The organism is Tenuifilum sp. 4138str, from assembly GCF_041102575.1.
Lineage (GTDB): Bacteria > Bacteroidota > Bacteroidia > Bacteroidales > Tenuifilaceae > Tenuifilum > Tenuifilum osseticum.
Map to the genome: position 1 here is coordinate 1 of NZ_JBGCUE010000002.1, position 57,671 is coordinate 57,671.

Below are 57,671 nucleotides of genomic sequence, written 5' to 3' on the forward strand. Positions count from 1 at the left end.
CTCTCCGCTCCCCGCTCCTCCGAACAGGGCTGCAAAGGTAGTAACTTTTTCCGTCCCGCGCAAGGGGTTACCCCAAAATTTTTTTTCTCCCCGTTCAGCTCCGCTCCCCCGCGCGCGCTCCCCTCCGAAAGCGGGTGCAAAAGTAGAAAAGCGTTTTTAATTACGCAAGGGTCTATACAGAATATTTTTGTTAAAGAGTGTTTCATGAAAGCCTATCCCCTGATTATCAAACCAAAAATTTCGCTTTCATACTTGAGATAGTTAGTTTTTGGCTAAAAAACGCTATCTTCGCACAATAGTTTATAAATTATAGTATTACAAACTACAATCATATTCAGATGTCGTTTAAAGAGAAACTCGTAATTATCCCTACCTACAACGAAAGTGAGAACATTTCCCGAATGATTGGCAAGGTAATGTCGCTTGAAGGGAACTTCCATCTTCTTATTGTTGACGATGGCTCACCCGATGGCACGGCCAGTATAGTTAAAGAAAAACAAAAGGAATACCCCGATAGGCTTTTTATGATTGAACGCTCAGGGAAACTGGGATTGGGGACAGCATATATCACTGGATTTAAATGGGCTTTGGCCAATGGCTATAAGTATGTTTTTGAGATGGATGCGGATTTTTCCCACAATCCCGACGATTTAATTAACCTGTACAATGCCTGCGTTAACGGAGCCGATCTGGCTATTGGCTCGAGGTATGTTAACGGGGTAAATGTTGTGAACTGGCCCATTGGACGTGTGCTTATGTCGTACTTTGCCTCTAAGTATGTACGGATGGTAACAGGAATGAAAGTGATGGATACTACTGCAGGTTTTAAGTGTTACAAAGCCGAAGTGCTAAAGGCTATCAATTTTAACAAGATAAAGCATATAGGTTACGGTTTTCAGATTGAAATGAAATTCACCGTATGGAAACTTGGCTTCAACATAGTTGAAGTACCTATAATATTTACCGACAGAAAATTTGGCGCTTCAAAAATGAGTGGAGGTATTTTCAATGAGGCATTATGGGGCGTGGTTAACATGAAACTTAAAAGCCTTTTTGTTTCCTACAAAAAACTTCATGCTTCAAACTAAATAACCATAAATGGGCCGACTTGCCATTATAAATGCTACCATTATTAACGAGGGCAAAACCTTTAAGGGGAACCTTATAGTTAATGGTGAAACCATTGAGCATATTAGTACCGCCCCATCAAGTGTAGATAAGTTCTTGCCCGAGGAGATAATAAATGCTGAGGGTTTATGGCTTTTACCTGGCGTTATTGACGATCAGGTGCACTTCCGTGAGCCAGGCCTTACCCATAAGGGTGATATTTACACCGAATCGAAAGCGGCTGTTGCTGGTGGTGTTACATCATTTATGGAGATGCCTAATACAAAACCACAAACTACAACCATTGAACTACTCCACGATAAATTTAAGATTGCAAGCCAAAAATCGTTAGCCAATTACTCGTTCTATTTAGGAGCCACCAACGATAATATTGATGAGATTACTAAGGTTGACCCTAGAAATGTTTGCGGATTAAAGGTTTTTATGGGTTCATCAACCGGTAATATGCTGGTTGATAATGAGGATGCGCTTGAAAAAATCTTTAGGTTCTCACCTACTATAATTACCACACACTGCGAAGACGAGGATACTATCCGCAAAAATCTTGAAAAATACCAAGGGCTATACGGAAACAACATCGATATAAAATATCACGCAAGCATAAGGAGCACTGAGGCTTGCTTCCTTTCATCGGCAAAAGCAGTTAGACTGGCAAAAAGACATGGTGCTCGCCTACATATCCTTCATCTTTCAACAGCCAACGAGCTGGAACTTTTCAACAACAGCATACCCTTGGCCGAGAAAAAGATTACCGGAGAGGTTTGCGTTCACCATTTATGGTTTAACGATAATGACTACGACAGGTTGGGCTGGCGTATTAAGTGGAACCCAAGCGTAAAAACTGAAACCGACCGGTTAGCACTCATCCAGGGTTTAAAAAACAACCTGCTCGATGTAGTGGCCACCGATCATGCCCCACACCTGATTAGTGAAAAAGATAATGTGTACACTAGTTCAGCATCGGGAGGCCCTATGGTTCAGCACTCGCTGTTAACTATGCTTGAGCTAAGCAGGAAAGGGTATTTTACGCCTGAACTTGTAGTTGAAAAGATGTGTCACTCCCCAGCCACTCTTTTCAGGATTGAAAAACGAGGCTTTATACGCGAGGGATACTTTGCCGACCTTGTGCTTGTTAATCCAAATAAATCACAGGCTGTTGCCAAGGAGAACCTGTACTATAAGTGTGGCTGGTCGCCCCTGGAGGGAGAAACACTTTCACACACAGTTGAAATGACAATTGTAAACGGGAGAATTGTTTACAGTAAAGGAGTTTTCAATGAAACCATTAAGGGAAAAGCTCTAACCTTTAATCCCTAAACCAATGAACATTAAGTTTAAGTTGATTTTGCTTGCTATTGTGTTTGGGTCGTGCAGCAATCTGCAGCCTAAAAATGTAATTGTTGACATTACAGGAAAGGAACAGGACTTAACCTTAATTGCCGATAGCATTAAGTATGAAGTTGTAGTTCAAGCATCCGAAAACGATATTTGGGAAAGTGAAAGGCTTCAAGGCTACCGGAACCACAAAAGTTTTATTGATGGCACATTTAAAGGTATACTTAGCGGTAAATTAAAGGTTTTTGACTATACAACTAACGAACCATTGACCGTTGAAGAGGTTAGAAAGATAATTGAAGACAATAAAATAGATGCTTCACAAATTGGCAAGCTACTTTTTACGGAAAAGTGGTTTACTGATAAACAAGGGCACCTCCATAAAAAGATACTCTCCATAACCTTTGGTAAATCCGAGTATAGCAAACAAGGAACCTTTAAAGGATATAGCGCGCTATTCACGGTAAAATACTAGGCGCTAGCTGGCGTCCATAACAAAGCGTGCAGTACTTCTGGTTCTTTGTTGAAGATAAACAACCCGATTGCCAATAAAATCCCCAATTATTTCCGGCGTGTAATGCCGAATGGTTAACAGTTCAAGGTTACTGTTGTAACGAACGGCAAATTCGTGTTTCATTTCTTCCAGTGCATCACCAAGCCGGAGCTTATCGTTGTCAACGCAAACGGTAAAGTTTATGGCTGAATTATGCACCATATTAACCTTAATGCGATGTTTATATAGCAACGCAAAAATCTTACTGAGGCAATCCTCAATTACAAACGAAAAATCGCGGGGCGAAAGGGTTATTAGAACCTGGTTTCTTTTGAGTACCAACACAGGGGGTAGCTTAACGGGAGTGTCGGAATGGGCAATTATAGTTCCCTGAGCATCGGGCTCCATGAACGATTTTACATAAAGGGGTATCTTTTTATTCTGTATAGGTTTTATTGTTTTTGGGTGAATAATTTGTGCTCCGCAATAGGCAAGCTCAATAGCCTCCTGATACGACACAATGTTAAGCTTAACCGCATTGCTGAAAATCTTAGGATCGGCGCTTAACACACCTGCAACATCTTTCCAAATGGTTACGTCCTGTGCGTCGAGAAGATTGGCAAGAATGGCAGCCGTGTAATCGGAACCCTCACGCCCTAGCGTGGTTGTTGTTCCCACCTCAGTTCCTGCTATAAAGCCCTGGGTTAAAAAGATATTTGCCGATGAGAAATCGAACTCACGCTGGCACAATAGCCGCGATGTTGATTCATCAATTACTCCTTCACGGTAAGATGTATCGGACCTCAGGCATCGCCTTGCATCCACTAAAGTATTGGCAATGCCAATAAAATTAAGGTAGTGGCTGACAATCCGGGTAGAGAAGAGCTCGCCGAACGACACAACCTGATCGTAATGGAAATCGTATCCCTTTGTAGGAGCCTGGCCAAACTGGGTTTCTAACTGGTTGAACAGGGTTTGCAGCTCAGCAATAAGCAAGTGGTTGGAATCCCCCTCAACCAAATCCAGTGCCTCGTTTAGGTGGAATTGCTTAATCTCCTTGAGTTTGGTATTCATTGCCGTTAAATCGGCATTCATCCAGTGCATTAAAACCTCCTCGAGCGCATTGGTTGTTTTAGCCATAGCCGATACAACAATCACTAGATTTTCTGCAGAAAATCTTTTTACAATGTTGGCCAAATTTCTAATAGCACCAGCCGACTTAACCGAGGCTCCGCCAAACTTAAAGACACGAATGGGTTTCATTGCCAAAAAATTTCTCAAACTTACAAAAAAGCAAAGTATTTCCCCTTAACATGTATGTTACTTTTTTTAGAGATTGCTTGTTAAGGAATGGTATCGCAAACGTTTTAAATTTGATTTTTTTTGTATTGCAATGCCTTTGCAACGGAAAAAATGGCTAATTTTACTCACAAATTAGAATTAATAACTATCATGCACGGTTACAATGTAAAAACACTAACACAGTTTATAATTGAGAGGCAAGCCGATTTCCCCTATGCTACAGGGGAATTCACCCGGTTGCTTTACCACGTGGGAGTAGCAGCAAAACTTGTTAACAAGAAGGTTAACAAGGCCGGACTTGTTGACGTTTTGGGCGAGGCGGGAAATATAAACGTGCAGGGCGAGGAGCAGAAAAAGCTCGACCTGTTGGCCAACTGGCAATTTGTACAAGCGCTTAAAAACAGCAGAGAGTGCTGCGGTGTAGCATCGGAAGAGGACCAGGAAATAATTACTTGGGACGATGAGCTTAGCCAGGATGGCAACTACATCTTTTGCATGGATCCACTCGATGGCTCCTCCAATATTGATGTAAATGTATCAATCGGAACTATTTTTAGCATTTACCGACGGATAAGCCCCCGTGGAACAAAGCCTACCATGGAGGATTTCCTGCAGCCTGGCAATAAACAGGTAGCCGCAGGGTACGTAATATACGGATCGTCAACTATGCTTGTTTATACCACAGGCCGTGGAGTTTACGGTTTCACCCTTGATCCATCCATAGGTGAGTTTTGCCTATCGCACCTTAATATAGTTACGCCACCCGATGGGGCAATATACTCCATAAACGAAGGTAACTATAACCACTTCCCTGAGGGTGTTAAAAAATATATTGAGTATTGTAAGCAGGAAGATAAGCCCACAAAAAGACCTTACTCTGCAAGGTATATTGGTTCGTTGGTTTCCGACTTTCACAGGAATCTCCTTAAGGGAGGTATTTTCATGTATCCGCCAACCGCATCGGCACCAAAAGGCAAGTTGCGCTTAATTTACGAGTGCAACCCTATTGCTTTCCTGGCCGAACAAGCTGGAGGCATTGCCACCGATGGTAAAAATAGAATTCTCGACATTAAGCCAGAATCGCTTCACCAAAGAGTTCCTATTTATGTAGGTTCAAAAAATATGGTTCAAAAGCTTCATGAATTTTTATAGAAACCTCAATAAATAAATATGTTATTCGCGCTAAACTGTGGAGCGTAAACATGTTATTCTCCAAATTCCACCACGTTAACCATTAACTACTTAATGGATTATATTATCCGAGTTTTTTCAATAGAAGCACAATAAATCATTTAAACAGCTTGTTTCTATTGACTTATCGAAGTAATCCAGACTTATCAAAATTTTTAATTCCGAGATCTCGGAATGATTAAATTTTGTTAGTCGATTCGTCAATTTAAAAATTCATATAACCAACTTCCTCCAAAAATGTTTCTGTATCCACATTTTTATTAGCCCGTTTGAATTTGTTAATTCATGGTCATTTGGTTTAGCCGTTCACTTTTTACTATTCCTCTAACTTCCTCTAACTCCATCATATTCTTCTTATTCCGAATCATTCCGAATCATTCAGGTTTATTCCGACTCATTCTTCTAAAATTAGCCCGTTTGAATTTGTTAATTCTATGGTATTTGGGATTAATATTGGTCGTATATAACATTAGCAGTACCTTAATAAAGAAGGGAAAGTAGTTAAATCCAGCTAAAATTTATTTTCAAATAATAATTTGCTCATTTGAAAGTTGGCTTATTCTATATATTTCATTTTCTGGTTTTTAGGAAAAATTGAAAAAATAATTAAATAAAATTTTTTAATCAATTTATTGTAAATATTTGCATTTTAAAATAAAATGTTTTTAAATTGCAATTCAAAACAATTAGAAATCAGGAGTTAAAACACTAAACTAACCAACCATGAAAAAAATTACACTCTCAAAAGAGGAGATTGAAGATCTAAAAGATCTTTACCAATCAGAGATCGATAGGGCACAACGACGAATTGATAGTTTAAAATCAATTTTGCGAAAAATTGAAAAGGGCGATTTAGGCGACGAAAAGGAAGTTGCCGCTCCTAAAAAAAGAGGACGCAAACCAAAAGTAAAAGAATCAGCAGAACCCACTGCCCCCAAAAAAAGAGGACGTCCCAAGAAAATTACAGCCGAGGCCGATAAAAGCGCCCAAACAAAAGAGCCCAAGAAAAGAGGAAGGAAACCAAAAGTAGCCTCAGAAACAAAAACTGAAAAACCAAAAAAAGGGCGTAAAAAAATAGCTAAGAAAAAGGTTAAAACATCGCCTCCCAAGAAAAGGGGACGGAAACCAAAATCGTTACGAAAGGGTTTAAAACCAACCGTTGGGGGCGAAAAAATTAAATGGAACGATTTAATTATCGATATTTTTAAATCGAACGATAAGTTGCTCCAGGCAAAGGACCTTACAGTGGGAGCTCTTGAAAAACTTCAGCTGCCCGAGGTTGAAAAGGACAGAACCCGTATGGCCGTAGCAACCAATCTTACAAAACTAACAAAATACGAAAAAAAGATTTTGAAGTACACCCGTCCGGACGATAAAATAGCCTACTACGGTTTGGCAGAATGGTTCAATGAGGATGGAACCCTAAAGCCTGAGTACCAAAATAAATTCTAAATTTCATTCTTTATCGATAAAAAGGCCGTAAATTGCGGCCTTTAATTTTTATATTATGGGAAGTGTATTTGAAACGGCAGGTCGCGCCCTTGGTGAGGTTGTTTACCAGAATCGAAATTTAGACCAGGTAATATCGTACTGGATTGCTCAAAATAAATTATGGGAGCCCTTTGATAAGTACCAGTTTGCAGTTATTGTGGAGGAAACAACACGATGGTGGAGGTTGCTGAACGAGCTGCACGATAGCGAATTTCCAAAATTTGGCTCACACACCCATAACATTGTAGCCATTTATACAACCCTAACACCCTTTGGATTTCCAGAGGAGCGTAAGATTCCAAAACATTTTAAAAAGAAGCTTCAGAACAAACTTAATCAGCTTTCAAATAACAGGGCAATAAAGGAGTCTATTCCCGATTGGCTCGATGAACTAGGTTTTAAGGAACTGGGCGAAAAGTGGCCAAAGGAGATTCATAGCTTAAATCATAAAGCCCCAATAGTCCTAAGAACAAACCTTTTAAAAACGAACGTTCAAGAGCTTAATAATTTTTTAAAACGTGAGGGGTATAAAACAAAAATAATTCCCAACACCCACGCCATACTGCTAACCGAATCGGCCAACATTTTTAAATCCGAGGCATTTAAGCTTGGAATGTTTGAGCAGCAGGATTTTTCATCGCAGCAAGTAGTTCCATTTTTAAATGTGGAACCGGGAATGCGTGTTATTGATGCTTGTGCCGGGAATGGTGGAAAAACATTGCACCTGGCAAGCCTAATGAATAATCAGGGAAGAATTATTGCCCTTGATACTGCCCCATGGAAACTTGAAGAGCTTAAAAGAAGGTCAAGAAAGGCTGGGGTTACAAATGTTGAGACCAAAGCCATAGAATCAACAAAAACGATAAAACGTTTACAGGATAGTGCCGATAGGTTGCTGATTGACGCCCCATGCTCGGGTCTGGGAGTGCTTAAGCGTAACCCAGACTCCAAATGGCGGTTGACTCCTGAAAATATTGCTGAGTTACGAAAAACTCAAAGACAAATACTTGAAAAGTATTGGTCAATGATTAAGGTTGGGGGCTGCATGGTTTATGCTACCTGTAGTATTCTACCGTCTGAGAATGAAGAGCAGGTTAAATGGTTCCTGGATCAAATGAATGGCCGCTTTGTACTGGAAGAGGAAAAAAACCTATCCCCATCCCAAACAGGATTTGATGGGTTCTACATGGCTCGACTGAAACGCATTGATTAGGTTGCTACTCCTCTACAATATGCCCAATTAATGTGGCAGGGGTGCAATCTGTTACCTCTACAAAAACAAACTCTCCAATTTTGTGGTTCTCCTTAGGGAATACAACTACCTTATTCTGGCTGGTTCGGCCAAAAAATTCATCTTTTGACTTTTTGGACTCTCCTTCAATAAGCACCTCAAAACGTTTGCCCACATCGTTTTTCTTGCTTTGCTCGGAAAGTTTACCTTGTAGTTCAATGATTTCCATTAATCTGCGAGTTTTAACCTCCTCGGGAACATCGTCCTTTAACTGGCGAGCAGCCTTTGTGTTAGGTCTCTCGGAGTACTTGAACATGTATGCAAAGTCAAAACCCACTTCACGCATAATGCTGAGGGTCATATCGTGATCGACCTCGGTTTCCGTGCAGAAACCAGCTATAATATCGGTTGATATAGAGCAATCGGGGATAATGGAGCGTATAGCTTTTATTCTGTCGAGGTAATCCTCCCGGGTGTACTTGCGGTTCATTAGCTGAAGAATGCGGGTAGAGCCAGATTGAACGGGGAGATGAATATGGTTGCAAATGTTCTCGTACATGGCCATGGTGTAAAGCACCTCATTGGTTAAATCCTTGGGGTGTGAGGTGGAAAAGCGAACCCTTAACCGTGGGTCAACCAGGGCAACCATTTCGAGCAAATCGGAAAAGCTTATCTTTTGCTTAACCAAGCCTTTCTGCTCCTCCCAGTGGTAGGAGTTTACATTTTGGCCAAGGAGAGTAACCTCGCGGTAACCAGCATCAACTAGTTCCTGAACCTCCCTTACAATGGTATGGGGATCGCGGCTTCGCTCTGCTCCACGTGTGTAAGGTACAACACAGTAGGAACACATGTTGTTGCATCCGCGCATGATTGAAACAAAGGCTGAAACTCCATTTTTATCGAGCCGAACAGGGCTAATATCGGCATAGGTTTCCTCCCGGGAAAGTAAAACATTGATGCCCTTTTGACCATCCTCGGCAGCACGCAGCAGAACCGGTAGTTCACGGTAAGCATCGGGGCCAACCACCAAATCAACTACTTTCTTTTCTTCTAAAAGCTGATCCTTTAGCCGTTCGGCCATACAGCCCAATACCCCAACCAACACCGATGGCTTTGACTTCTTTACCTGCCCGAATAAATCAATTCGTCCAAACACACGTGTTTCAGCATTCTCACGAATGGAGCAGGTGTTTATCAGGATAACATCGGCTTCGTTAATGTTGCTAGTTATTGCGTATCCATTGGCTATTAGAATTGATGCCACAACCTCGCTATCGTTCACATTCATCTGGCAGCCATAGGTTTCAATATAAACCTTAGGACGGCTACTATCATCGCTCAGCGCACTCTCAAAAATGCTGGCATCTTCGGCATTAAAATCCATTGGAAATCTTATTTTTTTGCAAAGGTAAGAATTTATGAATATTTTGCTTTAGGTGTATAAAGTGATACAAATCAATAGAGGCTAAATATTTTTGTTAAGCGCAAGTTTGTAGCTAACTTTGCACTTTACCTGTGACAAAAATAAAAAACTATGAGTGGACATAATAAATGGTCAACCATTAAACGCAAGAAAGGGGCTCTTGATGCCAAGCGTTCAAAGGAATTCTCTAGGATAATCAAGGAAATATCCGTTGCTGTAAAGGAGGGAGGGGCTGACCCTGAGGGTAACCCACGATTAAGGCTTGCCATTAACAACGCCAAAGGGGTAAACATGCCCAAGGAGAATATCCTAAGGGCTATTACTAAGGCTGAGAAAGATCCTGAAAACCTTCAGGAACTTACCTTTGAGGGCTATGGTCCGGGAGGCATTGCCATCTTTATTGAGTGCCTTACCGATAATAACAACCGAACCATTAGCGCAGTCCGTTCAACCCTGACAAAAAAAGGTGGAAACCTTGGAACCAACGGTTCGCTGGCATTCCTTTTTAGCCGAAAAGGTATCTTTACCATTGCAAAGGATAAAATCAACCTTGATGAGGTGGAACTCGATCTTATTGATGCCGGGGCCCAAAACATCGATGACAATGGTGATTTCTATGTGGTTACTACCGAAATGGAAGATTTTGGCAGAATGAATAAAAAGCTTGAGGAACTGAAAATAGAGGTGGAAAATGCCAGCTTGCAACGTATTCCTAACGATTTCAAATCGGTTGATAAGGACACTGCCATAAAGTTCCTGAAGTTGGTTGAGGAACTAGAGGATAACGACGACGTTCAGCAGGTTTACCATAACCTGGAGCTTACCGATGAGGTGATGGCTGCCATGGATAACGAGTAAACACAATAAAACCTTTTACTCCCCAATGCTGGGGAGTTTTTTTATTTTAGTATACACTGTATCAACGTGGCCAATCAATCATATTACTTTTGTGGGTATGGTATAACATTTGCTCTTACTAATTAAAACATAAAACATGAAGAATTTTTCTTTTAATTTACTTCTTTCCATTTTACTATTTGCGTTAGCAGGCTGTGGTAAATACAACGATTTAAATATCCATGGTGTTAAGGAGTATAGATTTAGGGGGATGAAGGATGGTGTAATATTCCTAAACCTAACGCTCGAAGTTGAAAACCCTAACCGGAAATCAATTGTAATAAAAGATATTCACTTTAAAGCTTGGCTAAACAATAGGGAACTTGGAAAGTTAAGAAGTAGCCATAAATTGAAAATAGAGGGCAAAAGCCGAAAAGATTATGAAGTCCCATTAGAGATTGTGCTCCGTACCCCAGCCGATGCATTTAAACTTATAGGCGAAGGGAAAAACCTGATTAACGTAATAGAGGTTGAAGGCTACATTAAAGGGGGAAATTTCCCTGTTGTAAAAAAAATTAACATCCCCCGGCAGCCACTAAGCGAACTAGCCAACTCATTCCAAAAGAAATTTGTTATTACAGATACTCTTTCGGTTCAACCTGCTGTAATGCCATAGATAAATTTTTGCTATTTTTGCAAAGAAATTATACTCTTTATGAGGAAAATTTTCCTACTTCTAGTGTTTCTCGGTTTAAGTTTTGGCATTTTTGCCCAAAACACAAACGGTACCACGCCCATACCAATAGTTAATGAGCTTCAAGCACAAAAGGCTGGAGAAGGTACAGTAACTATCAGGCAGAGCGAATCAATTACTCAAATCCATAACATTCGCTACTTGCATAATGCCAAATCGCCGGGGATGGAAGGATACAGGATCCGAATATTCTTTGAACTGGGACAGTTTGCCCGGAAAAATTCCGAAGATATCATGCAGGCCTTCATGGAAAAATATCCCGGAGTGCCTGTGTACCAGAATTACCAAAACCCATACTGGAAGGTATCAGTGGGCGATTACCGCTCGCGCGAAGAGGCTATCAAGTTTTACAACCAGATTATAAAGGATTACCCCAAAGCTTTCATTATTCCTGAACATATAAATTTTCCACCTCTAAATTAGTATGGCAACACCAGCAATCCGGCAACTGCAAAAGACTTCGCTAAAGATCCGCCAGGATGTAATTCGAAGCCTGACGGCCGCCGGATCGGGACACCTGGGAGGCTCACTTGGTCTTGCCGATGTTTTCACCGTTCTATACTTTAACACCCTAAACCATTTCCCTAAAGAACCAAACCACCCTAACCGCGATAGGCTAATCCTTTCCATTGGTCATGTTGCGCCAGTTTTGTACGCAACGCTTGCTAATGCAGGATACTTCCCGCATGAGGAACTGCTTACCTTACGCAAGCTAGGTTCACGGCTGCAAGGCCATCCGGGACGCGATCACGGTTTACCCGGAATTGAACTCTCAGCCGGTTCGTTAGGTCAGGGGTTATCGGTTGCTGTTGGTATGGCGCTCAGCGCTAAAATTGATAATTCCCAATGGCAAGTGTACTCTGTGCATGGCGATGGCGAACTACAGGAAGGATCCATTTGGGAGGCTGCCATGAGCGCCGCTCACTACAAACTCGATAACCTGACTGCCATTGTTGATCGAAATTTCTGTCAGATTGATGGCTACACCCATAAAGTAATGGAACTTGAGCCCCTTAAACTTAAATGGGAGGCATTTGGGTGGCACGTATTTGAATGCAATGGCAATAGTATTGATGAGCTAATTGATGTTTTTGGTAAAACCCGCAACATCACTGGCAAACCTAAAGTGATTATTGCTAAAACCCAAATGGGCTTTGGTGTTAATTCCATTCAAGGCGATTACCGTTGGCACGGTAAAGCCCCAACCCCGCAGGATGCAGAGAAATTTTTGGAAGAATTAGAAAAATATTACCACGAGCTAATCCATGGGTGAGTATATAAATAAAGGTGATAAAGCTACCCGCCTGGGATTTGGTGAAGGAGTTGCCGAAGCCGGTGAGGAATACCCCAACCTGGTTGTGCTTGGGGCCGATATCACCTCCTCGGTTGGATTGAATCTTTTTGCCGAACGGTACCCGAAGAGGTTCTTCTCCTTTGGTATTGCTGAACAAAATATAGCCGCTGTTGCGGCTGGTTTAGCATTAACCAATAAGATTCCTGTCTTTTCTACATACGGTGTTTTTGCAGCATTCCGTGCTGCCGATCAAGTTAGAATTTCAATTTGCTACAATAACGTTAAAGTAATAATTGGTGGCGCCCATGCGGGTATCTCAGTTGGCCCCGATGGTGCAACACACCAAGCCCTTGAGGATATTGCAGTTATCCGTTCGCTCCCAAATATCACACTAATTTCACCAGCCGATGCCAACCAGGCAAAGGCTGCCACCCTCGCCGCCATCAGGCAGGTTGAAGGGCCGGTTTACATCCGTTTCGGACGCGAACCAGTGCCCAATTTTACCGAGCCCAATCAGGTGTTTGAAGTTGGTAAGGGACAAGTCCTAAAAGCAGGAACCGATGTTGCAATTGTAGCCACCGGTCACATGGTGTGGGAGGCGCTTGAGGCATCAAAGCATCTTGCCAAGCAGGGAGTTAATGCCATGGTGGTAAACATTCATACCATCAAACCTATTGATAAGCAGCTACTGGTTGATGTTGCTAAAGCAACAAAGCATGTTGTAACAGTTGAGGAGCATCAGGTTCATGGAGGACTTGGCAGCGCAGTGGCTGAAGTACTTTCGCAGGAATACCCTGTCCCCATGAAGATTATTGGCATGCCCGATTGTTTTGGCGAATCGGGAACACCAGCTGAGTTGTTGCAGAAGTACGGTCTAAATGCCAATTCAATTGCCCAGCATGTTTTTCAGTTTGTAAATCGATTTAAACAATAAAACTTCAGGTAGATTTTATCTACCTTTTTTAATTGAATAATTTAGGAAGATATGAGCGAGCAGATTAAACACGAATGCGGGATTGCACTGATTAGGTTGCTTAAACCATTGGAGTACTACCAGCTTAAGTATGGTACCTGGCGATACGGACTTCACAAGCTTTACCTGCTTATGGAAAAGCAACATAACCGTGGGCAGGACGGCGCAGGGTTAACCACCATCAAGTTTGACCTTGCCCCGGGCAAAAAGTATATCGATAGGGAACGCTCAAACTCTTCAACTCCCATCAAGGATATTTTTGATGCTGTTAACAAAGGGATCAATAAGTACTCATCCAAACCCGAATTACTAAACGATCCGGTTTTTGCCAAGGAAAATATTCCGTTTGCCGGGGAGCTATTCCTGGGACACCTGCGCTACGGAACCTTTGGCAATAATGCCATCGACTATGTTCATCCGGTAATGCGCGACAACAACTGGAAGTCGCGTACGCTTGTCCTAGCTGGTAACTTCAACATGACAAACGTGGATGAGCTTTTCAAAAAGCTCGTCGATTTAGGCCAGCATCCCCGCGACTACTCCGATACGGTTACCGTACTTGAAAAAATTGGACATTTCCTCGACGAGGAAAACCAGCAGCTTTTCCGGCAGTACAAAAACGATGGTCATCCCAACATTGAGATAAGCAAGCTAATTGCAGAAAACATAAATGTTGCAAAAATCCTTCAGGCATCCACTAAAGATTTTGACGGTGGTTATGCTATGGCTGGCCTTATAGGCCATGGCGATGCGTTTGTGGTTCGTGACCCATGGGGAATTCGTCCGGCTTTCTACTATGCCAACGATGAGATAGCTGTTGTTGCATCGGAACGCCCGGTTATTCAAACTGTGCTTAACATTTCAACCGACGATGTAAAAGAAATTAAGCCCGGTTACGCACTTATAATTAAGCGCAATGGTACAATACTACACGAGGAAATAAGAATACCCCAAACCCGAAAATCATGCTCGTTTGAACGGATCTACTTCTCACGGGGAACCGATAAGGACATTTACCAGGAACGCAAACGGTTAGGCGAATTTTTAACCCCTGCCATCCTTAAAGCCATTAACTACGACCATGAGAATACTGTTTTTTCCTATATCCCCAATACTGCCGAAACGGCTTTCCTTGGGATGGTAAAGGGCGTAGAAGACTATATAAAGAACGAAAAGAAACGCAGAATTCTGGAAAAAGGGGCTAACCTCTCTGAAAAAGATATCGATGAAATAATATCTACTCGCCTAAGGGTAGAAAAAATTGCTGTAAAAGACGTGAAGCTACGCACCTTTATTGCGCAGGATAAAGGGCGCGAAGATCTGGTTGGTCACGTTTACGATATTACCTATGGAACTCTTCGTCCCGGAGTTGATAACTTAGTGGTAATTGACGATTCAATTGTTCGAGGGACAACCCTTCGGGAAAGCATTCTCCGAATACTTGATAGGCTTAACCCTGCCCGCATAATTGTTGTATCATCGTCGCCACAAATCCGCTACCCCGATTGCTACGGAATTGACATGGCTAAGCTTAGCGATTTTGTGGCCTTCCGTGCAGCTATTGAACTGCTTAAGGAAACCGGTCAAGAGGGCGTTATTAATAGCGTTTACCGCAAGTGCAAGGAGCAACAGAATCTGCCCAAGGAGCAAATAATTAACTATGTAAAGGAGATCTACCGCCCGTTTACCGATGAGCAGATTTCGCAAAAAATTGCTCAGCTTCTTACCCCAAAGGATGTAAAGGCAGAAGTAAAGATAGTTTACCAATCCATTGAAAATCTTCACAAGGCTTGTCCTAACGACCAAGGCGACTGGTACTTTACCGGCGACTACCCCACCCCTGGTGGTAACCGAGTGGTAAACAATTCGTTTATCAACTTTATTGAGGGCCGAAATCAGAGGGCGTATTGACAAGGATAAAGGATAAAGAAAAAGGATAAATAGTAGAGGTTTAACTTTCAGGGTTATTTTGAATCCTTCCCCCACCTTAAACCCAAGTGGTACTTATCCTTTAACTTCTTTATAAAGGTTGATATATGCCGCTCAACCTTATGCTGGTAAATATCAGGAATGGTTATGAGAATGGCAGTTTCCTCAACATCGCCAAAGTAAGGATTAATAACCGTACCAAACACTTTCATGGATGGGCTTAGGTTCATGTAAGAGTTGATAAGGGGTGGAATGCGCTCACCAAACTCGCGTATTTTTTTGGACAGAATCTTGTAGTCTTCTTCATAATTCTTACCAGTAAATACCTGGGCCATAGCCTGCCTGTCGATGTTTACCTCAATTGGATGAATTGGAGTTACCAGGTTCTCGGTATCCTTGAAATATTTTTCAAAAAAGTAGAGCAACATATTACGGGCTTCAACTTTGTAAGTACGATACATGGTAACCTTGCCGAAGAAATACTTAATATGTGGGTTCAGCACAATGAGCGCTCCCAGGCCATCCCAGAGGTTATCGAGCGCATATAATCCCTTTCCGCTTCGGGAAAGTGATTGGTACTTTGGCTGAACAAATGAGCGTCCCAGCTCTATCATCTGGGGCATGTACTCATTAATAAACTTATCGGAAAAGTTAAACAAATGCTTAGTCGATAGGTTTATCTCCTCACCCTTGCTTGGGTCAACGCTGTGAAAACGATACCCACCAAGTATCTCCTTTTCGTGTGGATCCCACACTATAAGCTGTTTGTAGCAATTCACACAGGTATCGTACTCATCAATATCAACCTCCTCTCCAGTGCCTCCCCCAGCCGACCTGAAAGTAAGTTCCCTAAGCCGACCAACCTCACGCATCAGGTTGGGTGCGTTATGGGCTGTAAATATGTAAAGCTCGTTGTTTGCGTTATTGGTATGCCTAACAAGTTTATCGGGGGTAAGCTCATTAAGGAGTAGTTCCCTGTCAACCGGTTCAATTATTTGCTTCATGGCGGTTAGTGGTTATTAGAGTTTTGTTTTCCTAATTCATACACTATTGCTTTCACCCATTTTGCCCATTCTGCTGGTGATTTTGAACTATCGAAAGTAGTGTATGGAATTGGCTCCCCAATTATTACAGTAATGCTTTTGCCTTTTTGCTTAAACATCTCATTAACGAGGTAAAGCATCTCAATGTTTGCTTTTATTCCCAAAAAAGTTCTCAACTTTGCTAAATTGTAAAAGAAGTTGGAGTTCCTGCCGCTAAAGAATACTGGTACAATGTCGCGCTTATGCTGAATTGCTTTAACAATAAAGCTTTTTTTCCACTCCAAATCCTCAATTCGGCCATGCTGCTTGCGTGAGCAAAGGCCTGCCGGAAAGTACAGCACCTGTGCATCAGAAGCAAAAGTAGCATCCATTAGCTTTACATTTTGGGAACTTTGTGCACCATGCTTGTTAATGGGAATGAATATGTTATGTAATTGAGTGATATGCATTAGCAAATCGTTCACAGGAAATTTTACCTCAGGATATCGTTTACCTAACAGGTGAATCAGAATCATTCCGTCCAAACCGCCTAGCGGATGGTTCGAGGCAAACAGGTACCTACCATCGGGCTTAAGATTCTCTATTCCTTTTACCGAATAGGTAACCTGCATAACTTTAAGCGCTTCCTCAATAAAATCAACCCCTTGCTTATGCCCGTGCTTTTGAAGCACCTCATTAATCTCGTCCTGATGTATGATTCGCTTTAGGTATCGAACAATAAAACGAGGCAATGCCCTTTGAAGCCGTGGACTTTTTGAGGCAATTACTTTATCGATATCGATTAGGTTTTGCTGCACTTCGTAATAAATTTAAGTGCAAATATAATAAAACCCAAGGATGATTATTCTTACATTCTTACTGATACTTCAATCTATCGAATTGAAATCCAAAAGGACGCAATACCGTTAAGCATCATCTGTACACCAATGGTAGCAACAATTAGCCCGAATATTCGCACAAGTGGGCCCATCAGGTTGAACCGGTTAAGGGCCTTTCCAATTGGCCTTGAGTAATACATGAAAAGGTAGTTTACCCCCAAGGCTACCGCCATTGACACAATGGTATTGGTATGACCGTAGTGCGCTGGGAAAGTAACCGCTGCCGTAATGGTTGCCGGACCCGCAATCATAGGAATAGCTATTGGAACCGCTGTTATATCCTTGAGGTTTACGCCTGAATCAACACGAATGAAAGCCCCCTTCTGCAATCCATTTATTCCATTGTAGAATAGCACTATGCCCGATGTAATTTGAAAAGCATACAGCTCAACATGAAATACATAGCTAAATACCAGCTCACCTAAAAGAAGAAAGAATAGCAAAACAATAAACGCTGTGAGTGTAGCCTTAGTGGCAATAAATCGAGTTTTTGACTCATCAAATTGCCCCTGTAGGGTTGTCATTACAAATACTTTCTGTATTGGGTTTACCAATGCCAGTAGGGCAACCATGCAACTTAACAGGAATTTTAGCTTAAAGGCCATCATGGTAAAAAAAATAGGTGGACACTAATTAGTATCCACCTAAATTACATATATTTTATTTATATACCTACAATAGTAAACTCTACCCTTCGGTTTTCAGCACGTCCTTTGGCTGTGGCATTGCTTGCCTTGGGTTTGCTTGGACCGTATCCCTTGGATGTAATTCTATCCTTAGGAATACCCATTTTTATGATATAATCGGCAACTGATTTTGCCCTGGCATCGGACAGCCGCTGGTTAACAGCTGCCGACCCTGTATTATCGGTATGTCCGCCAATTTCTACTATTACATTGGGGTATTCATTTAGGAACTCAACCAGGGCGTTAAGTGAGCGGAACGATTGTGGTTTCAGGTTTGCTTTACCAATGTCAAAGTAGATAAAGTCAATATTAACTGATTGACCAACCTCAATTGGAGTTACGTAAAAGTTCTTGGCAATTTTAGTTCCCTTTTTCACTTTGGTTAGGTCAATCTGCTCGTACTTATTGTAAAAGTTCTTGACAGAGGGCAGAACGTCGTATGACACTCCAACGGGCAACTTCAAGGTATAACTTGCCGATGTGGAGTCGTAAATAAACCCTCTGGTTTCAGTTCCGTTTACCTTCAACTTCACGGGCACCTCTTTTTCAAGGGGTTGTCCTGTCTTCAAGTTAATAACCTTACCGCTTAGTATTGCCATGTTAGCATCTTTACGCTCAGCGAAAACCTCATGCTTAACCTGGGTAAACTCAACATAACCGGTTAAATCGAGTTGATTCTCCAATGACTTGTAATCCTTTGATTCAATTGCAGTAACGTACTTCTTTCCAAAAGGTAATCGTACCTTAAACTCACCAGTTACTGGGTCGATGCTAACGCTATCGGCGGTTGAACCATTAATCTTAAGTTTTGGTGCTGAAGCCCCAATTATTGGCGTAAAGGTTGAATTATCGAGCGCAACCCCATTCACCTCAACCCAGGGTACTGTTGTAGCATAAAAATCAACCTGTTTCTCCGTATAGTACTTTGCATTGGTTACATCAATAGTATCGGTTTTACTTGTAAAGTTGGGCAAGTTAAGGGAAAGTATGTATCTGTTCCCTAATGGTAGGGTCATACTGTACTTTGCTATTTCAGTTTCATACTTTACCGAATCGCTTGCGGCCCCATTTACCAATATCTGGTATTTCATTTCAGGGTTAATAGGGAGTCCAGTTCGAGTATTTATAACCTTACCGTAAATCCTTACTAAAGGGATGGGCTGCAGGTATAAATTCTTAGACATTTCAGAGTATTCCTTAACGGCAGTTAAATCCAATGTATCGGGGATGCCCACCCAGTTGGCCAACTCAGGAATTAAGGAATGTTTTTTTCCAAAGGGAAGAAGTAGCTCATACGAAGCTGAGGCCCTATCAATTTTTAAGCTATCCGACTTTTTCCCATTAACAAGAATGTTGTATCCGGTATCGGCAAGCATAAGACTCTCCTCGGCCTTGTTCATTACAAGCCCGGTTAACTTTACGTAGGGGAACTCTTCGTAAATCTTTACCCGGATGATTTCTGAATGCTCCTTCTTTGAGTTTGATGAGCAGTAGTAGGCCCAACTTTCCTTAGCGTTTAAACGGTAGTAGTTTTCCCAACCCGGTGTATTAATGGTATCGTTCAGGGCAGTGGGCGACGACCAGTTTAGGTAAGTATCGTCGGTGCGGTTAGCCATGTATATATTGTTGTTCCCATCAACCTTGCAGCTGAAGAAAAGGGCATTGCCATCCTTGCTTAGGAATGGCGCCTCGTAGCTATCGCCAAGGGCACCATCGCCAATCTTTACCTTTTTGGGTTTTGAGTAACCATCGCCCTCTTTTACCGAAAGGTAAATTGAATGATTTTTCCCACCCGCACGCTTACTGAACGATGTAAGTAAATATTTCCCATCGGGGGTGAGGTATGCAGTTGTTGTTAAACCTTTGTTCATCCTGGTAAACCCCTTCACGTTCAACTGCCTGGGCTTACCCCATGTGTTTTCATCAATCCTCTCAATAACCGATAAGCCTCTTTCAGTCCAGTACTTTCCATTCTCAGAGTAATGGCCATTAATTATAAACGTTTTACCATCATCGAGTATGCCAAAAATTGCATTGTAGCGACCAATGTTAATGGAATTGGGTAAGCGCTTAGCTTCGCTCCAGGTGCCATCGGGGTTCAATGTTGTGCACCATATATCTTGACTATCGGTCTCGCCAAACCTATTCTCAGGGTGATTAACCCGTGTGAAATACAGGGTTTTCCCGTCGGGGCTTAGTATTGGATTGATTTCAGCATACCCTGAGTTAATCTCACCACTCAGCTTTTGAGGGGTAAAACCGGTTTGTGCAAATATCTTGGAACCAAAACTAATTATGCTGAGTGCTATGAGGATTTTGCTTACAACTTTTAGTTTCATCGCTTTTACCTTTAAATTGAATAATTGCTGAATAATCGGTATTTGGGAATTTAGCGGTAAGGCAACCCTTGAGGCGGGTTAACCCTGCCAAATACAAAATTGATTCCAACCCTAACATTGGCGTTGGTGAATGCCAGCGGGTCAATTGCCGGGTACAGATTATCGGCTACAACAAATATCTGCAAAGGCCCTGGTTTTATTACAAGACCTACACCCAAATTGGGCATGGATCTTTGGTAAATTGATGCTGTACCTACTAGCTGGAAAAACCGTCCAATCCCCTGTGAGAATCCTAGCGTGATTGAAGGGTAAAGTCTTTTATTGTAAAAGGCAGCAAATGTAAGCCCAAGGGTAGTTCTTCGGGTTATATCGTAAGTTGCTGAGAAGTTGAACTTAGGGTTAAGCCAGGTAGTGTAGGAAACAGCAATGGTATCGCGGGTAAAATCATCTTCCATCTTTTGCAGCAGCGAGTCAACATTCACCTCGTTTCCTCTTAGGAAATCGCCTAGTATATCTAAGCCCTCAAATTTTGTTTGACCCTTTAGGGTGTATGTTTCCACCTCGTTCTTCCACTTTATGAAACCAATGTCGTAAAACGAGAATGAGAGTTTCATTTTTTCATCGTATTTGTAGGTAGCCCCACCGTTAATGGAAAACCCTTTGTTTGCAAAGCCTGAGAGTTTATTGGTTACCCAAGTCCCATCAACATTATCGAAACTAATATCGCCTTCGGCATCTTTGGGAATTCCCGATGTGCGCAACTGGCCATCGGCTGCAGCCGTGTGGGCATACATAGCAGTATCAATATCAATTTTCAGACTCTTAGGGTTAAAGTTGATGTTTGCCAATCCCTGCAACAAGCTAATCCTTCCGGCAAAAGTCCAACCAGGCAAGTCCTTAAGGTACCCTACTGTGTACTCGTTATAAACCGATATGTCAGTTTTTAGGTTCGATAAATCCAAGGTTGAGCCAACAAACTGCTTATTCCCCTCAATGGCTAAGCTAAAAAGTTCACGTGGGTACTGGAGTGTTGCAGTTGCGTTCTGGCGCATGGCAAACCAGGTAAAGGACGATTTTCCTTTAACACGTATATGAAAGATATCAACGTTTTCCCCAACATAGATTAAATTCTTATCGTTCATATCGCCCAATAGGCTATTAAGGTTAACGTACATCGTATCGTTCCGATAGTTCAGGAAACTCTTTGGCTGAAAACCATTGCTTATGGCTTGACCAAACACGCTAAATCCCATGCTAAAGGTATGCTCAGGCATTGTGGTGGGATTTACAAAAGATGCCTGAAACACATTACGCATGTATGGCAGCGTTACCTCGGGCTGGGCTTTTGCCAGCAGTGAGGTAAATAGAATGAATGTGAAAAAAATATATCGTTTCATCGGAGTCATAAATTTCAGAATACTAGTTATTTAAATCCACATTACCTTCGAGCTCAACGCTAAACATCGTTTCAAGGGTATTGGTTGATTCCACAACTACGTTTTGGTGTGTGTTTCCCCCGGTTTGCATTCGGGCCTGTATAACCAATTTGGTTGCATTCTTCATTTGATCGTACTTGCTTTTGTTGATATCAATGAATGCCCAATTAGTTGTAGGAGCTGATGTTTTGCCTGTTGTGAGATTTACTTCTGAACTTTTAACCAGCATCAGCTCTGAAGCCTCGTCGTAAAGCTGGGTTAGTAATGTGTTAGCATCGTCCAAAAAGTATCCCTGAATGTAAATGTTAAAAGGAATGCTATTGATAAACTTAAACTTCAACCTTATTTTAAGAGCATCATCGTTTACAAGCTTTAAATCCTCTTCCAAATCGGGTAGTTCCACTTCCACGGTATCACTAATCTGTAAATTATCAACCCATCCAGCAAGGGGAAATTCAATCTCGTTTATCATTCTTAGGGTTGAAGTTTTGCGAACAAAGTAGTCGTGATTGGTAGTGGCATCACCCACGGTTACCGTTGGACTGATTAGTATCTCATTTGGTGCAATGGCCAGAAAATCTTCGAGATTTGAATTGTTATGGTCAACGTATTTTGAGTCAACCTCAGGCTGCTGTTGGGTTAGTGAGGTTAAATACTTAATACTATTGGGCTGAGCTAGAAGCAACGACCCAGTTGGTGGTACTCCCTCATTTACAAGGCTAACCTGTTGACTGGTGTTAGTGTTTGTGGCATCAAAGTTAACAGTGCTGAATGCAAGAGGAATACCAAATAAATTCTCAAAGGTCATGGTAAGTTTTGGTTCGGAAAGGAAAAAGTCGGCGTCAATCGACGAGCTAAAAGCATCGAGGGTAAGGTTGATGTCGTTCAAGGGAAATGTCTCATTTAGCTTACCCTGTAAGTAATCAAAATCTAATCCTGTAAGGGAAACCTGGATGTTAGCATCATCTGATACAGTAATAGGATTACCCAACGAATGAATGGTCAATTCAACCTCCACTGTAAGGGTATTATATAGGGAACCACTGGTAAGATCTAATGAGTAATCCTTAATATCTTGGTTGTTGATGTATGTCTGGCCGGGAAGAGTAGTATTCATGGCAAAAGCTAAAGTGTCCCCTAATTGGTCGCGTATGGAAGGGAACCGGATCATTGCGCTAATGCTGTTCTGGAAGTTATTGGTTATTACCATGTTTATATTTCCGGCCGATAGCTTTACTAACTTTACTTCAGCCCCAGCAATGCTATTGTATGTTTCAGTGTATTTCTTTTTAAATGGCCCCCATATTTCTCCTGCAGGCACAGGAACACCTGGCACTTCACCTGCATCAAGCTGATACTGCTTGGTAAAGTTGAAATCCGGAAACGAATACCTATCGGCTGCGTTAAACAAATCCATAGTATCCCTGAATGCTATAAAAAACCTGGTATCGCCAGGTTTGGTAAATATTATTGTATTAGCATCCTCTCGCTCAACAATATCGTTGAACGAAATGGTTGATTTAACCACCGGGACAACCATTTTAGGTGAAATGGGTTCAACCTTGATGTTATCGAACTGCGAAAAATCGTAACACCCTTCCAGTCCAGTCAAACCAACAATAAACAGTGATTTTAATAGTAATTTACTAGTTTTCATATTCCCCTTTTTTACTTCAATCAATGTTAATAATTCCTCTTTAAAAGACTGCTCAAGTTACGAATAATACTAATACGAGTCAAACTATTCTTAACTAATCCATAATACTGTTAGACTTTGAATTAATTCATCATGCTTAACGAGGTATAGCGTATAGTGAGCGATAAAAGCATATTGTTTTACCCAATAAAAAAAGAGGGGGATAAAATCCCCCTCCCGTTTGCAACTATAATAAAGATTTTAGTAGAAATTGTACCTTTTGTCAATTACGCCAGCATTGTTCTTTAAGGCCTCAAATACCTCATAGTATGAACGGGATTGATACATGTTTGCAATCCTAAACTTTTCGGCATTGGCATCGCCCTCCTCCTTAACCGATGAGGTAACAGTAAGCACAAATACTCCATTATTACCCTTAATCGGCCCTGCAAGTTTCCCTTCAGAAGACACTGAAGCAACACCAATTACTGCAGGTTCAATACCAGCATAAGGTAGAGTTAATGAGCTGAACGTAACATTCTCAGCTTTTTCAACATTTGCGCCTATAGCCTGAGCTACAGCATATATATCGGTTTTGCCGCTCATGGCTTTCTTAACCTTTTCCATCAGGAGGTCGGCCTTCTTTTCGCGAATAACACGAACTTTAACATCGGCTGCAACCTGCTTGAGCGGAGCAATACCCTCTTCGCGGACAGCTGCGAGGGCAGCCACAACATAATTGTCGCCAAACTGCATTACGTCTGAAACATCGCCTTTCTTGGCGCGAAAAGCCCAACGTATTAACTCCCGGGGTTGCTCTAACCCAGCAATACTCCTGTCGTTCTGCAATAGATTGTTTGCTACGCGACGGGTATACTTGTTCTGATCAGCAGCAGCTGCAAATTTCTCGTAATCACGGTTATTCCCTGCAAAGGCTGCAGCTTTATTGTAAACCTGCGATGTTGTATAAGAGCTAGGAACAATTTTGCGTTCAAGGGTGGCAATTTGTACTTTCTTTTCCTCCTTGCCCCTATCAACAACCTGAAGTACATGGAAACCTAACTGGGTTTCAACAACCTTAATCTCACCCTTTTTGCTGCTAAACGATGCATTATCGAACTCGGGAACCATCATGCCGCTTGGGAACCAGCCTAAATCACCGCCCTTGTCCTTTGATCCGGGATCGTCGGAAAATTTAGCTGCTAGCTGATCCCAATTACCTCCACGTTTTAATACGTTCATAATACTGTCGGCTTTAGCCTTAGCCTGTTCACGCTCCTCAGCAGATTGACTTCTCAAACCTATAAGTATGTGGCGAGCCTTTACGCTATCGGGCATCATTTTAACATCAACCAACCTCGAGGCCTTGAAACTATCTCCATCGCGATAGATATTCAGTAAACTTCCAACAGCGCTAGCGAATGCCCAAGCACGAACATTTTCAGGCAATTCCGAGGCCTTGTAGTACTTGGAATCGAACTTTGAGTCAGAGTTTAGGGTAACATACTGAGCGGGATCGGAAGCGCCAATAAAATCGGGCAAAGCCTTTTGGATCCATGCCTCAGCATCGTTCACATCGGCTTCCGATGGAAGAATGGGGAACACAACGTACTCAATATCGCGCGATGCTGTTTGCTTGTATTCGTTCTGGTGCGATTTGTAGTATGCCTTTATATCGCTATTGGAAACATTAACCAACGAATCAGAAATTGACTGGTACGAAGCAACAGCATAGTCAAAGTTAACCTTGCTGGTTCGGTCGTTAACAGCTCGTTTGGTTTGTAGTGAGGTAACACCTAAACCCTTACGAACCAGAGTTAGGTACTTGTTGAACAAGCGGTCTTTCTGAATTTCATTCTCAATGAATAACCAGTAGGCTTTAGCCCTTGGGTCTCTATCCAAATTCTGTAGAAAGTTTGTAAGAAACGCTTTGTTTACCTCGCCGGTTTGAGGATCGCCAAACTGTTGCCTGATAAATGGGTGTATATTCCGCCCTTGGACCATATCAAAAAGTTCGTCCTCATGAATATCTAGCCCTAAACGCTTATATTCGGGTTGGAGAATATTAGCCCTAAGCAAATCCTGCCATACCTGTTCACGAATTTGAAGCATTTGCTGCTCGTTCAGCGATGATTGTTGCGAGAAAAGCTTCTGTAAATTCTCATTTTCGCTAACCCTAGCCTGATACTCCTCGTAGGATATGGAACTGCCAGCTATCTCGGCAATTTCCATTTGTGAGCGATTAAAGAACACTCCTCCCGATGTAATAAAATCGCCAAGTATAAAGGCAAAAAGAGCCAATCCAATTACTACAGAAACCAATACGCCTGCACGGTTTCTAATTCTTTCAAGTGTTGCCATCTACAAGTATATTTTAAGGTACAATAATATTTTTCGAGCCACGAATATAGTAATTTTCAACAATAAGCAGTTTAACTGCTTGATAATTTTTTAACAACCGTTAAAAACCAGTAGTAGCCTAGTCAATAACCAACCGAACCAGGTCGATTCGCGTTTTATTCACCCTTAGAATTTTAAAGTCAAAGTTTTGGATTTTTAACGAATCGCCAGGTTTTGGTAAACTCTGGTAGTGATGAAGAATGAATCCGGCTATAGTCTCATACTCGTCCGATTCAGGAATACTAAGCCCATAAACCTCATTGACGTGCGACACCTCAACCCGTCCTGAGAGAATGTATTCCTTATCTGAAAGTTTTTTCTCAACTAGCTCGTTTAAATCGTGCTCATCGTCAATTTCACCAAAAATTTCTTCAATGATATCCTCAATGGTAACCAAACCCGAGGTTCCTCCAAACTCATCTACCACAATAGCCATACTTTTATGGGCCTTAATGAAGTGAGTGAGCAACTCATTGGCCTTCATGGTTTCAGGGAAGAAATCGACATCAATAATACACTCCTTTATGGAGTTGGGTTTTAGGAAAAGCGATTTTGAGTTGGCATAACCAATGATGTTGTCGATTGAGCCGCGATATACCGGGATACGTGAATACATAGTTTCAGCAAATAGCTTTTTAAGCTGCTCTACGGAATCGTCTATGTCAATTGCTTCAATATCAGTACGGGGAATCATGCAATCGCGAATCCGTACCTCAGAAAAATCGAGTGCTTTTTGAAAGTATTTCAGTTCCTGCTCATCGCCACTATCGTCAGCTGAGGTGGCCTGTTCCACAAGATGGTCTAGGTCAACCTTACTGAAAATTCGTTGTTCCTCCACACTATTTATTTTCATCCTAAAAGCCAAACGAATGATCCAGTACGAAAGCCAGGAAACAAATTTACTAACCGGATAGAACAGTACGTAAAAAATAAATAGAGGTATTGCAAAAAAATTCAGTAAGGCATTGGCGTACTGACGAAATATTGATTTTGGAAGGAACTCACCTGTTAGTAATATTACCAATGTTGCAATAAGCGTTTGGGTAAGCAAAAGCAACATGGGAAACTGATTTAACGGTCCAAGTAGTGGCGTTAAAACATTTGCCGTTACAATACCATAAATTACGAGGGTGATGTTGTTGCCTACCAGCATGGTGGCAATAAACTGCTCCTTGTTCCGGTAAAAGATATCGAGAATTCGAGAGGTTAAACGGCCATGCTTCCGTTCCAGCTCAAAGCGTAACTTATTTGATGATAGAAAAGCTATCTCAACACCCGAAAAGAAAGCCGAAAACAAAATAGCAACCGCTATTACCAGTAACTGTGTTCCCATCTTTTACTGTTGGTTCTCCATTTTCTTTCGCCTGCTTCGTCGCAAAAAATACATAAGTAAAGCAACTAAAGCCATTACAAAAAACATGTAGCTGTTGCTAAATCCAGTTTTGTAGGTAGCCCAAATTCCCATACCCAAGCAAAATAGAGCAAGGGCAAGCCAGATTAACTCTAGGATAAATGCCAACTTATTCATGTAAAAAAGTATGTATGGTTTACAATATGTAAAGGTACAAAAAAAGGATTGTATGTCAATACAACCCTTAAATGCTTTAAACGATTTAATTATTGCTGGTCAACCTCAAACTCGCCATCGTAGGGCTCTTTAACTTCCCAGTTATCAAAATTCTCATCGGCAATCATTCCCTTTCCATATATAATGCCACTAACGCTATTAATTTTAACATTAACGTTAGTATAAATGATGCGTTTATTCTGATCCCAGTAAAGTTCTTCCGTGTAAAGCTGTTCGCCCTTCCTGTTTTTAGCCACTACGTTGTTCTTTGCCTGCCAAAGCAATTTCTTTTCGTAGTAAATGGCATAGTTTGCGGTAAGGCTCGACTCCTGCTTTAACTCATTATCGTAAGTGTAAACCGTTATCCCTTTGGGAAACTCGGTGTAGGGCTCATCGGCAAACTGGTAGTAAACCGTTTCGGGGGCTATTACTTTTAAAACCACTTTTCCCCCCTCAGTGTAAACTACCTCTGAATTATAGGCAGTAACACCGGGTGTGGTTTTGATATCGGAAAGGTAAACTATTGCCTCAGAATCACCCTTACAAGAAACGAGAAATAAAGAAGTAGCCCCCACCAGGGTGAGGACTACTATATTCTTTAATACCTTTTTGTTTAACCTAATCATTTTTACTTTCTATCCCTTACAGTTGTACGCTCATTAATCCAGCATCCTACTGTGTATGAATCGCCAACCTTTAAATCGTAGAAGAAGATGTCCTCTTTTGAGGGGTAGTACTGGCTGTAAGTGTTTATAAGGTTATCCATCGCATCGGTAAGTTCAGGATCAACCTGCTTTGCCTTAATGTATTTATCCACTGCAGCCCAGTAAACGGTCTTCTTTTCAAAATCGTTGCTACCACAGTTGCGCTCGCTGGCATAAATATCGCCAATCAGCTTATATGCTTTACCCATGTTGGGATTTTCCTCAATGGCCTTTAATGCAATTTCTCTGGCTTTGGGCAAATTCTTAAGTTCAGTGAAAGTGAGCAGTGCGAGTTCATAGTAAATGTTGGCTCTCTTTTCTACAGCCGACTCAAGGTTAATTGCCTCATTGTAGTACTTTTCTGCCTCCCGTGCATTCTTTGCTTCGTACTGCAGCCTGGCAATATCAAGGGCTAAATCAGCATTTGGTTCACTCTTAAAAATTTGTATGCTTGCATTTAAGTATAGTGGGTGGCTAGTGCACCTATTTGCCGACATCAGCGAGCGAATTTTTTTGCAAAGGTTTACATCCTCTGGAGTTGCCTTAAAACGGGGCTCAAAAAGAGCAATAATGTTATCGCAGTTAGCTACACCCATGCCTGCAAAAATAGCATCAATTCCATCCTTAGCCTGTTTTGCTTTATCATCGTTGGGGTTGGCTGTTGCCTGAGCATCAATATAGTCGCTCACCTGTGAGTAAAGTTCAATTACCTGATCGGCAGTCAACTTTTGGTTATCGTACATAACCTTTGCAATTGAAACATATGCAAAGAGTGTTGATGGGTTTGAATTAGCCTTTTCAATGCTAATAGCCTCCTTGGCAATGTTAAAGGCCTCCTCGTAACGGTCCGGCGCAAGGGTAAATAGGTCTTCAGCCTTCTGGCCAAGCACCATACCCTTTTTATTAAAATGGGTAATTCGGAGGTCGTAAATCATCATCAGTGAGTCAACTAAGGCCTTCTTCTGGGCAGGATCAGCAACCTCCTCGTAACGTGCTTTTAATAGCCTTACTCCTCTAATGTATGTGTTAATACTGGCTGCGGGACAAATCCTAATAACATTCTGCCAAGGTTTATAGGCATCCTTATAGTTGTTATGCTTGTAGAATGTCCCGTAAAGCGATAGGTTTTTAGCACATTCTTTCCGGGTTTCCTCATCGGGCCCATACTTTGGATTCTCAAGGTACGACTGTGCAATAGCGGAAGTGCTTACAGTAACAAGTAAAACACCTGCAAATAACCTAATGTAACTTCTGAACTTCATGGCTTCTGGTTTTATTTGGACATTAAACTTTAGTTGTATTTCCGTTTAAAGAACCAGGGGTAGTCATAGAATGTAAGGCTTACATTCAATGCCCCAAAGGTCTCTTTTATTAAGTAGTTTTCATCAGTTCCCCTTTTTCCAACCTCAAATGAGACATTTACCTTGGTTTTTCCCTTTAACGGTAAACCTGCTCCAAATGTTATGCCAAAATCATTTATTTGTTTTCCACCCACTATCAGGTTCGATTTATTGGAGAAAAACCCAGCCCGGTAGCTCACTTTCTTAGCATAGCTTTTTAAATCCATTCTGTTTGGGGTAAATTCAACTCCAAATCGAACCGATTCCATTTTTGCCATGGGTGTGTTTACATTGAAAGGGGTGGTTTTTGACCAATCCTGAGTAAAGTATTCACCCATAATAGTTAGCTTATCCTTATAAGTAAATGCTAAACCAGCATTCACGCTCCAGGGCAATTCAAGTTTCGATTGCCTATCGGGATGAGGGTAAAGTGTGTCGAGTAAGTTGCTTTCAAGGGTTGCAAACCATTTCTGGGTCATATTAATGTTTTTCCCAAGCTGGTAGGTTCCCCCAAGTGTAATATTTGTATTGTTTTCCTTATCGAGAACAAGTGAATACTGTACTCCAAAGTTAAAGTTGATATCGCTTACCTGAAAGCTGGATCGAATATACCCGTTGGTGTAAGGATTGTAGCTAAGAGGGAATTCTATGTCGTTATTATAATCAAGGCTACCGAAATAGTATAACATGTTAAACCCAACCGCTAAGTTTTTAACCGGACTTACCCCCATACCAACAAATGCTTGGTTAATCCCTCCTCTGCCGGTATGGTAGTACTTTATCCTTCCAATGGTACTCAGGATGTAGGGATCGGTCTCGAAACGGAGTAACCTGTACCCTACAAAGCTGTATGGCGTTAAACCCGCAGCAAATCCTATCCGTTTGGTTATAGGGAACGATATAGCAATATGATGAATGCCACCTGCACTATTACGCGATGTTTGTGGATTAAGATACTGGTCATAACCTGTAAAACCGCTCGTGTTGGTTTCTAAACCAAAGTCAAACAGGAACGACATGCTATCCCTTTGGGCGTAGGATGCAGGGTTGTTGAAATTAATAACGGTCTCGCTCCTATAGGGTTGTGATACACCTCCCATTGAACGGTTTTGGGTAAACCCTGGCTGACTCAAAACTCCAATACCATACCGTGAGTATGGCGAATAAGTGTTGAGGTTCTGTGCTCCTGCAAATTCTGAAAGGCTTAACAGCCCTGCCAAAATCAAAAAACGTTGAAATGCTATTCTATACATTGAATTCAAGTATTCTGTTTAAACCTATTACCATTAAAAATGGGTTCACAAATATGCTATTTTTTAACATATTAGCCAAGAAATTTGCATCGCCACCTGTTAAAACCACAGCACAACCCTCATAAATTGAGTTAATTTTTCCGACATAACCCTCAATTTCCAGAACAGTTCCATTAATTACTCCGGAACTAATACATTCAACCGTTGATGTTCCAACAATATCAACAATTTTAAAGTGCTCAATTAACGGTAACTTAGCAGTATAGTCGTTAAGTGCCTTAAATCGTAAACGCAACCCAGGCGATATGGCGCCTCCCTTGTATATCCCTTCACCAGTAACCAAATCGTAGGTTATGGCTGTTCCAGCATCAATTACTAAAACGTTCTGGTTCGGGAAAAGGTAATTTGCGCCAACCGCCAGCGCAAGCCTGTCGAAACCCAAGGTTTCGGGGGTAGAGTATTCGTTTTTTAGGGGGATATTAGTATTTGCACCGGCAATATGTACAGGCAAGTTTTGCCTTAACCATACCAAGGTGTTTACGGGTATTTTACCAACAGCCGAAACAATGCATTTCTCGGGCTTAAAATCATTAATGATTGGCATTAAATCGTCAATATCAAGCTCATGAAAACTCTGGAAAAATCTTACTTCCTTTCCATCGGCTATGGCAACCTTGCTTAAAGTATTTCCTATATCAATAATTAGGTTCATAATCTGCTTTAAATTACTAACGGACATTATCGAGCATTTGTTGTAGAATATCAATAGCCTTACCTACTCCTTTTACGTCCTTAATGGTTAAAATGAGCTTTTCGTTACCCTCTTTCATGGAAAAAATTCCTGGGTTACGCAAAATATAGTTAATGATTCGTTCAAAGGTAGATGTTCTGTAAAACGGCGATAGCTGATTGGTAATAAAGTAGGCGTGAGCTTTACCGTTTTTGAGAATAATCTTTTCTATTCCCAATTCTACAGCTATCCATCGTAACCTCACAATGCTCATCAACTCAATAACAGGATCGGGAATTGGGCCAAACCTATCGCGAAGCTCGCTGGTAAATACTTCAAGTTCCTTTGGGTTTTTAATGGAATCAAGTTCTCTGTAGAGTTTTATTCGCTCGGCAGTATTTGAAACGTAGTAATCGGGGATTAAAACCTCAAGGTCAGTTTCAACCTGACAATCGGTATTGCTACCTACCCATTTATCGGTTCTAGTTTCAGCCTGTTGGGTTGAAAATAGATCACGAAAGTCGGTTTCCTTTAGCTCCTGAATTGCCTCATCGAGTATTCGCTGGTAGGTTTCGTAACCAATTTCTGAGATAAAACCGCTCTGTTCAGCACCAAGTAGGTTTCCAGCACCTCTAATATCCAAATCCTGCATGGCAATGCTGAAACCGCTTCCCAGCTCTGAGAACTCCTCAATGGCTTTTAACCTCCGCCTCGCTTCAGGTGTTAGCGATTCGAGCGGAGGGGCCAACAGGTAGCAAAAAGCCTTTTTGTTTGAACGGCCTACCCTTCCGCGTAGCTGATGCAAATCGCTTAGCCCAAACATGTGGGCATTATTTATTATAATGGTGTTAGCATTTGGAATATCGAGCCCTGACTCAATGATAGCTGTTGAGATAAGCACATCGTAATCGCCATTTATAAAATCGAGCATAATGCTTTCAAGCTTCGATGGCTCCATTTGGCCGTGAGCAACGGCAGTTCTAATTTTGGGTACTATCTTGTGCAGCATTATCTGCACCTCACCAATGTTTTGAACTCGGTTATGTACAAAAAACACCTGCCCTCCCCTGGAAACCTCATATTCAATTGCTTCCTTTATTATTGCTGTGTTAAAAACATGCAACTCGGTTTGAATGGGATACCTATTAGGTGGGGGGGTGTTGATTATCGACAGGTCCCGGGCTCCCAACAGTGAGAATTGCAAAGTTCGCGGAATAGGTGTTGCCGTTAAGGTTAAAGTATCGACATTCAGCTTGAACTGCCTTATTTTTTCCTTTGCGGCTACGCCAAACTTTTGCTCCTCATCAACAATAAGTAACCCTAAATCTTTAAAATTAGATGCTTCCTTAAGTATGGAATGCGTACCAATAAGTATATCAATTTTACCTTCTTTTAATCGTTGCCTAATTTCACGCTGCTGGGCGGCAGATTTCATCCTGCTAATAAACTCAACATTGCAGGGAAACCCATTGAGTCTGGATGTAAAGGTTCTGTAATGCTGTAATGCTAGTATGGTAGTTGGCACCAGTACGGCCACCTGCTTGCTATCGGCAACTGCTTTGAATGCGGCTCTAATAGCCACCTCGGTTTTACCAAAACCAACATCGCCACACACAAGCCTATCCATTGGGCGTTCGTCCTCCATGTCAAGCTTAACGGCCTGGGTTGCTTTCTGCTGGTCAGGGGTATCCTCGTATATAAATGAGGCCTCAAGCTCCTGCTGCATGTAGGTATCGGGCGAGAAAGCAAAACCCTTCTGAGCCTTTCGCTTGGCATAAAGCGCAATAAGGTCCTTTGCAATATCCTTTATTTTGCTCTTGGTGCGCTGTTTCAACTTTTGCCAAGCCCCCGACCCTAGCTTGTAAACCTTTGGTGGTTCAGCATCCTTACCGCGATACTTGGATATTTTATGGAGATTATGAATGTTTACAAGCAATGTGTCGTTATCCTGATAGATAAGCCGAATTGCCTCCTGTAGTCTTCCATTTACCTCGGTTTTTACCAAACCTCCAAAAACTCCAATTCCATGATCGATGTGTACCACATAATCGCCCGGTTGCAGGTTTACCAGTTCCTGCATGGTGAGCGCATCGCGACGGGTAAATTCGTGTTTTAAACGGAACTTATGGTAACGGTCAAAGATTTGGTGATCGGTGTAGAGGCAAATCCTCAAACTGTGGTCAACAAAACCCTCCGCAATGCTCTCGTTAATTAGCTCAAAGTGCAGGTCGGGCTTTATGGAATGTAAAATGTTGTTGAGCCTATCGAGCTGAGCCTGATTCTCGGACAGCAGATAAACCCTGTAACCATTTAAATTTTTTTGCTCTATATCATCGGCCAGCAGCTCAAAGTTTTTTGAGAATGCAGGCTGAGGTGAGGTTGAAAATTCAATGTTTTGGCGTACCGTTGAGGGTGGCCTTAAACCAAAGTAAACTATCCGATGGTTCTGAAGTGAGGTAATAAACTCCTTGCCAGAAGCATATCCCGCTTGAGCCTTAAAATCAATCTGTAATGCTATCTCGTTTAGCTGGTTTATCCTTTCAAGCACCAGCTCAGGGTTCTTAACCCACACCGTTGTATTCTCTGGTAACTCATCGGTTAAGATAGCACCTTCAGCTTGCTCCTTTTCCTGTAGGTTAGGAATTATTGAAATGGTTTGATGTAAGTCGCGTGAGAGCTGATCCTCCACGTCAAAGGTTCGTATGGACTCAACCTCATCACCAAAAAAATCGATACGGTAAGGCATTGCCGACGAGTACGAGAAAACATCAACAATGCTTCCTCTTATGGCAAACTGACCCGGTTCATAAACGAAATCGGTTCGTTCAAAACCATACTCAAAAAGAACCTCAGTAATGAAATTGGTTGATATCCTTTCGCCTTTCGATATTGTTAAAGTATTCTCCTTCAGAATATTCCTAAGGGGGATTTTTTCAAAAAGCGCATCGCTATAGGTTACTATTACCGTTTTTTGGTTTTCACCCTCACCCATTTGCCGCAAGAGGTTCAAGACATCGGTGCGTTGGATTATGGCCTCAGAAAGAATCTGATTGAACTGTATTGACCTTTTGTACGAGGATGGAAAAAAGAATACCTTATCCATTCCAAGCAATGTGGAAAGATCGGAGAATGCATATGCGGCCTCCTCTTTCTCGTTAAAAACCAGAATAGTAGGCTTTTCAGAGGAGCCCTGTAGTGCAGCAACAATAAAACTTAAGGAAGAACCCGATAATCCCTTTACAAAACAAGCCCTCTCGGAGAACTTGAATTTTTGTTCCGATACTGAGAAATAACCTTGTAATATTGATTCTAGATTTCCTATGTTGTGCAATGTAAAATTTTTGCAAAGATATATAATGTGCCAATCAAACCGTAAAGTAATAATCCTAAAACAAATCCCTCAGCCTGAGAACTAAATTGTTTAATCGCTTATTTTATAAGATGTATTTCGCTTAACCAACCTCAATAGCAAAGGAATAACATTCCCTAATATGATTTTTAATGACGATTCAATGTCGTTTAGTTAACAAAAATATTCATGCCTGTCATCCTGAGCGGCCTGTCCCGCACTAGCGGGGAGCGAAGGATCTCTAACCGACCCCATGAGATGTTTCGCTTGCGCTCAACAAGACAAAGTGAGTGAGGGAACCAATGATGTTGTCATCCCGAGCGTAGTCGAGGGATCTAATATAAGGGTAAAAGGGGAAAGAGTTGCTTCGACTTAGCTCAGCATGACAATCGTCTAATGAATCGATCAACAGCAAGTATCACAGAGTTACACTGCGTAACACAGTGTTTCACAGAGCGTGTGACGTGATATTCACGAACAACGATTTACGAGCAACGAACACCGCTTCCAGCCCCGTAGGGGCGTAAAATCTGTAACCCCAACTATTAGAGCGCGTCTCCAGACGCGTGCATTATCCGCCCTGAAAGGGCAAGTCAAATTAGCCCTGGGTTTTAACCCAGGGCATTGAGGTATTCAAATTATTTTGCGATGCACGCAATACATTTTCCAAAGAGCAAGAGGAAAGCGTTGCATCGCAACTGATAAGCATGGCAAAGAGCCTTTTAAATGTTCTTTCTTATCTTGATGCAAGAAAGAACCAAAGAAGATCAAGGCTGAAAAGCCCGACCCGATGGGTACCCCGCGGGTGGAACTGCCACGCTATACTATTCTCCACGCCTGCAGCGTGGCTCATATGGTATCGCTTACTAAACCCAACGCCACGTTCCACCCCCGACCCATTAGCGGATCAGGCTTTTATGCCTCTGCGTATGCCACTCCGTGTTGGTTGAGGAATCGCATTAAAGAAGAGTTGAGGGAACTAAGAGATGCTTCGACTAGCTCAGCATGACAATTGTTTTACGAACAACGAGCAACTATACACGATCAACTTCATTTGTCATCCCCAACAAAGTCGAGGGATCTCTTCAAAGGATTGAAGAGAAAAGAGCAATGAGATGCTTCGGCGAAGTCTATCCCTTTAAATCGGGACTCAGAACGACAGCGTAATGTTTCACTTGCGCGCTCAACATGACAAATAACCTTAACTAAACGACATTGAATGACGATTAATTAATTTTTTTTTTTTGATTTGATATTTTTTTTTATTAGTTTTGCCTTGAACTAACTAAAACTTTATTACCATGAAAAAGTTTGTATTTTTCCTAATGGTTGCCGGAATGCTTTCAATGGTTGCATGTAAGTCAGCTCCTAAGCAAGAAGAACAGCCTGCTCAAGAACAAATCGAGCAAGTTGATACCAATGCTACTGTTGAAGCTCAAACCGACACTGTACCTGCAGCTGAGTAATTAATTGTTGCAGAAAAAATAAAAAACATCCGGTCATAACCGGATGTTTTTTATTTATGAAGGGTTCTAGTTGTTCTTTTTTATCTGAATGGATAGCTCATCGAGCTGTTGCTGGCTGATAGTGGAAGGGGAATCGATCATCACATCGCGGCCTGCATTGTTTTTAGGGAATGCTATGTAATCACGAATAGAGTCGCTGCCACCAAAAAGCGAGCAAAGCCTATCGAAACCAAAGGCAATACCTCCGTGCGGAGGTGCGCCGTACCTAAAGGCATTAAGCAGGAACCCAAACTGTTTCTCGGCCTCCTCCTTGGTAAAGCCAAGCGCATCGAACATAGCTTGCTGCAATTCCCTATCAAAGATTCTTATTGAACCACCACCAATTTCAACTCCATTAATAACTAAGTCGTAAGCATTTGCCCTTATTCTTCCGGGATCTGTTTTAAACAGATGAATATCCTCTGGATTTGGCGATGTGAAAGGATGGTGCATGGCAAAGAAACGCTGTGCCTCGTCGTCCCACTCCAGTAGTGGGAAATCAACAACCCAAAGGGGAACAAACACTTCCTTTGACCTTAGGCCAAGCCTATTGCCCATCTCAAGCCTTAACTCACAAAGAGCGGAGAGCGTTTTCTTTTTTGGACCAGCCAAAATTAGAATAAGGTCGCCCTGTTTGGCTCCCATGGCATTGGCTATTGCCATTAAATCGTCGGGTGAGTAAAACTTATCAACTGTCGATTTTATTCCATCGTCGGCAAAGCGAATGTAAACAAGGCCGCTGGCGCCAACCTGAGGACGTTTCACAAACTCTGTAAGCTCATCGAGCTGTTTACGGGTATAACCTGCACACCCATTGGCACAGATTGCACCAACATACTCAGCATCGTCAAAAACCTTAAACCCTTTACCCTTAACAATCGAGCTTAGCTCCACAAACTCCATCCCAAAGCGCAGGTCGGGCTTATCGGAACCATATTTTTCCATTGCCAAGCTGTAAGGCATACGTTGGAAGGGTTCAGTAAAATTGATACCCTTTACATTTGCGAAAAGGTGTTTGATTAACCCCTCAAAGGTGTTGAGAACGTCATCGCGTTCCACAAACGACATCTCGCAATCAATCTGTGTGAACTCTGGCTGCCTGTCGGCACGTAAATCTTCGTCGCGAAAACACTTTACAATCTGAAAATACTTGTCAAAACCGGCTACCATTAGTAGCTGCTTAAACGTTTGGGGCGATTGAGGCAATGCGTAGAACTCCCCTGGATGAATACGTGATGGAACTACAAAGTCACGAGCCCCTTCAGGTGTAGATTTGATAAGGAACGGCGTTTCCACCTCAATAAATCCTTGCATGTCGAGGTATTTACGAACCTCTTGTGCCATTCTATGACGAAGCAAAAGAGCATTCTTAACCGGATTCCGACGCAAATCGAGGTAACGGAACTTCATTCTAAGCTCATCGCCACCGTCGGTATCATCTTCAATGGTGAAAGGAGGAATATCGCTGGCATTAAGCACCTTAATCATGTTAGCCCGAACCTCAATATCGCCAGTTGGCAACTTACTGTTCTTGCTGGCGCGCTCCACCACCTCGCCCGAAATCTGAATAACATATTCACGACCAAGTTCCTTTACCATCTCTTTAACAGGGCTGGGACAACTTTCGTCAATAACAACCTGGGTAATTCCATACCTATCCCTAAGGTCAATAAAGGTCATTGCACCAAGGTTACGAATACGTTGTACCCATCCGCTCAGGGTAACGCTGCTGCCCACATGAGCAACTCTAAGCTCTCCGCAAGTATGTGATCTGTACATATCTAAATAACATTTTCAGGTTGCGAATGTAAAAATAAAAAACGATGCTTTAACTATATTTGATATATTTGGGCAAAATCTTGAATGGAAAACTCAAAAAAACACGAATTTTTCATGCGCGAGGCTCTTAAAGAAGCCCAAAAAGCCCTGCTTAAGGATGAGGTGCCCATTGGGGCAGTTATTGTTTGTAACGATAGAATAATATCCAGAGCGCATAATCTAACTGAAACTCTCGGCGACCCCACTGCTCATGCCGAAATGCAAGCCATTACTGCTGCCACAAACTATTTGGGCGGTAAGTACCTAAACCAATGTACCCTTTATGTTACCATTGAACCCTGCCCCATGTGTGCTGGCGCAATGTACTGGGCACAGCTTGGCGAACTGGTTTACGGGGCAACCGACCCCAAACGAGGATTCTCAATAATTGCAAGTAAAACGCTACACCCAAAAACAAAAGTTATTTCTGGAGTGCTTGCCCTTGAATGTTCATCAATTGTTAGCACATTTTTTAACAGAAAAAGATAATTTTATGGCTTAATTTTTGTTTTTTAATTTGATGTGATATTTTTGAGGGCATTAACAAAGTTTAAAACATAATTAAAACCAATACCTATGAGAGTTAGATTTGTGAAACATTTTTTGCTGGGCATTTTTGCAATTGGTGCCGTTTCAGTTAGCGGACAAAGCATTAACGATGCCATTCAGGCATACAACAACGCCGCTACCGTTTACAAGCAGGATCCTGAAAAAGCGTTGAAGGATATTCAATCTGCACTTCAAATTGCTGAACAGCTGGGAGAGGAAGGTGCTGAAACCAAGCAAAAGTGCGAGGAGTTAATTCCTACCATTTACTTTCAGGCTGCAATGGCTAAATACAAAGCTAAAGATTTGCAAGCCACACTCGACAACCTTGAAAAGGCAGAGGAAGCTGCTATAAAGTACAACGATGGTGCAGTAAAAAGCCGCGTTGAAAAAACAATGCCAAAACTATACAATGTTCTTGGCAATAACCTTTTCAAGGAAAACAAGTTTGAGGAAGCCATAACCAATTATGGCAAAGCCATTAAGCTCGACCCCAACTTTATCGACCCATACCTTGGCACAGCCCTTGCTTACGAGGGTCTTAATAACGAAGAAAAAATGGTTGAGTTCCTTGACCTTACCATTGATATGGGAGGCAAGGCAAACGATGCCACCAATGTTGAAAAGGCTAAAACTAAAGGGAAAGCTTACTTCCTCAAAAAAGCCGATGAGGCCCGTAATGCCAATAAACTTAACGATGTGGTTAAGCTACTTGATATGGCCTTGAAGTACGATGGCGACGATTACGATATTTATCGCCTTATGACCATCAACTACAGCAAGCTCGAGCGTTGGAGCGATGCCATTGAGTACGGCAACAAGGCTCTTGAACTTGTTAAAGGAACCGCTGAGGATAAGGCTGAGCTTTATTTCCTAATTGCTGGTGCCTACCATAAGCTCAATAAAATCAGCGATGCTTGCGCTGCATACAAGAATGCTGCATTTGGCACATTCAAGCCCAATGCCGATTACCAGATTCAACAGCTAAAATGCCAGTAACACAACTTTTTACTATCTTTGAGGGCTGCAAATGCAGCCCTTTTTTTATTGATACTCAAACCTATCAAGATGTCAAATAAATTCCGAATAGTTTTTTCCGATGTTGACGGAACCCTTCTCAACAAAAATCGCGAACTTTCATCAGCTACAATCTTTCAAATCCGTAAACTTACACAGCATAATATTCCTTTCGTAATGGTATCGGCACGAATGCCAGCAGGCATGATTCACCTGTATAGAGAGGTGCCAATGGACAACCCTGCAATTTGTTACAACGGCGCCCTTATTCTGAAATCAATTGAAGATGGAATTAATGGTAATAACAAGCTCTTTTCAACATCAATTGGTTACAGTGTTGCAAAAACGGTTTACAGCATCTGCCATAAATTTGATTTGCACTTCAGCCTTTACTCCAACAACCAGTGGTTTGCATCAAAAAACGACGAATGGCGTTTACGCGAGGAGAACAACACTAAGGTAAAAGCAACAATTTACTCCAACATGGAGTATAAAATTAGCGAGCTGGAAAATGAACAGCAGCACATCCACAAGCTAATGGTGATGGGCGAGAGCATGCTAATCGACGCTTTACATAACCATCTGGTAAGCCAGTTTACTGGTAAAATCAATATTTACCGTTCAAAGGATACTTATATCGAAATAACCCCTGCAAGCATCAATAAGGCAGCTGGATGCCTTATCCTTTTAAACCATCTCAAACATAAGCCTGAACAGGCAATTGCATTTGGCGATAACTTTAACGATACTGAAATGCTGCAAACGGTTAGCTTGGGTGTTGCAATGGGAAATTCGCCAGCAGAGGTTAAGGAGAAAGCCAAAATGGTTGCCCCGGCAAATATCGACGATGGGGTTGCCAGAACCCTTGAAACCATATTCAAATTTGCATAGCTTATGACCGAACTTGAGCTACTTGCCCCCGCAAAGGATTTGGAAACAGGCATTGCTGCCATTACACACGGTGCCGATGCCGTTTACATTGCTGCTCATAAGTTCGGTGCCCGCGAAAAAGCCGGAAACCCCATTGAGGACATCGCTGAACTTTGCCATTTTGCCCATGCATACCATGCCAGAGTTTATGTTACCGTTAACACTATCATTTTTGATAATGAGCTAAAAGAGGTGCAGGAGCTCATCAACCAAATATACAATGCTGGTGCCGATGCAATTATCATACAGGATTTTGCCATTCTTGCTATGGATATTCCTCCTATTGCCATACATGCCAGCACCCAAATGCATAACATTGACGCTGATCACATTAACTTTCTAGAAAGAAATGGCGTATCGAGGATTGTTTTACCAAGGGAATTAACCCTTGATGAAATATCCAACCTACGCAGCAAAACAAAAGCTGAGTTTGAATTTTTTATACATGGGGCGTTGTGCGTTTCATATAGCGGACAATGTTACATGAGTTACTCGCTTTCAGGACGAAGCGCCAATAGAGGCGCTTGTGCCCAACCCTGCCGCTTACCTTACGATCTGGTTGACGAAATGGGTAACATACTGGCTAAAAACAAACACCTCCTATCGCTAAAGGATCTTAACCTTAGCGGCTACCTTGCCGATTTGATTGATGCAGGAATAACCTCGTTCAAGATTGAAGGCCGCCTTAAAGATATTGCCTACGTAAAAAACATTACTGCGCATTACAGCAAACTGCTAAACAGCTTCATCGGCCTAAACAAACAATACAAAAGAGCTTCGAGCGGAAAGTGTGCCTATACCTTCCCCCCCGATCCTGAACGAACCTTTAACCGCGGGTTTACCACCCATTTTATTGATGGTCGAAAACCTAACCAAGCATCATTAAACACCCCAAAATCATTAGGGAAAAGAATTGGTATGGTTGTCCGTATATACCGGAACTACTTCTGTATTAATTCAGCTGAAACCATACATAATGGCGACGGATTGTGTTTTTTTAACTCTCAAAATCAACTTGTGGGATTTAGGGTCAATAAAGTAGATGGCGATAAGGTATTTCCTAACCAGATGCCCACTGACCTAACTATTGAAACAACTATTTACCGTAACGAGGATTTTGAGCTGGAACAGACCCTTAATCGTAAAAGCGCCGAGCGTAAAGTTGAATGCAATATAGATGTATTTATTACAGCCAACAATATCAAGCTAAGCATTAAGGATGAAGATGGGGTAAGCGCACTCATTGAGATTCCTAATGGGTTCGACAAGGCCAAAAATCCAAATTATCTTGATACAATTGAAAGCCAGCTTCGAAAAACGGGTGACACCATTTTCAATGTTAACAGGGTTAACATTGAATGTTCTACTGAAGTTCCATTTATCCCCACAAGTATAATAAACTCAGCTCGCAGGCAGTTAACCTTACAGCTCCGCACCAAAAGGATAGAGTTACACAAACAAAACCTTAGAGATAATACAAATAACCCGGCCACAGTTCCTAACCCAATCCTAACGTATAAAGCCAATGTTGCCAACAGGGCAAGCACCAATTTCCTGCTAAAACATGGAGCCCAAAGCATTGAACCTGCATTTGAGGTTAAGCGCCCCAAGGGCGAGGTGGAGCTGATGGTTACCCGATACTGTATCAAACACGAGCTGGGCTTATGCCCAAGCAAGCAAGGCGCCAAACCAACCGGACGACTTTATCTCAAAAATGACCATAACCTTTTTCCTCTGGTTTTTGACTGTAAGAACTGTGTGATGAAGGTGATTCAACCCAATAAGTAAAAGTTTTTTAAAAATTAGATTGATGATTATACTTGAAACACCCAGCAACTGGCCTGATTACGAGTTAATCGACAGCGGCGATGGCGAAAAGCTAGAACGGTTCGGCAGCCAAATTCTGGCTCGTCCCGAGCCACAAGCCATTTGGCGAAAAGCACTTTCACAAGCCGAATGGAATAGCTTAGCCAATGCATACTTTGTAAAGAAAAAGGGTAACCGCGAGAGCGATAACGAATGGGGCGAGTGGAATAAGAAGGGAAACTGTAAGGAGCAATGGACAATTGGTTACAGCTACAAACAAATGAAGCTAAAGTTCCGTTTAGGCCTTACATCGTTCAAGCATGTAGGCATATTCCCTGAACAAGCAACAAACTGGGATTTTATTTACGATACCATTCAGCATCTATCAGCAGAAAAACCATCGGTTTTAAATCTGTTTGCATACACTGGAGGTGCATCGCTGGCTGCTAGAGCAGCTGGGGCCGAAGTAACCCATGTCGATTCGGTTAAGCAAACCATTACCTGGTCGCGCGAGAATATGGAGCTTAGCAAGCTCGATGGAATTAGGTGGATGGTAGATGATGCCGTAAAATTTGTAGCGCGCGAGGTACGGCGCGCCAAAACCTACAATGGAATTATACTTGACCCTCCAGCCTATGGTAGGGGCCCCGAAGGTGAAAAATGGATACTTGAGACAAATCTATGTCCGCTTCTGGAAAATTGCAAAAATCTATTAACCCATAAAAACTCCTTCCTGATACTAAACCTTTACTCAATGGGCTACTCGCCCATAATAGCCGAAAGTCTGGTTAAAAGCATTTTTAAAGTTGACAAACCAGAAATAGGAGAGCTATATGTAGTTGACAGAGCTGGACGAAAATTACCGCTGGGTGTGTTTTTGCGGTTTTTAAAATAATTTTATCAACAAAAATAAAAAGCCTGCCATAAAACAGGTAAAATATATCAATATAATGTTACTTTTGCATTGATTTTCCGTATATTTGTTTTATGGGAAGTTATTGAAATTTATAAAACCAATGCTGTATGGAACCATTAAAGGTTAACGGTACCAGCCAATATCCAACCATTACTCTCGATAAGGATGCAGGTGTCTTTGAGTTTAAGGGAAACTCTTTACCTGAGGATGCAAAATCATTTTTCGAACCGATAATTACTTGGATTGAAGAGTATGCAAAGAGCCCAAATCCTGAAACAGTGGTGCGATTTAAAATGATTTACTACAATACCCCCAGCTCAAAAATGCTTTTTCAGGTACTGAAGCGATTTGAAAGAATTGCTCAGGATGGCCACAAGATAAGTATAGTTTGGATGTATAATGAGGATGACATCGATATAAAAGATGCTGGGAAAGATCTCTCAAATCATATCAAGATACCTTTCAAGTTGGAATCATATAAGGAATAAAAAAAGGCCGTAAAGGCCTTTTTTTATTGAACAATATTCTAACAACCTATTACCAATCAGTGGTGTAGCTGTGGTTATAAATCCTGTAAGTCTTTAGTTCGCCTGAGGCATCACGGTAGTGGATATAACCTGAGAGCAACGATAGGGTTTTACCTGACGAAGATGTTTCAGCAATCTTAAGGGATTGGTCAGAGTTTACTTTCAAGGTATGATTGCCCTTCCCTTTGAACGACAGCCCAATATTCTCAATAACTACAGGGGGGAAACCCTTCCATTCCAGCACAACCTTTTCAACCACAAAAGGAGAATCGTACTTGGAGCGAATGGTCATATCAACTATTATTCCGGTAACCGTTGCATCATCCTTTGCAATGGCATTTAAATGTATGGGGTCCGATAAGAAAATTGATGCCTTATTGGCTGCAACATCAAAATAGAAAGGTTTTTGAACGGTTACACCCCCAAACATGTATTTTACCAGAATGTTATTCTCCGGATCCTCGTAGCAATTCTCATAGTTATATTTAATAACCACATTATCGGAATTGTTGATAACCGAAGTAATTCTGGCACATTCCGATTTGGTTGTGGGCTTCTTAGCCGTGGAAATGGCTCGCCCATTCAAACGTAAGTAGTACTTAAGTTCGCCAAGGTTGCTTTCCAGTTCAACAAGTTCAATGGAGCTGAGTAATGATTTGTACCGAGTAATACCAAGATTGCACTGGTCAACCCTTCCATCCATAAAGTAATCCTTAAGCGAGCCAAGCTCTGCAATGTTTTTCTCAATCTGTTCAATAGATTCTACTTTATCAACCTGCTCAAGCAAATCTTCCATCTGGCGGGTTAGCTCACGGTCGCGCATCTTGTAATCAAGCACCAGCATTTTCAGCTCTGTTTCCGGGAAAGGATATTTTATATGGTATATGAAATAAACCGACTTGTCGGCACGTTGACGTTTTTCCCAGTAAAACTCACTAACCTTGGAGATAGAAATCCCTTGCAGAAAAGGTACTTTACCTGATTGGGTAGTTGTAGTGGTGGCAAACTTTTCAAGGAATGCATTAACATTATTGTTGAAGCTGGCCTCCTCCTTACGTACCTCGGAACTTGCTTTAACGTTCTCAGCCACGGACGATACTATTTGGGCTTTAACATTTGAAAGGGCGTTCTGCTGGGCATCCTGTGCGGTAGGGCCTGTACCCGTTACAATGATGAAATCCTTTTCCAAACCATTCACCCATTTGGGTTGCTTTCCGCTTTTCTCCAGTAGTTTATCCTGGGCAAAGGTTAGGGTTATAACCCCCACAACGGATAAAGCAAGAAGTAATATCTTTTTCATACTCACATTATTTTAACCCCAAAAGGGGATTGGCAAGTAATAAATATTTTACAAAAACAGCAACCCCAATGGTTGGGGCTGCTGTATGAAATGAATAGGGAAATTATGGGCGTTCCTTAGCCATCTTTTCCATTTCCTCGTTGAATACTTGCTCGAATTTCATCTTATCGTAGTCGAGCTGTAGTTTCTGATCCTTTGAAATACGGTCCTTAATGTTGTTTAGAACCTGATCCTTTGGAACCTGAAGAGCATTGAATACTTGGTAACGACCTTCTTTCTGGAAAGTTTTGGTACAAACCACTTCAACGTTATTCAACTCCTGGTTGATAACCTCACGGGTCATTTGCTCAAACTTCTGCTCAAACTCCATGGCATCGCCAACCTGACGTTCGTTTACATAACGGTCAGCAACAGCCTTCATGGTAGTGCTAATGCTACGTGAAAGGTTGGTTTGTGCATCGATACGAGCTTTGCTCTTGGCAGTACTCAAATCGCTGCTGATACCGTTACCTGTTCCACGGAAGTACTTAGCGTCGGTGTGGAATTCATCATCGTTGCAAGGAACATTAACTTCCTTTCCTAAAGAGTTGTCTGCAGCTTTCTTTGAACCACCGCAACTAGCCAGCATAAAAGCAAAGGTAAAAATGCCGGCAACCATTAATAAATTTCTCATTTTCATAGTCATTCTTTTTTTGGTTAAACTTAAAATCAAGTTGTTATTAAATTAATTATCGGTTTATTTCTGCTGGTACAACCAACTCCAATCCCAGTTGAAGTAAGGAGCAGCACCCCAGTATGCCCAAGCTACTGCAATTTCCTTGCCAGCCTGTATCATCATCTTATCTTTTTCAATGGAATCGTCGTATTGTTTCATTTTAAAGTTCCATACGTTAGCACCATCGGCCAGCATTTTCTGGGTGATTTCGTCGGTTAAACGTACTGCATCGGCGTAGCACTCCATATCGGGAGTAATTTTGCCTAGATACTCAGCTGCCTTATCGGCATTCATGTTAGCCCAAGCAGCCTTGGCACCTGCCATGTACTCAGTACATTTGTAGTTGGCGTACTGCTTATAAATCTCGATTGACAAATCCATGCTCTTGTCAAAGCATTCGCGGCAAACATCGGGAACTGATAGCAGAACGAAAAGAGCCTCTTCGTACTTTTTTTGACCGGCAAGGGCTTGGGCTCCCTTTAGCACCACATCGCACTGAGAGTTGTAGTATTCAATGATCTTTTCCTTACCTTTCTCAATGAAACCCTTGAACTGTCCGGCCCTTACGTTGATATTTTTCAGAGCCTGTATATAGGCTTTATCCTCCGTTTGACCTACACCCTTAACGGATATATTTGTTTGACTGAAGATGTTTTGGCTAGCAGCATCAACAATGTAAAAGGTAACATCCAGGTTTACAGCCTGCATAGGGGGTGCTGTAGGAGTAATCTCCTTGCTAACGACTGTTACGAGTGGTACAATGCAAAAGCGTGGATTAGCAGCAGTAGCGCCTAAACCGTTTTGAGTGGCAATCTGGCTCATCTTGTTAACTAACATCTGGCGAGCCTCCTGGGGTATACCGGTTGCCTGTTCGGGAACAATAGCAGCAAGTGCTATTCTGCCCATGTCGTCAGTTTTCCCTTGGCTGTTTTGTGCGTTAAGGCTTAAAGCAAAGCCTGTTAGCACAGCTATTGATAGTATTAGCTTTTTCATTTTAATATCAGTTACTTTTCACCTAGTATTAGCCAAGCTTCACCCAAACCGCGCATGTACAGCTTTGAGGGTATTCCCATACCGTTCAGGTACTTGCGCAAATCGCTAACAAATGAGCGGGTGTCAACTGCTCTTTGGCGACCTTTTTCGTCAGTACGCATCATAGGGATACGAACCTGCTCAAACTTCATGAAGTTTTCAGTTGCATCGGAAAGGTTAAAGCGACCTTCCACGCAGTTATCGGCAAACCAGTCCTCAATAATGGTTGATAGCTCATTGCCATCGCTGCCAAACTCTGACTCCAGATTCTCGCCCCAGTTAGCCCAAACCTTTATTTGAACCTTAACCTCACGTCCTTTGGCAAACATATCCTCAAAATGACGCATAAGGCCTGCGTTGAAGTTATCCATGTGGCTAAGCACAGCTTCCTCGAGCAAAAGTTCAGGCGAAGCCGATGTGGATGGGCTACCTGCCCCAGCCACACCCGATACCTGTTTTGCCGTATATGCATCGAGGCCCTTTAGGTTAAATACAATGTATTTCTGGGGTCCTTGGCGCTTTACCTCAAAGTCCAAGTCCATTATAATATCGGCCTTGGCAACCCGTTTTAAAGCATCAATGGGACTTTCGGCCATCTCTGAGCCGCTCGATGAGCTTGTTAGCATTGACGATTCGGCACGTTCCTGTTCCAGATTTTTAAGTTCCTGCTCCAGGTCCTTAAGAGGAAAGCCCCTATCGGCCATTATTTGACCCATTTTGGTAATAACCAAACGTAAATCGGGATCGGTTTGCAGAGCAGTTTTGTAATCGGGGAGAACCTGTTTCAAACCCTGGTTGTTAAACTCCATTTTGTACCCGCGACTAATGCAGTACTGATCGCTGGGAACAACCATTATTATGGGTTTTTTGGCTTGACCAAATGCAAGAACTGCAAAGGCAAGCAACGAAAATGTAAGTAGTAGTCGTTTCATATTCACTATCATGTATTAGAATCCTGAATCCAGACGACGGGCTATGCCATCGGCTTCAAGCTGTTTACGTAAAGCATCGTACATTACCTGAACGTAGATTGCCACCTTGTAGCCTTTCTTCATTTTAATACGATCCTCCCCTGAGGGATCGGCATCGTTGGTTACGGCAATGTACTGAAGGTACTTACCTCCCACCTCAAAGAACTTTTCAAAGTAATCGGCATGAATTTGTTCAGCGTTGGGCTGGGAACATATTGGAGGGGTTGGAGCAGAGCCACCGCCACCGGGAAGCCCCTTGAAAATACAGGCGGCTACGGCTGCCTCTTTAGCATTCATAACTGCAGCGCCAACATCCTTGCCATACCCCCATACCTTGAAAACCTTGGTTCCATCCTGACCAACACCAACGGGTTCAATCTCATAGTTGTACTGGCTATTCCATAGAATCTTCCGCTCCTTGCGGGTTTGTGCATTAGCTGGTAAAATCATTACCACGGCCAGCACTGTTACTGCTATACTCAATAATACTTTTCTCATACACCTATACTATTTTAAAGTTAGAACATAAATTTTACACCAAACATTGTTGCCATACCTTTACGATCAGTAAATATTTCGTCCCATGTTAATCCGGTATCGCCATCATCGTCTTCAGCATTACCAATAAACGAGTATGAACCAATGCCTCCCATTAGCTGGAAGTTATGTTTCAAATTTAGTGCCAAATTTGCTCCAGCTTTCAGATAAAGAACTTTTAATGTACTACTGGACAAATCCGATTGATTAGCCTGTTCCTGCCCTAAACCAATATATGGGCGCAATTCCAGGTTACGGATAAGCATGAATCCCTTAGCCAAACCTGCTCCGTAGTGTAAGAAGGCAATGTTCTCGTAATTTACAAATCCAACTTCATAATCCTTTACCTGAACACCACCCTCAACGTAAACAAACAGTGCCCTAATGCCAACATATCGACCCATACGTGCATCAATTCTGCCGTAAACACCACCAACCTCACCAGCTTCATAGCCAACCAGTAACTCTAGGCCAAGATCGTTCTGCTGACGAAGCAGATATCCCTCGCGTAGCCTTCTACCTGCAGTTTGGTAAAACTGTGAGGTAGGCATATCGCCTTTGGCAACCTGCCGGTTATCGACAATCTTACTGGTTGCGCGAATTACACCTCTAAAACGTGGCTCCACGCTGTTGGTTTTTTCATTGTAAACATACTCATAGGCAAAGTAGCGGTGATCGCATTTTAATCCTTCCTTCAACCCAATTTTAGCCCGAATTGGCCTAACCTGATGAATGGTGGTTTTTACCATGAAATCTTCATGTTTCATTTCAAGGTAGTAAAGGCTTTCATCATATCCTTTCTGAACAAGTTCTGTAAGTAACTGATCCTCTGTTTTTTGTTTAATTAGTTTACCAAGCTGAGTATCCTCAGTGGGTTGCGAAGCGGTGGCATATACAACAGTTTGAGTAACAAACTCAATAGGAATATTTAGCTCCTGGAACTTTTTAATTTTTTCCTGACGAACAGCGGGAGAGTCTTCAGGATAAATCCAGCAATCGTAGAGTGCATTCTGGGTTTCCTCATTGAACTTTACCTTATAAAGATACCCATTAACGGTGGCCTTCCATCCCTTCATTTTCTCAACCTTTGCCTCTTTCATGGTGAGGATATTCTGGTAATCGAGCACCAGTATGTAACTCTTCTCAATCAGGCGGTTCCCATAATCCTTAAGTATATTATCGCCTCGCTTTGTGGCTTGGGCTTTTATGTACTGGGCGTCGGTAGCATTAAACATACCCCTATCGAAAATGAGGTCCAGATCCATTGAGCCGTCATCCTTACGGTTGTACCACTTACTAACAATTGACTTTGACACCCCTTTCTGCATCAGAAAGCTTTCGATGGCTTTGGTTGGAACAACAGAGGCATCGCCTCGGGTAAAGGGTGCTTCAAATACCAAAGCATCCAGGTTGTTGTTGTAATACTTATCGGTAAACTTTACTTCCGGAAATTTTGCTTCCACCTCCGAGGCATGGTTTTCACCCGGGAACTTCATGTAGAACACTGTGATGGAACTACGGTCGTAGGTGGATGGAATGCGATTCCCTTTTTCAATATCCTGAGCGTAAATATTGGCACTAAGCAGTAAGGCCAAAAGCAAATATCCCTTTTTCATACTTTATCACTTTAAAGTTATTGAATAAAGTTACGGCAATTTTTTTATTTTAAAACTTTTTTTGGCCATATGGATTGATAAATATCACCAAAAAACGTTTGTTTAAAGCAGATTGCATTTAATTAAAGCAACAATTCATTGCATTCGTCAAAAAAATAAGGGAAGGTTAAACCTTCCCTTATTTTTAATTTCGCTTATGGTTTAGGCTATATGCCCGCAGCTCTAACAATATTTTTGGGGATATCGGTGTTATCGAGCAAAGGAACAAACAGCTGCTGACCACTACCAATTGCAAATACTGGCACGGGTTGACCAGTATGTGAGCCCGATGTCCACCCTACTGCAGCTTTTGAATTTAGTATCTGAATGGAAACCTTTGAAATGGGGTCAGTTTCGCTGTATGTGGTTTTTTCATTTGATTTTAAACCCTTAAAGGCTACGTTGTATGCATCATTCAGCATCTTGATATCGTTTTCGTTTAGTTCAATATCTTTTGAAAGCCCTGTTTTATCGGACAAGAACTTCAGCAAATCGTCAAACTTAGCCTTTGGGTTTTGTTCCTTATATTCAGCAATAAGCTTATGTAAACGCTCCTCGGATGCAGTTTGGTAATGGAGTAACTTAACGTGAAAATCGTACTTGTTTTCCCTGTTTCCAATTGAAAGTCCACCAGTTTCGTGATCAGCAGTAACCACTATTAACGTTTCGTGGGGATGTTTCCTGTAAAATTCCAAGGCAACATCAATAGCACGGGCAAAAGCAAGCACTTCATGAATCACAGTTGCTGCATCGTTGTCATGGGCAGCCCAATCAATTTTGCCCCCTTCAACCATAATAAAAAAACCGTTGGGGTTATCCACTACCTCAATGGCTTTACGGGTAATATCGGCAAGGCTTATATCGGATTCCGAACGGTCAATTTCATACTGTAATGTGTTGCTAGGTGCAGGATTTGGGGCAGAGTAAACAATGGATTTTGCTCCTACTGCCACCAAAGAGTCTACCTCCGTTAGCGATGAAGTAAATTGGTAACCTCTAACCTTTCCCAACTCGTATACGCTTACGGCATTGGAATCGGTTTTGGAACCATAGGGTTCAAGAAAACCACCCGATGCAAAAAAATCGTAATTTGACTTTAGCAGCTGTTTAGCAATATCGTAGTAACTGCTACGTGAGCCAACATGGGCATAAAAAGCTGCCGGTGTTGCATGGTCAATGCTTACGCTGGTTAAAATGGCAACTTTCTTCCCAGCTTCCTTAAACTTTTTGGCTATGCTGTATAGAGTATCCGTCCTGTCGTAAGTTAAACCAATGGTGTTGATTGAAGTTTTGGTACCGGTTGAAAGAGCAGTTCCGGCAGCTGCTGAACAGGTAACATACCTGTTATGTGCATAGGTAGTAGAAAGCGAAGCAACGGGGAAACGGGTAAACGACATTGCCGTGCTGTCGTGCAAAACACTATCGGCATACAGCTTTGCAAGTGTCACGTGCGATACTCCCATTCCATCGCCAATAAAGTAAAATACATACTTTGCCTTGGGTTCATGTTTCCCGCAGGAAGCCATGGCTAGAGCGAGCAAAATTGTTATTAGGGTTCGGGCTCTCATCTCTTATGATTTAAAAAATTTATTGAATGTATTGATAACAAAACTACAGTAAAAAAGTTGGAGTAGCATACAAGCCTTTAACTCGGTTTATTAAAAGGTGTTAAAAAACAGGAAGCTGCCCTTGGGCAGCTTCCTGTAAGAATGGTATAAAAGCAAATTATTTTTTCTTATCGGCTTTGCGGGCAGCGTAAACAATCTTGAGTGCACTGGCCTTTCGCAACTCCTGCTTAACATCGGTAACAATACCCATACGGGTATCCTTGTCAATTTTGAGTGATGTGGTAAGCAAGGGCTTTTCATCTTCCTTCATTGCTTCACGCTCCGATGCGATAAAATCGCGAATATCGTCGAGCGATTTGAAAGAATCGTTAAGCTGAATGCGTGGCTCAGTACCAAACAGTGATTGAAACTGCCTCATAGGAGGACCAATGTAGATATACGATACCAACGACTTCTTTTCCAACTTGTTTACTTCAGTGGCTTCGGGCAACTGGCTACGAACCATTAGCGTGGTTTCACGCATGGTTGTACTAACCATGAAGAAGAAAAGAAGCATGAACACAATATCGGGAAGCGAGGCAGTTGAAATAGCCTGCAACTCGTTTTTACCTTTTCGTTCAAACTTAGCCATAACTACTTTCCTCCTACGTTCTTAGGTTCAGCTTCGGAAATCTTCAATGGAATTGCCTTTGAGATTGTTTCCTGCTCTTCCTTGGCTAACTTGCTGAAAGGCTTTCCGTAAACTGAAGTTGATAGTTCGTCGCGTAACTCATTGTATGCAGCAACCAATTCGTTCTGAACCTTCATGTACATCTCGTACGATGTACCACGGTCGTTCTGAAGCGAAACAACGCCCTTGGATACTTTATACTTTCCGATTACGGGTATATCCTTTTCCTCGAACTCGGAAAGGTTTGGGTCGTTATTCGGGTTCATAATGAACTCCTTGGTCTTATCTTTCAACATGCTAACCTCCATGGGTTCACCACGGACAAGTAACTTATCGCTCTTGTTGATAAGCACAGAGAAAATATTCCTGCGCTTAACCTCAACATCATCCTGTTTCTGATTGGGATCGGGCATGGGAGGAAGCATCCTCGTAAGACCCGTATCCACGTTCATGGTAGTGGTCATCAGGAAGAAGATGAGCAATAAGAACGCAATGTCGGCAGTTGAACTGGCATTTACTTCTGGTACTTTTCTTGCCATCTTTATACTTAGAATTTTTCAGGTTAGCCGAACTGAGCCGGCTAACCATTTGTTTAAACTACTTATGGAATACACTGCGAACGCCGGTAAATAACAACAATAGCATAGAAATGCCAAATAACATGTATGTTGCAATTAAACCGGTATCGCTAATAATCAGAACGGTAGGATTTGAAAGGTCAGCGTTTTGAGTTGGCGATGGAATTGGAGTGGCATCAGCCAAAACATAGCCAATTACAAAGATTACAGCAACTGCCAGTAATCCTACCAACGATTTGGTGACATTCTTGGGGTTTCTAATCATGTTAACTACTGGAAATACAAGAGCCGACACAGCGGAAATGGCAAACAGAATATATGCCCAATCAATGAATGGTTCTACAGATTCTATATCCTGGTTGCTTAAAAAGAATAGTATGGTTATAACAATAGAAACACCCATTAATAGCCACGAAAGAACCTTTGTATAGGTTGATAATGAGCTATTCATGGCCAATTATTTTTGAAGGTTAAACTTAACAAGAATATCGAGTAGGCTTACTGAAGCATCTTCCATTTCATTGGTGATGCTATCAATCTTATTGAGCAGGTAGTTATAGAATACCTGAAGAATAATAGCAACAATAAGACCGAATACGGTAGTGATAAGAGCAACCTTAATACCACCAGCAACAAGCGACGGAGAAATGTCACCAGCAGCTTGGATAGCATCAAAAGCACCGATCATACCGATAACAGTACCCATAAACCCTAACATAGGAGCAATTGCGATGAAAAGCGAAATCCAGGTTAATCCCTTTTCCAGCTGACCCATCATAACTGAACCGTAGGTAACAATTGATTTCTCAACAACTTCGATACCTTCGTGAACACGGTCAAGACCCTGATAGAAAATGCTGGCAACAGGACCACGGGTGTTACGGCAAACTTCCTTAGCAGCCTCAACACCACCATTTTTCAGGGCTTCCTCAATATTGTTGAGTAACTTTTTGGTATTGGTGGTAGAAAGGTTTAGGTAAATAATACGCTCAATTACAATAGCCAAACCAAAGATTAAGGTTAAAAGAATGGATGCCATAAATCCAGGACCACCCTCAATGAATTTGGTTTTGATAGCCTTGTGTAACGATTGTTCTTCAACTGCAGGGGCTGCAGGTGTTACTGCCTGATCTGCCTGATCTGCTTGCTCCTGAACCATTGCTGAGTCAGGTTGTGCTGCAGGTTCATCCTGTGCATTTACAAAGGTTGATGCTCCAAACGAGAGCACTCCCAATACTGCTACTAGTGTGAATAGCTTTTTCATGGTTTGATTGTCGTTTAATTATTACTAAAGGTTTGTTTTGTTTGTTCTCAAATTTAGTTAAACATTAAAAGGCTGGCGGAGAGAGAGGGATTCGAACCCTCGATACGCTTTTGGCGTATACACGCTCTCCAGGCGTGCGCCTTAGACCACTCGGCCATCTCTCCAAAATTACGAAATACTAAACAAAGAACCTTTAAAACGTGGCGCAAATTACAAAAAAAATATTGAAAAAAACAATGACTATTTCAATGTTATTTCGCCTGCTATGGATTTTTCTAACTCATGGGCAAGTTCCTTACCATAAAACCCTTTGCCTAGCAAAAACATTAGCTTAGCAACTGCTGCCTCATAGGTTATATCGCGGCCGCTAACCACACCCAATCGTTTCAGCATAAGGCCATTCTCATACTTATCCATGTCAACCCCGCCAGCCTTGCATTGAGTAACGTTAAACACAACTATATTATTGTTTATGGCGTATTCCAGTTTCTTCAAAAACCAGTTCTGCATTGGTGCGTTGCCCGAGCCGTAGGTTTCCAGTATAACCGCTTTTACCCCTTTGGTGGTTAAAACGGATTCCACAACATTTTCCGATATTCCCGGAAAAAGTTTAAGCACAGCAATAGAGCTATCGAGTTGTGTATGGACAATAAGCCGCTGTTCCTGAGTAGGGTAATGAATAAAAGGGTAATTGTACTTTATTGATATCCCTGCCTCGGCAAGGGGGGGGTAGTTGTCGGAACGGAAGGCATTAAAATGTTCGGAGTTATGCTTGGTTGTTCTGTTTCCACGGTATAGCCTATTCTCAAAGAAAATGGTTACCTCTGGTACCATTGCCTGCCCGTTTTGAATGGAGGCGGCAATCTCAATGGCGCTGATAAGATTCTCCTTCCCATCGGTTCGTAACATGCCTATGGGCAGTTGGGACCCGGTCAGAACAACGGGTTTTGACAACCCCTCGAGCATAAAGCTCAAAGCAGAAGCTGTAAACGACATGGTGTCGGTTCCATGGAGAATCACAAAACCATCGTAACTTTGGTAATTATCGCCAATTATTGCCGCTAACTTACTCCAGAAATCGGGATTGTTATCCGATGAATCGATTGGTGGGTCAAATGAGTATGTACAAAGGTTGAAGCCAAATTTTTTAAGTTCGGGAACCTCCTGTTCAATTTGCTCAAAGTTAAATGGAGCCAATGCACCGGTTTCGGGGTTTTGTTTCATCCCAATTGTCCCACCAGTGTAAATAATTAGAATTGATGTACTACCCGATTTCATCTATCTGAAGTTTGAAGAGTTTAACGGCATTTTGAGTGGTTTGTTTCGCAACCTGCTCCACAGTAACTCCGAGTAACTCGGCTACCTTGTCAGCAATGTAGATAAGGTTATAGCTCTCGTTCCGCCTACCCCTGACAGGCACTGGCGATAGGTAGGGGGAATCGGTTTCCAATATAATTTTGTTTGGATCCATCTGGTTTACTAAACCGCCAACCCCTCCATTCTTGTAGGTTACAATACCACCAATCCCCACCAAAAAGGTTTTGTATTGGTCAATATGTTTATAATCGTCAATAGTTCCAGTAAAGCTGTGAAAAACTCCCTTAAGCGTGTTGTCAATTTCCTGATCGACAATATCAAAAATCTCCCTGAAAGAATTGCGGGAATGAATTACAACCGGAAGGTTGAGCTTTTTGGCCAGCCTGAGCTGATGCCTGAATGCCTCCTGCTGCTGTATAAAGTATGTTTTATCCCAGTACAAATCGATTCCAATTTCCCCAATGCCCCAGAACTTGTTCTTGGCCAACTGCTCCTCAACGTGATAGATTTCCCTTTCAAACCCATTGCGGACAGAGGTAGGATGCAATCCCATTAAGGGGAAGCATTGTGGAAAGCGATTGCAGGTATCGAGCAAACGGTTGGTAGAGGAGGAATCGATATTTGGTAAAATGTGATATTGCACACCTACCTCGGCAGCACGCTTAAGAACAGTTTCACGATCGGTATCGAACTCTTCCGAGAAAATATGTGAGTGAGTATCAATTAAAAGCATGGCTTACTCCTTTTGAGCTGCATAGTAGGTTCTGCTTCCGGGTGTTATGCTATCGAGCTGTGCTGAGAGCTTGGATACCACATTCCTGAAAGCCTCAAGATTTTCCTGTTTAACGGGCTCCACGGGAGGTGATTTCATTTTTAGAGGGTCAATGGGTGAACCATTCATCCAAACACGCATGTCGAGGTGTGGGCCAGTGGCATAGCCTGTACGACCAACATACCCTATAATATCGCCCTGTTTTACGCGCGCGCCCCTTGCAATTCCCTTGGCAAATCGTGAAAAATGATTGTAGCCAGTTGTATAAACGCTGTTATGGCGAATTTTAATGTAATTACCTGCTGCCTTATCGTAACCCATATCAATTACAACACCATCGCCTAGAGCCATTACAGGAGTCCCTTCAGGAGCAGCATAATCCACACCGGAATGAGGGCGGTAAATTTTTAGCACGGGGTGGAACCGATTCCCACTAAAACGGCTTGAAATGCGTGAAAAGCGGAGCGGAGCTTTGAGGAACGACTTACGAAGTGAGTTCCCTTTTTCGTCCCAGTAGCTGGCTACGGAGTCCTGCTCAAACCTGAATGCGTAAAATTTCTCGCCACGATGTTCGAACCATGCAGCATAAATAGTCCCAATCCCAATTGATGTGCTATCAACATAAAGCTCATCGTACATCACCCTGAACTTATCACCCTTAAAAAGGCCAAAGAAATCGACTGTCCAAGCAAAAATATCGGAAAGCTCAAGTGCAAGCATGGGATTTAGTCCATTTGCCTTCATATCGACCCATAGCGACGTTTTGATTTCAGCCTCTGAAATTTTCCTTACAGGTACAATCTCCTTTTTAAAGGGGTAAACATAAAGGGAATCGGTAAGGTTAAAAACGAAATATTCAACAGGCGAAACCTCATAAACAAGGTAAGCAGGAGTTTGAAGGGAATCCTTTCGGGCGAAAACCTTATACCGAGCCCCCGCTCTCACCTTTTTCACATCAAAGATATCGGGCGTAAGTGAGAGCAGAAACTCATTAACATTACCAGTTAGGTTTAAGCTGAAAAGTATTTTCCCCAGTGTTTGGTTCCTCCTAACGGTGTATTCGGTAACATAAAACGAATCGATAGGAATACCATACTCCAGTATGGGTTGCACATCCTCTACCAATGGTTTTTGATCCTTTTCAGGCCTGTATAGCTTAATGTAGGCTGTACCTATGAAATAGTCAATTATGAACACTGTGAGTAAAGAAATAACTAAAATGGGTAAAATCTTTTTAAGCATAAATTTTCTGAATTTTGCCCCAAAACTACCAAAAAAGAATGTAAATGCATTTTGGTTATTCTATTTTGATGTAGGTTTGCAGAAAAATTAAAAGATGAGCGAAACACAGAAAAGAACCGAGCTTTACGAACTGGGTGAGTTTAAGCTGATTGATAGGTTAACCGAGCCGTTTGCCCCAAAACAACAAGAGACACTAAAAGGGGTGGGCGATGATGCTGCGGTAATATCATGCGGAAAAGGTGA

General features: G+C 42.0%; 52 protein-coding genes and 1 tRNA gene (1 of these 53 running past the window's edge). 21 read left to right on the plus strand and 32 right to left on the minus strand.

The window, feature by feature from the left end; translation table 11 throughout:
- Positions 1-338 precede the first annotated feature (338 nt).
- Genes AB6811_RS01840 through AB6811_RS01850 form a run of 3 tightly spaced genes read left to right on the plus strand, consistent with a single transcriptional unit; the run spans position 339 to position 2,938 of the window.
- The gene (locus tag AB6811_RS01840; protein ID WP_369488508.1) at positions 339-1,088 is read left to right on the plus strand and encodes a polyprenol monophosphomannose synthase; all 750 of its coding nucleotides are present in this window, start codon (positions 339-341) and stop codon (positions 1,086-1,088) included.
- Positions 1,089-1,098: 10 nt separating this feature from the next.
- Positions 1,099-2,445, plus strand: coding sequence for a dihydroorotase (locus AB6811_RS01845; RefSeq protein WP_369488509.1), 1,347 nt, complete (start codon positions 1,099-1,101; stop codon positions 2,443-2,445).
- 4 nt (positions 2,446-2,449) lie between these two features.
- The gene (locus AB6811_RS01850) at positions 2,450-2,938 is read left to right on the plus strand and encodes a hypothetical protein (RefSeq protein ID WP_369488510.1); all 489 of its coding nucleotides are present in this window, start codon (positions 2,450-2,452) and stop codon (positions 2,936-2,938) included.
- A gap of 3 nt (positions 2,939-2,941) precedes the next feature.
- Here the strand turns inward: AB6811_RS01850 and AB6811_RS01855 are convergent, their stop codons facing one another.
- On the minus strand, positions 2,942-4,219 hold the full coding sequence (locus AB6811_RS01855; protein ID WP_369488511.1) for an aspartate kinase: 1,278 nt from the start codon (positions 4,217-4,219) through the stop codon (positions 2,942-2,944).
- A 150-nt stretch (positions 4,220-4,369) separates the two neighbouring features.
- Between AB6811_RS01855 and fbp the strand changes: the two genes are divergently transcribed.
- The 3 genes from fbp to AB6811_RS01870 all read left to right on the plus strand — a co-directional run bounded on the left by fbp (position 4,370) and on the right by AB6811_RS01870 (position 8,153).
- Entirely contained in the window at positions 4,370-5,410 is a 1,041-nt protein-coding gene (gene fbp, locus AB6811_RS01860) for a class 1 fructose-bisphosphatase (RefSeq protein WP_369488512.1), read from the plus strand.
- A gap of 762 nt (positions 5,411-6,172) precedes the next feature.
- Complete coding sequence (locus tag AB6811_RS01865) at positions 6,173-6,901, plus strand: hypothetical protein (protein WP_369488514.1); 729 nt, start codon at positions 6,173-6,175, stop codon at positions 6,899-6,901.
- A 55-nt stretch (positions 6,902-6,956) separates the two neighbouring features.
- On the plus strand, positions 6,957-8,153 hold the full coding sequence (locus AB6811_RS01870; protein ID WP_369488515.1) for an RsmB/NOP family class I SAM-dependent RNA methyltransferase: 1,197 nt from the start codon (positions 6,957-6,959) through the stop codon (positions 8,151-8,153).
- A 4-nt stretch (positions 8,154-8,157) separates the two neighbouring features.
- Here AB6811_RS01870 and miaB read toward each other — a convergent pair whose 3' ends face one another.
- The gene (gene miaB, locus AB6811_RS01875) at positions 8,158-9,555 is read right to left on the minus strand and encodes a tRNA (N6-isopentenyl adenosine(37)-C2)-methylthiotransferase MiaB (protein WP_369488516.1); all 1,398 of its coding nucleotides are present in this window, start codon (positions 9,553-9,555) and stop codon (positions 8,158-8,160) included.
- A gap of 150 nt (positions 9,556-9,705) precedes the next feature.
- On the opposite strand from miaB, the gene AB6811_RS01880 reads away from it, so the two are divergent.
- The 6 genes from AB6811_RS01880 to AB6811_RS01905 all read left to right on the plus strand — a co-directional run bounded on the left by AB6811_RS01880 (position 9,706) and on the right by AB6811_RS01905 (position 15,363).
- Positions 9,706-10,452, plus strand: a complete 747-nt coding sequence (locus AB6811_RS01880) for a YebC/PmpR family DNA-binding transcriptional regulator (protein ID WP_369488517.1) — start codon at positions 9,706-9,708, stop codon at positions 10,450-10,452.
- A gap of 136 nt (positions 10,453-10,588) precedes the next feature.
- Positions 10,589-11,107 carry an LEA type 2 family protein gene (locus tag AB6811_RS01885; protein ID WP_369488518.1) on the plus strand — a complete coding sequence of 173 codons (519 nt, stop codon included), beginning with the start codon at positions 10,589-10,591 and terminating at the stop codon, positions 11,105-11,107.
- Between the two features lie 39 nt (positions 11,108-11,146).
- The gene (locus AB6811_RS01890) at positions 11,147-11,608 is read left to right on the plus strand and encodes an SPOR domain-containing protein (protein WP_369488519.1); all 462 of its coding nucleotides are present in this window, start codon (positions 11,147-11,149) and stop codon (positions 11,606-11,608) included.
- Between the two features lies 1 nt (position 11,609).
- Positions 11,610-12,458, plus strand: coding sequence for a transketolase (locus AB6811_RS01895; RefSeq protein ID WP_369488520.1), 849 nt, complete (start codon positions 11,610-11,612; stop codon positions 12,456-12,458).
- Positions 12,451-13,413 carry a transketolase family protein gene (locus AB6811_RS01900; protein WP_369488521.1) on the plus strand — a complete coding sequence of 321 codons (963 nt, stop codon included), beginning with the start codon at positions 12,451-12,453 and terminating at the stop codon, positions 13,411-13,413. Before AB6811_RS01895 ends, AB6811_RS01900 begins: the two co-directional genes overlap by 8 nt.
- A 51-nt stretch (positions 13,414-13,464) precedes the next feature.
- A complete protein-coding gene (locus AB6811_RS01905; protein WP_369488522.1) occupies positions 13,465-15,363 on the plus strand; it encodes an amidophosphoribosyltransferase in 1,899 nt (632 codons plus the stop codon).
- Positions 15,364-15,416: 53 nt separating this feature from the next.
- Here the strand turns inward: AB6811_RS01905 and glsB are convergent, their stop codons facing one another.
- The 14 genes from glsB to mfd form a co-directional block, all read right to left on the minus strand.
- Complete coding sequence (gene glsB / locus AB6811_RS01910) at positions 15,417-16,385, minus strand: glycine N(alpha)-acyltransferase GlsB (RefSeq protein ID WP_369488523.1); 969 nt, start codon at positions 16,383-16,385, stop codon at positions 15,417-15,419.
- 5 nt (positions 16,386-16,390) lie between these two features.
- Positions 16,391-17,221 (minus strand): lyso-glycine lipid O-acyltransferase GlsA, encoded by an 831-nt coding sequence (gene glsA, locus AB6811_RS01915; protein WP_369488524.1) that lies wholly within the window; start codon positions 17,219-17,221, stop codon positions 16,391-16,393.
- A 74-nt stretch (positions 17,222-17,295) separates the two neighbouring features.
- Positions 17,296-17,910: a MarC family protein gene (locus tag AB6811_RS01920; protein ID WP_369488525.1), complete on the minus strand. Its 615-nt coding sequence runs from the start codon at positions 17,908-17,910 to the stop codon at positions 17,296-17,298.
- Between the two features lie 56 nt (positions 17,911-17,966).
- Positions 17,967-20,327 (minus strand): OmpA family protein, encoded by a 2,361-nt coding sequence (locus AB6811_RS01925; RefSeq protein ID WP_369488526.1) that lies wholly within the window; start codon positions 20,325-20,327, stop codon positions 17,967-17,969.
- 50 nt (positions 20,328-20,377) lie between these two features.
- Positions 20,378-21,724: a DUF5723 family protein gene (locus AB6811_RS01930; protein ID WP_369488527.1), complete on the minus strand. Its 1,347-nt coding sequence runs from the start codon at positions 21,722-21,724 to the stop codon at positions 20,378-20,380.
- A gap of 22 nt (positions 21,725-21,746) precedes the next feature.
- A complete protein-coding gene (locus AB6811_RS01935; RefSeq protein WP_369488528.1) occupies positions 21,747-23,420 on the minus strand; it encodes a hypothetical protein in 1,674 nt (557 codons plus the stop codon).
- Positions 23,421-23,660: 240 nt separating this feature from the next.
- Positions 23,661-25,760 carry a peptidylprolyl isomerase gene (locus tag AB6811_RS01940; protein WP_369488529.1) on the minus strand — a complete coding sequence of 700 codons (2,100 nt, stop codon included), beginning with the start codon at positions 25,758-25,760 and terminating at the stop codon, positions 23,661-23,663.
- A 118-nt stretch (positions 25,761-25,878) separates the two neighbouring features.
- Entirely contained in the window at positions 25,879-27,132 is a 1,254-nt protein-coding gene (locus AB6811_RS01945; protein WP_369488530.1) for a hemolysin family protein, read from the minus strand.
- A gap of 3 nt (positions 27,133-27,135) precedes the next feature.
- Positions 27,136-27,327 (minus strand): LPXTG cell wall anchor domain-containing protein, encoded by a 192-nt coding sequence (locus AB6811_RS01950; RefSeq protein WP_369488531.1) that lies wholly within the window; start codon positions 27,325-27,327, stop codon positions 27,136-27,138.
- Positions 27,328-27,416: 89 nt separating this feature from the next.
- Positions 27,417-27,992: an LPS export ABC transporter periplasmic protein LptC gene (gene lptC / locus AB6811_RS01955; protein ID WP_369488532.1), complete on the minus strand. Its 576-nt coding sequence runs from the start codon at positions 27,990-27,992 to the stop codon at positions 27,417-27,419.
- Positions 27,993-27,994: 2 nt separating this feature from the next.
- Positions 27,995-29,332, minus strand: coding sequence for a tetratricopeptide repeat protein (locus tag AB6811_RS01960; RefSeq protein WP_369488533.1), 1,338 nt, complete (start codon positions 29,330-29,332; stop codon positions 27,995-27,997).
- Positions 29,333-29,361: 29 nt separating this feature from the next.
- On the minus strand, positions 29,362-30,663 hold the full coding sequence (bamG, locus tag AB6811_RS01965) for a BamG family beta-barrel-assembly machinery protein (protein ID WP_369488534.1): 1,302 nt from the start codon (positions 30,661-30,663) through the stop codon (positions 29,362-29,364).
- A complete protein-coding gene (locus AB6811_RS01970) occupies positions 30,656-31,375 on the minus strand; it encodes a type III pantothenate kinase (protein ID WP_369488535.1) in 720 nt (239 codons plus the stop codon). Before AB6811_RS01970 ends, bamG begins: the two co-directional genes overlap by 8 nt.
- Positions 31,376-31,391: 16 nt before the next feature.
- Positions 31,392-34,724, minus strand: a complete 3,333-nt coding sequence (gene mfd / locus AB6811_RS01975; RefSeq protein WP_369488537.1) for a transcription-repair coupling factor — start codon at positions 34,722-34,724, stop codon at positions 31,392-31,394.
- Positions 34,725-35,532: 808 nt separating this feature from the next.
- Here mfd and AB6811_RS01980 point away from each other — a divergent pair.
- Together AB6811_RS01980 and AB6811_RS01985 are read left to right on the plus strand one after the other, a co-directional pair.
- Complete coding sequence (locus AB6811_RS01980) at positions 35,533-35,751, plus strand: hypothetical protein (protein ID WP_369488538.1); 219 nt, start codon at positions 35,533-35,535, stop codon at positions 35,749-35,751.
- Between the two features lie 292 nt (positions 35,752-36,043).
- Positions 36,044-36,208, plus strand: a complete 165-nt coding sequence (locus AB6811_RS01985; RefSeq protein ID WP_369488539.1) for a hypothetical protein — start codon at positions 36,044-36,046, stop codon at positions 36,206-36,208.
- A 66-nt stretch (positions 36,209-36,274) separates the two neighbouring features.
- Here the strand turns inward: AB6811_RS01985 and aspS are convergent, their stop codons facing one another.
- Positions 36,275-38,026, minus strand: coding sequence for an aspartate--tRNA ligase (gene aspS, locus AB6811_RS01990; protein WP_369488541.1), 1,752 nt, complete (start codon positions 38,024-38,026; stop codon positions 36,275-36,277).
- An 84-nt stretch (positions 38,027-38,110) separates the two neighbouring features.
- Here aspS and AB6811_RS01995 point away from each other — a divergent pair, with 84 nt between their 5' ends.
- The 6 genes from AB6811_RS01995 to AB6811_RS02020 all read left to right on the plus strand — a co-directional run bounded on the left by AB6811_RS01995 (position 38,111) and on the right by AB6811_RS02020 (position 43,768).
- Positions 38,111-38,554, plus strand: coding sequence for a nucleoside deaminase (locus AB6811_RS01995; protein WP_369488542.1), 444 nt, complete (start codon positions 38,111-38,113; stop codon positions 38,552-38,554).
- 87 nt (positions 38,555-38,641) lie between these two features.
- Positions 38,642-39,610 carry a tetratricopeptide repeat protein gene (locus AB6811_RS02000; protein ID WP_369488544.1) on the plus strand — a complete coding sequence of 323 codons (969 nt, stop codon included), beginning with the start codon at positions 38,642-38,644 and terminating at the stop codon, positions 39,608-39,610.
- A gap of 69 nt (positions 39,611-39,679) precedes the next feature.
- On the plus strand, positions 39,680-40,519 hold the full coding sequence (locus AB6811_RS02005; RefSeq protein WP_369488546.1) for a Cof-type HAD-IIB family hydrolase: 840 nt from the start codon (positions 39,680-39,682) through the stop codon (positions 40,517-40,519).
- 3 nt (positions 40,520-40,522) lie between these two features.
- Complete coding sequence (locus AB6811_RS02010; RefSeq protein WP_369488547.1) at positions 40,523-42,346, plus strand: peptidase U32 family protein; 1,824 nt, start codon at positions 40,523-40,525, stop codon at positions 42,344-42,346.
- 22 nt (positions 42,347-42,368) lie between these two features.
- Entirely contained in the window at positions 42,369-43,259 is an 891-nt protein-coding gene (locus tag AB6811_RS02015; RefSeq protein WP_369488549.1) for a class I SAM-dependent methyltransferase, read from the plus strand.
- 128 nt (positions 43,260-43,387) lie between these two features.
- Positions 43,388-43,768: a DUF1987 domain-containing protein gene (locus AB6811_RS02020; RefSeq protein WP_369488550.1), complete on the plus strand. Its 381-nt coding sequence runs from the start codon at positions 43,388-43,390 to the stop codon at positions 43,766-43,768.
- Between the two features lie 49 nt (positions 43,769-43,817).
- Here the strand turns inward: AB6811_RS02020 and AB6811_RS02025 are convergent, their stop codons facing one another.
- From AB6811_RS02025 to AB6811_RS02095, 15 genes are all read right to left on the minus strand, one after another.
- Entirely contained in the window at positions 43,818-45,107 is a 1,290-nt protein-coding gene (locus AB6811_RS02025) for a hypothetical protein (protein ID WP_369488552.1), read from the minus strand.
- A 103-nt stretch (positions 45,108-45,210) separates the two neighbouring features.
- Positions 45,211-45,780: a hypothetical protein gene (locus AB6811_RS02030; protein WP_369488554.1), complete on the minus strand. Its 570-nt coding sequence runs from the start codon at positions 45,778-45,780 to the stop codon at positions 45,211-45,213.
- 63 nt (positions 45,781-45,843) lie between these two features.
- A complete protein-coding gene (locus AB6811_RS02035; protein WP_369488556.1) occupies positions 45,844-46,815 on the minus strand; it encodes a hypothetical protein in 972 nt (323 codons plus the stop codon).
- A gap of 11 nt (positions 46,816-46,826) precedes the next feature.
- Entirely contained in the window at positions 46,827-47,786 is a 960-nt protein-coding gene (locus AB6811_RS02040; RefSeq protein ID WP_369488558.1) for a DUF6175 family protein, read from the minus strand.
- Between the two features lie 15 nt (positions 47,787-47,801).
- Positions 47,802-48,323 carry a hypothetical protein gene (locus tag AB6811_RS02045; RefSeq protein ID WP_369488559.1) on the minus strand — a complete coding sequence of 174 codons (522 nt, stop codon included), beginning with the start codon at positions 48,321-48,323 and terminating at the stop codon, positions 47,802-47,804.
- Between the two features lie 20 nt (positions 48,324-48,343).
- Positions 48,344-49,978 carry a hypothetical protein gene (locus AB6811_RS02050; RefSeq protein WP_369488561.1) on the minus strand — a complete coding sequence of 545 codons (1,635 nt, stop codon included), beginning with the start codon at positions 49,976-49,978 and terminating at the stop codon, positions 48,344-48,346.
- 206 nt (positions 49,979-50,184) lie between these two features.
- The gene (locus AB6811_RS02055) at positions 50,185-51,585 is read right to left on the minus strand and encodes an alkaline phosphatase (RefSeq protein WP_369488563.1); all 1,401 of its coding nucleotides are present in this window, start codon (positions 51,583-51,585) and stop codon (positions 50,185-50,187) included.
- 157 nt (positions 51,586-51,742) lie between these two features.
- Entirely contained in the window at positions 51,743-52,216 is a 474-nt protein-coding gene (locus AB6811_RS02060) for an ExbD/TolR family protein (protein WP_369488565.1), read from the minus strand.
- Between the two features lie 2 nt (positions 52,217-52,218).
- A complete protein-coding gene (locus AB6811_RS02065) occupies positions 52,219-52,794 on the minus strand; it encodes an ExbD/TolR family protein (RefSeq protein ID WP_369488566.1) in 576 nt (191 codons plus the stop codon).
- A gap of 58 nt (positions 52,795-52,852) precedes the next feature.
- Positions 52,853-53,284, minus strand: coding sequence for a hypothetical protein (locus AB6811_RS02070; protein ID WP_369488568.1), 432 nt, complete (start codon positions 53,282-53,284; stop codon positions 52,853-52,855).
- Positions 53,285-53,290: 6 nt separating this feature from the next.
- Positions 53,291-54,097, minus strand: coding sequence for a MotA/TolQ/ExbB proton channel family protein (locus AB6811_RS02075; protein ID WP_369488570.1), 807 nt, complete (start codon positions 54,095-54,097; stop codon positions 53,291-53,293).
- A 73-nt stretch (positions 54,098-54,170) separates the two neighbouring features.
- Positions 54,171-54,261 (minus strand) — tRNA-Ser (locus AB6811_RS02080).
- A gap of 76 nt (positions 54,262-54,337) precedes the next feature.
- Positions 54,338-55,375, minus strand: a complete 1,038-nt coding sequence (locus AB6811_RS02085; protein WP_369488572.1) for an asparaginase — start codon at positions 55,373-55,375, stop codon at positions 54,338-54,340.
- Positions 55,362-56,147: a TatD family hydrolase gene (locus AB6811_RS02090; protein WP_369488574.1), complete on the minus strand. Its 786-nt coding sequence runs from the start codon at positions 56,145-56,147 to the stop codon at positions 55,362-55,364. Before AB6811_RS02090 ends, AB6811_RS02085 begins: the two co-directional genes overlap by 14 nt.
- A 3-nt stretch (positions 56,148-56,150) precedes the next feature.
- Positions 56,151-57,428: a peptidoglycan DD-metalloendopeptidase family protein gene (locus AB6811_RS02095; protein ID WP_369488576.1), complete on the minus strand. Its 1,278-nt coding sequence runs from the start codon at positions 57,426-57,428 to the stop codon at positions 56,151-56,153.
- A gap of 94 nt (positions 57,429-57,522) precedes the next feature.
- Here AB6811_RS02095 and thiL point away from each other — a divergent pair, with 94 nt between their 5' ends.
- On the plus strand, positions 57,523-57,671 hold the 5' portion of the coding sequence (gene thiL, locus AB6811_RS02100; RefSeq protein WP_369488577.1) for a thiamine-phosphate kinase. It continues 898 nt past the right edge of the window; only the first 149 of its 1,047 coding nucleotides appear in the window; the start codon lies at positions 57,523-57,525; its stop codon lies off the right edge, out of view.

Coding starts and splice junctions, on each gene's coding strand:
- AB6811_RS01840 (WP_369488508.1), top strand. CDS start 339: ATGTCGTTTAAAGAGAAACTCGTAATTATCCCTACCTACAACGAAAGT.
- AB6811_RS01845 (WP_369488509.1), top strand. CDS start 1,099: ATGGGCCGACTTGCCATTATAAATGCTACCATTATTAACGAGGGCAAA.
- AB6811_RS01850 (WP_369488510.1), top strand. CDS start 2,450: ATGAACATTAAGTTTAAGTTGATTTTGCTTGCTATTGTGTTTGGGTCG.
- AB6811_RS01855 (WP_369488511.1), bottom strand. CDS start 4,219: ATGAAACCCATTCGTGTCTTTAAGTTTGGCGGAGCCTCGGTTAAGTCG.
- fbp (WP_369488512.1), top strand. CDS start 4,370: ATGGCTAATTTTACTCACAAATTAGAATTAATAACTATCATGCACGGT.
- AB6811_RS01865 (WP_369488514.1), top strand. CDS start 6,173: ATGAAAAAAATTACACTCTCAAAAGAGGAGATTGAAGATCTAAAAGAT.
- AB6811_RS01870 (WP_369488515.1), top strand. CDS start 6,957: ATGGGAAGTGTATTTGAAACGGCAGGTCGCGCCCTTGGTGAGGTTGTT.
- miaB (WP_369488516.1), bottom strand. CDS start 9,555: ATGGATTTTAATGCCGAAGATGCCAGCATTTTTGAGAGTGCGCTGAGC.
- AB6811_RS01880 (WP_369488517.1), top strand. CDS start 9,706: ATGAGTGGACATAATAAATGGTCAACCATTAAACGCAAGAAAGGGGCT.
- AB6811_RS01885 (WP_369488518.1), top strand. CDS start 10,589: ATGAAGAATTTTTCTTTTAATTTACTTCTTTCCATTTTACTATTTGCG.
- AB6811_RS01890 (WP_369488519.1), top strand. CDS start 11,147: ATGAGGAAAATTTTCCTACTTCTAGTGTTTCTCGGTTTAAGTTTTGGC.
- AB6811_RS01895 (WP_369488520.1), top strand. CDS start 11,610: ATGGCAACACCAGCAATCCGGCAACTGCAAAAGACTTCGCTAAAGATC.
- AB6811_RS01900 (WP_369488521.1), top strand. CDS start 12,451: ATGGGTGAGTATATAAATAAAGGTGATAAAGCTACCCGCCTGGGATTT.
- AB6811_RS01905 (WP_369488522.1), top strand. CDS start 13,465: ATGAGCGAGCAGATTAAACACGAATGCGGGATTGCACTGATTAGGTTG.
- glsB (WP_369488523.1), bottom strand. CDS start 16,385: ATGAAGCAAATAATTGAACCGGTTGACAGGGAACTACTCCTTAATGAG.
- AB6811_RS01920 (WP_369488525.1), bottom strand. CDS start 17,910: ATGATGGCCTTTAAGCTAAAATTCCTGTTAAGTTGCATGGTTGCCCTA.
- AB6811_RS01925 (WP_369488526.1), bottom strand. CDS start 20,327: ATGAAACTAAAAGTTGTAAGCAAAATCCTCATAGCACTCAGCATAATT.
- AB6811_RS01930 (WP_369488527.1), bottom strand. CDS start 21,724: ATGAAACGATATATTTTTTTCACATTCATTCTATTTACCTCACTGCTG.
- AB6811_RS01935 (WP_369488528.1), bottom strand. CDS start 23,420: ATGAAAACTAGTAAATTACTATTAAAATCACTGTTTATTGTTGGTTTG.
- AB6811_RS01940 (WP_369488529.1), bottom strand. CDS start 25,760: ATGGCAACACTTGAAAGAATTAGAAACCGTGCAGGCGTATTGGTTTCT.
- AB6811_RS01945 (WP_369488530.1), bottom strand. CDS start 27,132: ATGGGAACACAGTTACTGGTAATAGCGGTTGCTATTTTGTTTTCGGCT.
- AB6811_RS01950 (WP_369488531.1), bottom strand. CDS start 27,327: ATGAATAAGTTGGCATTTATCCTAGAGTTAATCTGGCTTGCCCTTGCT.
- lptC (WP_369488532.1), bottom strand. CDS start 27,992: ATGATTAGGTTAAACAAAAAGGTATTAAAGAATATAGTAGTCCTCACC.
- AB6811_RS01960 (WP_369488533.1), bottom strand. CDS start 29,332: ATGAAGTTCAGAAGTTACATTAGGTTATTTGCAGGTGTTTTACTTGTT.
- bamG (WP_369488534.1), bottom strand. CDS start 30,663: ATGTATAGAATAGCATTTCAACGTTTTTTGATTTTGGCAGGGCTGTTA.
- AB6811_RS01970 (WP_369488535.1), bottom strand. CDS start 31,375: ATGAACCTAATTATTGATATAGGAAATACTTTAAGCAAGGTTGCCATA.
- AB6811_RS01980 (WP_369488538.1), top strand. CDS start 35,533: ATGGGTACCCCGCGGGTGGAACTGCCACGCTATACTATTCTCCACGCC.
- AB6811_RS01985 (WP_369488539.1), top strand. CDS start 36,044: ATGAAAAAGTTTGTATTTTTCCTAATGGTTGCCGGAATGCTTTCAATG.
- aspS (WP_369488541.1), bottom strand. CDS start 38,026: ATGTACAGATCACATACTTGCGGAGAGCTTAGAGTTGCTCATGTGGGC.
- AB6811_RS01995 (WP_369488542.1), top strand. CDS start 38,111: ATGGAAAACTCAAAAAAACACGAATTTTTCATGCGCGAGGCTCTTAAA.
- AB6811_RS02000 (WP_369488544.1), top strand. CDS start 38,642: ATGAGAGTTAGATTTGTGAAACATTTTTTGCTGGGCATTTTTGCAATT.
- AB6811_RS02005 (WP_369488546.1), top strand. CDS start 39,680: ATGTCAAATAAATTCCGAATAGTTTTTTCCGATGTTGACGGAACCCTT.
- AB6811_RS02010 (WP_369488547.1), top strand. CDS start 40,523: ATGACCGAACTTGAGCTACTTGCCCCCGCAAAGGATTTGGAAACAGGC.
- AB6811_RS02015 (WP_369488549.1), top strand. CDS start 42,369: ATGATTATACTTGAAACACCCAGCAACTGGCCTGATTACGAGTTAATC.
- AB6811_RS02020 (WP_369488550.1), top strand. CDS start 43,388: ATGGAACCATTAAAGGTTAACGGTACCAGCCAATATCCAACCATTACT.
- AB6811_RS02025 (WP_369488552.1), bottom strand. CDS start 45,107: ATGAAAAAGATATTACTTCTTGCTTTATCCGTTGTGGGGGTTATAACC.
- AB6811_RS02030 (WP_369488554.1), bottom strand. CDS start 45,780: ATGAGAAATTTATTAATGGTTGCCGGCATTTTTACCTTTGCTTTTATG.
- AB6811_RS02035 (WP_369488556.1), bottom strand. CDS start 46,815: ATGAAAAAGCTAATACTATCAATAGCTGTGCTAACAGGCTTTGCTTTA.
- AB6811_RS02040 (WP_369488558.1), bottom strand. CDS start 47,786: ATGAAACGACTACTACTTACATTTTCGTTGCTTGCCTTTGCAGTTCTT.
- AB6811_RS02045 (WP_369488559.1), bottom strand. CDS start 48,323: ATGAGAAAAGTATTATTGAGTATAGCAGTAACAGTGCTGGCCGTGGTA.
- AB6811_RS02050 (WP_369488561.1), bottom strand. CDS start 49,978: ATGAAAAAGGGATATTTGCTTTTGGCCTTACTGCTTAGTGCCAATATT.
- AB6811_RS02055 (WP_369488563.1), bottom strand. CDS start 51,585: ATGAGAGCCCGAACCCTAATAACAATTTTGCTCGCTCTAGCCATGGCT.
- AB6811_RS02060 (WP_369488565.1), bottom strand. CDS start 52,216: ATGGCTAAGTTTGAACGAAAAGGTAAAAACGAGTTGCAGGCTATTTCA.
- AB6811_RS02065 (WP_369488566.1), bottom strand. CDS start 52,794: ATGGCAAGAAAAGTACCAGAAGTAAATGCCAGTTCAACTGCCGACATT.
- AB6811_RS02070 (WP_369488568.1), bottom strand. CDS start 53,284: ATGAATAGCTCATTATCAACCTATACAAAGGTTCTTTCGTGGCTATTA.
- AB6811_RS02075 (WP_369488570.1), bottom strand. CDS start 54,097: ATGAAAAAGCTATTCACACTAGTAGCAGTATTGGGAGTGCTCTCGTTT.
- AB6811_RS02085 (WP_369488572.1), bottom strand. CDS start 55,375: ATGAAATCGGGTAGTACATCAATTCTAATTATTTACACTGGTGGGACA.
- AB6811_RS02090 (WP_369488574.1), bottom strand. CDS start 56,147: ATGCTTTTAATTGATACTCACTCACATATTTTCTCGGAAGAGTTCGAT.
- AB6811_RS02095 (WP_369488576.1), bottom strand. CDS start 57,428: ATGCTTAAAAAGATTTTACCCATTTTAGTTATTTCTTTACTCACAGTG.